Genomic DNA, 55793 nt, shown 5'->3' on the forward strand with positions numbered 1-55793 from the left:
AAACGGCGGCCGTAACTATAACGGTCCTAAGGTAGCGAAATTCCTTGTCGGGTAAGTTCCGACCTGCACGAATGGCGTAATGATGGCCACGCTGTCTCCACCCGAGACTCAGTGAAATTGAAATCGCCGTGAAGATGCGGTGTACCCGCGGCTAGACGGAAAGACCCCGTGAACCTTTACTATAGCTTCACACTGGACGCTGATGTTGCTTGTGTAGGATAGCTGGGAGGCTTGGAAACCCGGACGCCAGTTCGGGTGGAGCCAACCTTGAAATACCAGCCTGGCATCATTGGCGTTCTAACTCAGGTCCGTGATCCGGATCGAGGACAGTGTGTGGTGGGTAGTTTGACTGGGGCGGTCTCCTCCCAAAGAGTAACGGAGGAGCACGAAGGTACCCTCAGCACGGTCGGAAATCGTGCGATGAGTGCAAGAGCATAAGGGTGCTTGACTGCGAGACAGACACGTCGAGCAGGTACGAAAGTAGGTTCTAGTGATCCGGTGGTTCTGTATGGAAGGGCCATCGCTCAACGGATAAAAGGTACTCCGGGGATAACAGGCTGATACCGCCCAAGAGTTCACATCGACGGCGGTGTTTGGCACCTCGATGTCGGCTCATCACATCCTGGGGCTGAAGTCGGTCCCAAGGGTATGGCTGTTCGCCATTTAAAGTGGTACGCGAGCTGGGTTTAGAACGTCGTGAGACAGTTCGGTCCCTATCTGCCGTGGGCGTTGGAGATTTGAGAAGAGCTGCTCCTAGTACGAGAGGACCGGAGTGGACGCACCTCTGGTGTTCCGGTTGTCACGCCAGTGGCATTGCCGGGTAGCTACGTGCGGACGGGATAACCGCTGAAGGCATCTAAGCGGGAAGCCCCCTTCAAGATGAGATCTCCCCGAGGCCTCGAGCCTCCTGAAGGGCCCAGCGAGACCAGCTGGTTGATAGGCCGGGTGTGGAAGCGCTGCAAGGCGTTGAGCTAACCGGTACTAATGGCCCGTGAGGCTTGACCATATAACCCCAAGGGGTCTGCGCATCGCGCGCAATTGACGGATACGTCCTGAGCCCAGGCCAGGCAGAGACGATCACGCCAGCATGATTCCAACCGTTTACGCCTGACGACCATAGCGAGTGGGAACCACCTGACCCCATGCCGAACTCAGCAGTGAAACCGCTCAGCGCCGATGGTAGTGTGGGGCTTCCCCATGCGAGAGTAGGTCATCGTCAGGCTTCTCTTCAGAAACCCAGCTTCGAGAGAGGCTGGGTTTTGTCGTTTAGGGGCCTCCCACGTAGCGTAGCGGAGCGCCGCCCGGAGCGTCAGGCATCTCTTCAGAAACCCCGGCCAATTGGTCGGGGTTTGTCGCTTGGGGGCCTCCCATCGCCCGTGCCTACCCCGAGCTCACGCACCCCATAGGAACGAGTGACGCTGATGTTGGGCATCGACGAGCGGGAAGTAGGCATACCGTATTCTACCGATGCCGATTACGATTGGGACTGGACACTTTGCAGTGATATTCGCATGACACGTACTTATCATAACCAGCCTCGCTTTCAGCTCCGACTAGTCGACCAGAAGGATGTCGTTCTGGGTCCAGGAAAGGCCGACCTGCTCGACCGCATCGATGCCTGTGGCTCGATCACTGCAGCGAGCCGCGAGCTCGGTATGAGCTACAAGAAGGCCTGGCAACTGATCGATACCATGAATCGTCACTTTCCCTCACCGCTGATTGCCACGGCTGCGGGTGGAAGCGAGGGTGGAGGGGCTCAAGTCACGCCGCTGGGGCGCAAAGTACTCGATCACTATCGGGCACTGCAGCGCATGCTGGCTCCGGGCGCTTCCGACGATGTCGATGCATTATTGAAACTGCTGAAAGACTCCGAGTCCTCCAACAATTGAACGACCACGCGGTTGCCAAGCCGTGAGCGCCTCGTTATAGTCCCGTTATTTCCATGCATACATAACGGTGGCTCATGCTTTGTCGTGCATTCATGTCTTCCCGTTTGGCTCGGCCTGTGCTGCTTACCCTGTTGTTTGCCGCTGTGCCTGTGACACAGGCGGCAACCCTGCATGTGGCAGCCGCCGCCTCCATGACCGATGCCATGGATGATGTCATCAAGGCCTATTCGGCGAAACAGGGCGACACGACCATTGTCCCCCTATATGCCTCTTCCTCCACACTGGCCCGCCAGATAGCCAACGGTGCCCCTTCGAACCTGTATATTTCCGCCAATCTCGCCTGGATGGACTGGCTGGAAGAGCAGGGTGTCATTCTGCAGGAGCGAGCCAACCTGCTTCAGAATCGCTTGGCCTTGGTGGCACCAGACGACAGTGAGAAACGTGGTTTCACTCCGGGCCTGGATGGGCCCCTCTTGAGCTTGCTTGCATCAGGGGAGCGTCTTTCGGTAGGGGACCCCGGCCATGTGCCGGTGGGTATTTATGCGCAGCAGGCCATGGAGGCGCTGGGCGAGTGGCCGAGTCTGGAGCCTCGGCTCGCCCGAGCCAATGATGTGAGAGGTGCGCTGGCTCTGGTGGAGCGCGGTGAAACACCGGCGGGTATCGTTTACCAGACCGACGCCGAGGCAAGCGAAGGCGTACGCATTCTGGGCCTGTTTCCTCTCGATAGCCATGAGCCCATCGTCTATCCGGTCGCCCTGATCGATGCCGAGGGCAACGATGCGGCATTAGATTTCCGCGCTTGGTTGGAAAGCGAGGAAGCGCTGGCGATCTTCGCCGCTCATGGTTTCTCGCCTGTCGACAATGCGAAGTAGGCGGATGAATCGATGCTGACCCCGGACGAGTGGGAAGCCATTCTCCTCAGCATAAAGATTGGCATCAGTGCGGTGGGGTGGATCCTGCTGCCTGGTATCGCCATTGCCTGGCTGCTGGCACGACACGAATTTCGTGGCAAGGCGCTGCTCGATGGTATTGTTCACCTGCCGCTTGTGTTGCCGCCTGTGGTTATCGGCTATCTGCTGCTGGTCTCTCTGGGGCGCCAGAGCTGGCTGGGTCGTTGGCTCCACGAGCTGTTCGGCATCGCCCTGCCCTTTACCTGGCAGGGCGCTGCCGTGGCGAGCGGGGTCATGGCCTTTCCCTTGCTGGTTCGTGCCGTCCGCCTTTCCCTCGAGGCGGTCGATCCCAAATTGGAAGCCGCGGCCAGCACACTCGGAGCCGGTCGTTGGCGTATCTTTCTGACCATCACCATACCACTTTCCGTCCCGGGCCTGCTGACGGGCGCCTTGCTGGCCTTTGCCCGTGCCCTTTCCGAGTTCGGCGCCACGATCACCTTTGCCTCCAATATCCCAGGTGAGACGCGCAATCTCCCATTGGCACTCTATACACTGATTCAGTCTCCAGGCCGCGAAGCGGCAGCCGCCCGACTTTGCATCTTGTCGATTATCATCGCCATGCTCACGTTATTGGCCTCTGAGTGGCTGGCAAACCACGCACGAAACCGCCTACGCGAACGTGATACGTAAGGAACGCTCTCGTGATAACCACCCGGAACTCGACGATTTCAACGTCGGCTGGCCCGGAGAACGGCCTGCGGCTCGATGTGCGCAAGTGCCTGGGTAATTTCACCCTACAGGCGCGTTTGTCACTACCGGCTCGCGGCGTGACAGCGTTGTTCGGCGTATCTGGCAGCGGTAAGACCAGCCTGCTGCGCCTGATCGCCGGGTTGGATCGGCCAGACGAGGGCGTCATTCATATCGGCAAGCGCTGCCTAGTGGACACTACAAGGGGGCACTGCCTTCCGCCGCATCGTCGACGTATCGGTGTGGTCTTTCAGGAAGCCAGGCTCTTCCCTCATTACCGAGTGCGCGGCAATCTTACCTACGGCATGCCGGCTTCTGCTCGGTCACGTTTCGACCCCATCGTTGACCTGCTTGGCATCGGGAGGCTATTGGATCGCATGCCGGGAACACTCTCCGGGGGGGAGGCCCGGCGAGTTTCCATCGGCCGGGCACTGCTGAGCGACCCCGAACTCCTGCTGATGGATGAGCCGCTGACTGGGTTGGACGGCGCCCGAAAGCACGAGCTCTTGCGCTACATTCTCACGCTGACCCGAGACCTTGAGATTCCCATTGTCTATATCAGTCATGATCCCAAGGAGATAAGCGCCATCGCCGATCACTTGGTGCTCATTGAAGCGGGCGGCGTCGTGGCCAGCGATAGCCTGGAAAGGGTACTGAGCCGCATCGACCTGACAACCCAGCTCGGCGGGTTCGACGCCGCTTCGGTGCTCGAAGCACTCGTGACAAGACATGATGATGAGTATGCACTCACGCACCTAGACCTCGGCAATGACCAGACGTTGGTGGTGCCGCTCGTCGACGCCCCGCCAGGTGCGCGTTGTAGGATAAGGATCCCGGTGCATGACGTGGCACTGGCGCTGTCGTCGCCTGCCGATACCAGCTACCGCAACCGGCTTGATGCTGTCATCAAGCGGGTCGGTACCCTGCAAGACAGCCCCACTTCGGTGGAGTTGCTGCTCGAAGTCGGTCATCACCCGATGCGCGCGCGCTTGACTCGCAAATCCTTCGATGAGTTAGGGCTTGCCGAGGGCATGCCGGTAAAAGCCCTGATCCGCTGCGTGGCATTCGATATGCGCCATCTGTAGTGCGCGTATTCCTGCGGCAGGGCATCACGAGCCCCTGATGTTGGACCGCTGTAAGAACCTGCCGACAGCCGCGGCCAGGCCTGATACCATTCGCGGCATCCAAGAACGGCACAAGAGAGTCCTAATGTCCCGCCTGGCAAAGCAATTGACACCCGACCAGTTGCTCTTCTACTGCCGCCCCGGATTCGAGCGCGACGTATCCGCCGAAGTAGAGGCCCATGTCGACCAGTTGGGCTGGCAGGGCAGACCGGAGTTCTCGCCTCAGCAAGGATACCTGCGCTTCGTTGTGGATGATGGCCGGCCGGCTAACGAGTTGCACAGGGAATTGCGTTTCGATCGCCTCGTCTTCGCTCGACAAAGTCTGCTGGCACTGTCGCCGCTATTTCTTGCTCGGGAAGACAGGGTCTCGGCCATCGTCGAGCAAGTGCTTGCCAGCGGCTGGAGCTTCGATGCAATCTGGCACGAGACGCCTGATACCAACGAGGGCAAGGCATTGGCGGGCCTGATCAAGGCGCTGACGCGTCCTCTCGAATCGACGCTGCGCAAGCGTGGCGCTTTGCGCCGCAAAGCTGGAGGCCGCCGTCTGCATCTGTTCTGGACGGATGGCGATCGTGTCCAACTGGGCATGAGCTTTCGGGGTAATCGCAGCGAGTTGCCTGGTGGCATCCGGCGGCTGCGCTTTCCCTCGTCAGCCCCTAGCCGTTCGACGTTGAAGCTGGAGGAGGCCTGGCACGAATTTCTTCCGCGGGATGAGTGGGACCTACGGTTGGCGGAAGGCATGCAGGCTGCCGACCTGGGAGCCGCTCCCGGTGGCTGGACCTGGCAACTGGTCAGGCGAGGCATGCATGTCTATGCCATCGACAACGGTCCTATGGAGAAGACACTGATGGCATCGGGGATGGTCGAACACCTGGTAGAGGATGGTTTCGTCTGGGAACCTCCTCATCGGCTGGATTGGCTGGTATGCGATATCGTCGACAAGCCGGCTCGTGTGACGGCGATGGTACAGCGTTGGTTGACGCGGCGTTGGTGCAGGGAAGCGGTTTTCAACCTCAAGCTGCCGATGAAGCGGCGCTGGGAGGAAGTGCAGCGCTGCCTCAGCAACCTCGAGTCGGCGCTGGCCGAAGCCAGGATTCGAACCGAACTCAACTGTCGCCACCTCTACCACGATCGCGAGGAGGTCACGGTGCACGTGCGTCTGCTCGACTGACGATGGAAGAGGTCGCGGCCTTCTTCATCAGTAGGAGGGTTCGTAGAGGCGAATCGACTCTTCCTCGGTGAGCAGGGGCAGGATGCGTTGCATGACACGGGCACGTTCCTCGCTGGTGTACCAGTCGTTCCATGCGCTCAGATCGCGCCACTTCACGATTATCAGACGGCGGTCGCTATGGCCCAGTTCGGCGAGAGTTTCTCCGCCGAAAAAGCCCCTGGCGCCGAGAGACCCACGCATCGCCTCGCGTGCCGCCTCCTCGTATTCCTCCTCCAGGCCAGGCATGATACGACGTTCGATAATAATCTTGATCATCTAGCCATTTCCTACGCCGAGGTTATCGATGACGAATAGTGCCGACTCGCTGCCTGACTTTCAGGCCGAACTGGACACGCGAGGCCTCTATTGTCCGGAGCCCATCATGCTCATGCATAACAAGGTTCGTGACATGAACGCCGGCGAAATCCTCAAGGTGGTGGCGACCGATCCGGCCACCACTCGCGATGTGCCCAAGTTCTGCAACTTTCTGGGTCACGAGCTACTGTCCCAGCAGGAATCGGACGGTCAGTATTTCTACTTTATCCGTTTAGGCTGATGTCATGCCAGCCGACATGAAATGTCAGCCGGAGCCGTCGGTAACGACCATCAGGGCCAGAGCCTCCAAGGTGCAGGGGTCCTGTTCGCGAATGCGATTGGCGATGCTGCGCTGGAAGAAGTAAACCACGCGATGACGGCTACGCCCGGGGTAGAGACAAGAGTCCCCCGGAAGAATCGGCGTCGATTCGACGAGCGTTTCGTCCGCCAACAGGGCCTCGATATTGCCGTCGCTGTAGAGTCGCCAGCCAAAGACCTGCTTCAATTGCCAGGGACGATTGTCGTCATCGATGCATAGGGCGTGGGTGCCCTGAGTATCAGGGATCTGCTGGATGAGAGTGATTTCCCGCGTTTCTTCATAATCGAAGTAGGCGGCGGCATGCTCAAGCTCGCAGGCCTTGTGCGCGGGCGCGACATCGAGCAGCTCCTCGGTTTCGGGATCGCGGTAGCCGACGAAGCAGCCATGCTCGGAGTCGTCCAACTGATGGCAGGCGGTGAGCGCCTCCATCCAGGGAACCAGGCCAACCACCTCGCCATCCTCGCGGAGCCCCCAGGCGAGGATAGGCATGCCGTAGAGGGAGTCAGGATCCGAGGCCAGGCTGTAAACCATCTCGAGGCCATCGAGCTCGGGGGAAAGGCGAACCAGGCGCTGCTTGGCCTGGAGTTTCCGACGCATCGTTTCCAGGTCGATGACCCGGGCAGGGCGGGGTGACGGTGTCATACCCATGATCCTCCCTCCAGATTTGCATGGCCGAGCAGTTGTCACGGCTGCGGCACGGCTGACGGGATCGACTCCTACCTTTCACACACCAATATCATAGAGTCGGCGTGCAAGTTAAGCCTGCCGTCGCTTTTACTCGCAGCGACCGCGCAAAACCTGCCAGTGGCGACGATGCTCCTCCCGTGCGCGACGCAAGGCGGGTAGTGGTGCTGCCGGGTTTTCCAAGGAAAGCCAGCGCTGCCGATAGGCGGCAACCGCATCGGGGGGCGGGATGTGGCTGTCGAACAGGGCATCGACGGCTTGCAACCAGCGCTCGGCGACCGCTTCTAGCCGACTCAACCAAAGGAAAGCCGGTAGTTCGGGCAATTCACGTGTCAGGCCGGAGGCAGACTGTACCGGACAGGCAGTGGCGTTGGTGAGGGCATCGTTCAGCAGCATGTTGGCTTCGCTCAGTCGTTGCTCTGCGAGAAGAAGGGCACGCAGCAGTTCAGCCGTGAACGGGCGATTACGCAGCGTACTGAGATGGGCTTCCAGCGTGGCGGAATCGGGAGACCAATGTGGATTGAACTGGTTGAGCGTCGCCTCACGCAACCAGGTGACGGCTTCAAGCTGTGCCTCGAGAGCACGGGTGTCGCCTGGTGCGAGAGGCGAGCTCGCCCGAGAGAAACTGCCGATCCACTCCTTGGAATCGAACTGGCTGTTCCAGCTTACCAGCGGGAGCTGCTCGGTCTTGCTCCGGAGGAGGCGTTCGAGCCGCTTGCGATGAGGCTCGGAGAGCGACGCGGGCACTTCGCTGTTACCGCAGGCGTGCAGGCGACGCCAGAGTTCGAGTTCGTAGATCCAACGCTGGCTGGGCGGGGCCACACGACCTAGCTGGTTGTTGCGTGCGGCGACCAGCGAGGTGATCCGGCATTCGCGCAGCGCATAGACGCTGAGAATGCTCTCGCGCGTCTCGGGAACCTCGAAGAGGCGCTCATTTCGTTCGGGGAAGGCGTCGATATTGCCTGGCGGGCTTCTTTCCGGTGCCTGCCGCCCCAGGGCCGAGGCCAACTTGCGCTGGTAGTCGACGAGGCTGGCCTCGCCTTCGCCGCCATCGCTGCAACCCATGAGCAGCATTAAGAGCAGGGAGAGAACGAGGCGTCGGATCGTTTCAGCTTCGAGGAACGTCCAGCTTGCCATAGGCGACTCCCTTGGCCCTGCGTCGGAGGCGTTCGCTGAGCAGCACGGCCGCCACGGTGAGACCGGCGATCAGGCCGATCCAGTAACCGTGCACCCCCATCGGAGCCCATAGCCCTGCCAGCCCCTGTGTGCCCAGCCAATGCCCACCGCCCAGGCCGACCAGCCAGTAGGCGAACATGGTGATTATCATGATGATCCGGGTATCTTTGTAACCGCGCAGGGCGCCTGCCAGGTTGACTTGCAGCGAATCCGACACCTGGTAGAGCATGGCAAGCAGCACCAGCGAGAGCGCGAGCCGTTGGACGTCCGTGTCGTGCGTATAAAGTCCGATGACCGGCTCCGCGGTCAGCCAAAGCAGTGCACTGTTGAACAGAGCGATGGCGAGCGATATCAAGATGCCGTTCCATGCCACCATCCGCGCCCGAGCCGTGTGGCCCTGGCCCAGCGTATTGCCGACCCGTACGGTCAGCGCCATGCTCAGGGCCAGCGGCAGCATGAACAGGAGCGAGGTGTAGTTCAGGGCGACCTGGTGCGCAGCCACCGTCACCTCGCCGAGGCTGGCGATGAACAGCGAGATCAAGGTGAAGAGAGTGACCTCGACGAAGATCGCCACGCCGATCGGTACGCCGACGTAGAGCAGCTCACCGATCATGCGCCAGTGCGGCGGAGTCGGCGAGTGCCACAGGGCCACGCCGCGGTAGGCTCGGGAGCGGCGGGTGTAGAGAATCATCGCCAGGCACATGGACCACATGGACAGCGCGGTGGCCACGCCACAGCCAAGGGCTCCTAGGGCCGGAAGGGACTGCACCCAGGCCGGCAACCCGTCACCGAACGCTCCGGTCAAGCCCGCACCACCATAGATCAGCACGAAATTGCTGGGGATGTTCACACCAAGCCCTACCAAGCTGATCCACAGCGATGGACGAGTGTGATTCATGCCGTCGGAAAAGGCGCGTAGCGCCTGGAACAGGGCCACTCCCGGCATGCCGAAGGCCACGGCGGCGAGGTAGGCGGCAGAGCGCACAGCGACGTCGGGGGGAACGTCCATCAGGCGGAAGATGGGCGTCACCATGACCCACAGCAACAGGGCGGCGACGATGCCGAGCGCTACGGCCACCCATAGCGCCTGGTGCACATTGGGGCGGATGCGCTCGGTTGCGCCAGCGCCCAGCAACTGGGCCACGATGGGCGTGAGCCCCATCAGCGTGCCGGTCATGAACAGCATCAGCGGCAACCAGAGACTGGACCCTACCGAGACGGCGGCCAGGTCGGTGGCGCTGACCCGTCCGGTCATCATGATGTCGACGACGCTCATGCCGGCCTGCGCCAACTGGGCGCCACAGATCGGCAAGGTCAGACGGATCAGTGGCCGCGTCTCCGTGCGGCTGATGCTCAGCAGGTCAGAAAGGAACGAGGCCAAGGGTTATGCTCCATGCAGACAGGACACTTCAGCAACGCGCCGAGGGAGCCGGTCATGTTAGCAATAACCGGTGGATTTCGCTGCGCGAATGACCTCTTTATACTGGCGCCTTGTCAGCTAACCAGGGGTATCCGTGAATCATCGACTCGAAGACGTGATCGCCCTATTCGACGGTCTCTTCCAGGCGCGCTACAACACGCGCCTCGTGCGCGGCGGCGATGAACCGCTGTACCGGCCGGCCGATGCCCGCTGTCCTTATCATCGGGTCATCTTTGCGCGCGGGTTTTATGCCAGCGCCTTGCACGAGATCAGCCATTGGTGCATCGCCGGCAAGCGACGCCGCCGACTCGAGGACTATGGCTATTGGTACCTTCCCGACGGTCGAGATGCCGAGCAACAGCGACGCTTCGAGGCAGCCGAGGTGGCGCCTCAGGCACTTGAACTGCTGTTCTCGCGCGCCTGTGGGCTGCGCTTTCATGTCAGCGTCGACAACCTGGGCGGCAGCGTCGAGGTAGATCGTGGGGCTTTCACTGCCCGCGTCGAGGCGCGAGCGGCCCGCTACAATCGCGACGGGCTGCCTTCCCGGGCGGCTGCCTTTCGCACCGCTCTGCTGGCCTTTTATACCCATGGCGAGCCACTTTCGCGCGCCGTGAAGGTCGGTCTGGGCACGTTCGATCAAGCCTGCTCTTCGGATTCCCATGCCTGTCTGCCGAGTTGAAGCAACGGCAACAGCGCCGGCATGGCCTGTCGGGTCGAGTAGGCCACGCCGATCGTCTGATGAATATCGAGCCCGTCCAGCGAGCGGCACTGCACATCGGGGCGGGCCAGGATCTCGGGCCAGGCCGGCACCAGCGAGGCGCCGACGCCGGCCGCCACCAACCCCAGGGTATACTCGATGGTGCGCAGCCGCGCGCGGACCTGACAGCGCACTCCGGCGGCATTGAGAACGGTGGCCAACTGCTCCATGGCAGCGCAAGGTTGCCGCCAGATGAACGGCAGCTCCTCGAGATCGGCCACGGTCACGGTACGTTTCAGGCCCAACGGATGCCCGCTGGGCAGCGCCAGGCGATAGCTGTCATGCCAGATCGGCTGAAAGGCCTCGCCCGGTGATACGTCCTGCTCGCCGATGATGCGAGCGTCGCAGCGCTCCTCCGGGTTGACCAGCGTCAGTGCCAGGCTGTTGCCTTGGGCAATGTATTCCTTGAGCAACGACGTCATGCGATTGGCGCCCAGCGAACGCATCAGCCCCAGGCGCACGGGTGTCGGCGGTACGGGGGTGTGGAAAATCTGCGTGATGGCATTGATATCCTCGGTGACGCGTCGGGCCAGCGGGTAGAGACGATGGCCCTCCTCGGTCGGGGTGATGCCCCGGCGATGGCGCTCAAAGAGCGGGGCGCCCAATCGTTCCTCGAGTTGTGCCAGCGCCGTGGAGATCGAGGGCTGGGCCACGTGGCAGCGCCGGGCGGCGGCGCTGATCGAGCCGCTTTCGTAGGCGGCGATGAAGTAGCGCAGGCTTCGCACATCCATAGGGTTGTCCTATAGCTAGGGCAGGATATCGATATTATCGCTTTGTCTGTCGGGCACGCTAGGCTGTAACCATTACCTAGACAGCCCCGGGAGCCTGTTCCGTGCTCGAACCTCTTCCTCAGGAGCAGCGATTCTTCGCTGCGCTACGCAGCGGCGACTGGCCCGTACCACAACGGGAGTGGCAGCTCGACGAGGTCGGGCTCACTCCCTCCGGCCTGGCCGAGTTGTTCGAAACCCAATTGATGAGTCGACACCTGGACCTGCACGCCCGGCGCCTGCAGGCTCGGGGCGAGGCTTTCTATACCATCGGCAGCGCCGGTCATGAGGGCAACGCGGCCATAGCGTGCGCCTTCCGACATACGGATCCCGCCTTCCTGCACTATCGCGATGCCGCTTTCCTGATTCAGCGCAGCCGTGCCGTGCCGGGGCAGACGCCGCTGTGGGACCTGCTGCTGAGCTTTGCCGCCTCGGCGGAGGATCCGATTTCCGGCGGTCGGCACAAGGTATTGGGGTCGAAGACGCTGCACATACCGCCCCAGACCAGCACCATCGCCTCGCACCTGCCCAAGGCCGTGGGAGCGAGCTACAGTCTCGGCCTGTGGCGGAGGTTGGGCGGCGCTGGCGAGTGGCCCGTCGATAGCGTGGCGATCTGCAGTTTCGGCGACGCTTCGTTCAACCACTCCACCGCACAGGGGGCGCTCAACGCTGCCGGCTGGGCCGCCTACCAGGGGGCGCCGATGCCCTTGGTGATGGTGTGCGAGGACAACGGTATCGGCATTTCCACGCCCACGCCGGACGGCTGGATCGAAGCCAACATGCGCTCGCGACCCGGCTTCCACTACCTCGCCTGCGACGGTCTCGACCTGCTCGATACCTGGTGGGCGACCAGAGAAGCCGAGCGCATCGCGCGGCGCCGCAAGCAGCCGGTGTTCCTGCACATGCGCTGCGTGCGGCTCTACGGCCATGCTGGCTCCGATGCCCAACAGGCCTATATGACGCCTTCCCGGATCAAGGCCGACGAGGCGCGCGATCCGCTACTGGTCACGGCAGGGCTGCTCCAGCGCCATGGGGTGCTCGATGCCGCTGCCATCGAAGCGCTCTACCGCTCGGTGGCCGAGCGGGTCGCGCATGTCGCCGAGGAGGCGATTCGCCGGCCCAAGCTGAAGGCGGCCGGCGAGGTCATGGCGAGCATCGTGCCGCCGACAAGGCCGGGGCGTGCGCGGCCCTGGCAGGGCGAGGTGGACGCGACCCCAGCCCCCATGGCCAAGCTGCTCAACCAGGCGCTGCAGCGCTTGATGATCCGCTATCCGCATCTGGTGATGGCGGGTGAGGACATCGGTCGCAAGGGAGGTGTGTACGGCGTTACCCAGCGCCTGCAGGCGCAGTTCGGGCCGCATCGGGTGATCGACACCCTGCTCGACGAGCAGAGCATCCTCGGGCTCGGCATCGGCCTGGGGCAGAACGGCTTGGTGCCGATCCTCGAGATCCAGTTCCTGGCCTACCTGCACAACGCCGAGGATCAGCTGCGCGGCGAGGCGGCCACGCTAAGCTTCTTCTCCAACGGCCAGTACACCAACCCCATGGTGGTGCGCATCGCCGGGCTCGGCTATCAGAAGGGCTTCGGCGGGCATTTCCACAACGACAATGCCATCGCCGTGCTGCGCGACATTCCCGGACTGCTGGTGGCCTGCCCATCGAACGCCGCCGACGCCGTGGGCTTGCTGCAGGAGGCCGTGCGTCTGGCTGACGAGGAGCAGCGCGTGGTGGTAGTGATCGAACCGATCGCGCTCTACCACACCCGCGACCTGTTCGAGGAGGGCGACCAGCGGTGGTGTTTTGCCGATCCCGGACCCGAGCATCGATTGGGCGTGGGCGAGCTTGGTGTATGGGGCGAGGGGCGTGAGCTTGCCATCGTTACCTACGGCAACGGCGTCTATCTGTCGCGGCAGGCTGCCGCCAGGTTGGAAGCCGACGGCGTGGCGCTGCGCATCGTCGATCTGCGCTGGCTGACCGCCATCGATCATGACGCCGTGCATCGCCTGGTCGCCGACTGCGCCCAGATACTGGTCGTCGACGAGTGTCGACGCAACGGTTCGCCCAGCGAGGAACTGATCGCGGGCCTGGTGGAGCGTGGCATGGCGAGCGACAGGCTGAACCGGATGACCGCCGAGGACAGCTTCATTCCGCTGGGCCGGGCGGCGACCGTGACGTTGCCTTCGGTCGAGTCCATCGTCGAGCAGGGCCGTTGCCTGACGGTAAGACGAGGGCAGGTCAATGAAATCGCGACACAGATGGCTGGCGCGACATCGGCAAGGAGCAGCGAGGCATGAGCGCAACGCGTAATTCTTCTCCCGTTTCTGCAGCACGCGAGAGGCTTCTGGTCGTCTGCCCCGGACGCGGCACCTACAACGCCACCGAATGGGGTATGCTGAATCGCCTGGCGGGCGGTTGCGACTGGCTGAAACGCTTCGACGCGATGCGCCGCGAGGCCGATATGCCGACCCTTTCCGAATTGGACGGCGAGACGCCTTTCCGCCGGAGCCTGCACGGGCGGGGCGAGCACGCCTCGCCGCTCATCTATGCCTGCGCCTGGGCCGATCTGCTGGCCATCGACCGTGAGCGCTATGAAATCGTAGCGGTGACAGGCAACTCCATGGGGTGGTACATCGCCCTGGCGGTGGCCGGTGCGCTGAACTCCGAGGATGCACTACACCTGATTGGCACCATGGGGCTGATGATGCAGGAGACCCTGGCCGGCGGGCAGGTCATCTATCCTTGGGTCGATGAATCATGGCGTCCGGACTGGACGCTGCGCCAAGAGCTACTGGCACTGATCGAGCGTATTCATGGTAGCTCGGGGGCCGAGCTCTATCTCTCGATCGAGCTCGGCGGGATGCTGGTGTTTGGCGGTAACGAGACGGGGTTGGCGCGTCTGGCCGAGGCGGTGCCGCCACGCGAGCGACTTCCGCTACGACTGCATCAGCACGCCGCCTTCCATACACCGCTGCAGGAGGGGGTAAGGCGGGAGGCGCGCCGCGAGCTGGCAAGCTTGCCGCTGCACGCGCCCGAGGTGCCGATGATCGACGGCCGTGGTCATGTCTGGACACCCTGGAGCACCGATTCCGAACGGCTGTGGGACTACACGCTGGGCGAGCAATTGGTGGCGCCCTATGACTTCACGGCGGCCATTCGGGTCGGTGTACGTGAATTCGCACCGGATCGCATCGTGATCCCTGGCCCGGGGGCGACCTTGGGTGGTGCCACGGCACAGGTGCTGGTCCAACTCGGCTGGCGAGGCCTGGACAGCAAGGCGGCCTTCCTGGCGCTGCAGGCGCAGGATCCGGCACTGTTATGCATGGGAATTCCCGAGCAGCGCGAGCGTCTCGTGCGTGACACCGAAGCGATGCCGCTCGGCGCCTGAGCGCTCCAGGCGTTCAGATATCACCCAGGCGCTCATGCAGGCGAAGCATTACCTCCACCTCGTGCTCGGGTCGCAGCGGCTCGAGCCCCATCTCACCGAACAGTTCGTTGCGCGCTCGACGCCACTCGCCCGCGGAGAGGTCGGGATATAGACTGTCAGCGGGAGCCAGCTCGACGAAGGGATCGATGCCATAGGTATCGAAGAGTCGCGCCAGGGCCGCCTCGTCGCTGCTGACACCGGCAGTGAAGAGAGTGGCATTGAAGTGATCGCTCTCCAGCTCCCGGATCACGTCCAGAGGGCTGGCTCCGAAGCTGTGAAGCTCCTCCATGCTGTAGCCGTTGAGTTCGTTGAACTCGTCGTCGAGCCAGTCGTCGTCCGGCTGGATCAGCGTGTGCTTGATGCGGCCGTCGGGCAGTACCCAGGCGATCGCCAGAGGCAGGTCGCTGTCGTTACCGGTCTCCACGGCGATGAATCCGGGAATATCGGCCATATCAAGACTCCTTCAGCTGGGCATGGCCAGTGTCAATCGCGCCGTCGCCTGCCGGCAGGCGGAAGAAGGCCCGCGCAGTATCGTGGGTGGCGCGGGCAAGGGTGGCGTCGTCATCCCCACGCCAGTGGGCGATCTCGCGTACGATCCAGGGCAGGAGCGAAGGTTCGTTACGCCTGCCCTTGAGCTTGGCGGGCAAATTGCGCGGCAACAGGTAGGGACAGTCGGTTTCTACCATCAATCGCTCGAGCGGAATCTCTCCGACCAGCTCGCGTAGATGATGACCGCGCCGCTCGTCGCAGATCCAGCCGGTCAGGCCGATGTGCAGGTTCAGGTCACGATAGCCGTAGAGCGTATCGCGGTCGGCGGTGAAGCAGTGAATCACTGCGTCGACGATGTCGTCGCGCCAGCTGCGCAGTATCTCACGCATGCGTCGTCCGGCGTCGCGTTCGTGAAGGAACAGTGGCTTACCGCTTTCAGCCGCGAGCCCCAACTGAGCTTCGAAGGCGCGCTCCTGTTCGGCCGGCGTCGAGAAGTTGCGGTTGAAATCGAGGCCGCACTCGCCCACCGCCACCACTTCGGGCAACCGATGCAACTCATGCATGGCCGCAGCCAGCGCGCCATCCCAGTGGCTGGCATCGTGCGGATGCACACCAGCGGTGGCGAAGAGGCCCGGAAAACGTCGCGCCAGCTCGACCGCCTGCTCGGCGTGGGCGAGGTCGGTACCGGTGACGATCAGGGCGTCGACGTTGGCGGCTCTCGCACGGGCCAGCACGGCCTCGAGGTCGCGAGCGAAACTGGCGTGGGTCAGGTTGGCCCCGATGTCCACCAGCGCCGCCGGCGAGCGCCGTTGCAGGGCCTCGGGAAGAAAGTCATCGAAGGTAGCGTCGGTGTCGGCCAAAGGTGCACTCCTGTGCAGATTTACCTGCATTGTAACCAAAGCCACGCCGGGCCAGCCATGCGTTACACTAGGAGCCTGCCGGACTTGACGCTGATCCGCTACCCTTGCTTCCTGCGACGGTCGGTCAAATTCGGCGGGCCTTTCGCCTGAATGATCAATGAGGAAATTGCGTGACTCTGTTACGTCTGGAACGGTTGCAACTGGCCTATGGCAACCATGTGTTGCTCGACGGGGCCGACCTGGTGCTGGAAAAGGGAGAACGGTTGGCGCTGGTCGGGCGCAACGGCACCGGCAAGTCGACCCTGCTCAAGCTGGTGGCTGGCGAGATCGTCCCCGACGATGGCAGCATCTGGCGCGCGCCAGGGCTGAAGATCGGAGTGCTGGAGCAGGACCTACCCGCCGCTACCGGCGAAACCATCTTCGATGTGGTGGCCCAGGGCTTGCCCCAAGCCGGCGAGTTGCTGGCCGAGTATCATCATCTTGTTCACGCGGCCGATCCCGACATGAAGCGCATGGCGACGCTGCAGAACCGGCTCGAGGCCATCGATGGCTGGTCTTTCCATCAGCGCATCGACGTGGTGCTGACTCGGCTGGGGTTGCCGGCCGACGAGCTGATGAGTTCGCTATCCGGCGGCTGGCGGCGGCGAGTGGCGTTGGCTCGGGCGCTGGTGGCCGAGCCCGATTTGCTGCTGCTCGACGAACCCACCAATCACCTGGATCTGGATACCATCGCCTGGCTGGAGGAGCAGTTGCTGGCCTACAACGGCGTGGTGCTGTTCATCACACACGATCGCGCCTTCCTGTCGAAGCTGGCCACATCGATCCTCGAGCTCGACCGTGGCCGACTGGGGCGTTACCCGGGAGACTACGCGGCCTACCAGCGTCAGAAGGCTCATGAGCTGGAGGTCGAGGCGCGGGAGAACGCGGAATTCGACAAGAAACTCGCGCAGGAAGAGGCGTGGATTCGCCAGGGGATCAAGGCCCGTCGGACCCGCAACGAGGGGCGCGTGCGCGCGCTTGAGCAACTGCGCCGCGAGCGCAGCCAGCGACGCAACGTTCAGGGCCGGGCCAGTTTCGGCGTCGACAGCGGCGAGCGCAGCGGCAAGCGTGTGGTCGAGCTGATCGGTGTGACTCATCGTTTCGGCGACGAGCCGATCATCCGCGACCTCTCGCTGGAGATTCAGCGGGGCGATCGGATCGGCCTGATCGGCCGCAACGGTGCCGGTAAGACCACGCTGCTCAAGATATTGCTTGGCGAACTGGAGCCCAGCGAGGGCAAGGTGCGCTTGGGCACCAATATCAAAGTGGCCTACTTCGATCAGCTACGAGCGGGGCTCGAGCCGGAGAAGAGCGTCTACGACAACGTCGCTCAGGGCAGTGACCGTATTACGGTGGGTGGGAAGGATCGACACGTCATCAGCTACCTGCAGGACTTCCTGTTCACCCCCGAGCGGGCGCGCCAGCCGGTCAAGGCGCTCTCCGGTGGCGAGTCGAACCGGCTATTGCTGGCGCGGTTGTTCACCCAGCCCGCCAACGTGCTGGTGCTCGACGAGCCCACCAACGATCTCGATGTCGAGACGCTCGAGCTGCTCGAGGAGCTGCTGCTCGATTTCGATGGCACGCTGCTTTTGGTTTCCCATGATCGCGCCTTCATGGACAACGTGGTCACCGGCGTACTTGCCTTCGAGGGTGAGGGGATCGTGCGCGAGTACGTGGGCGGTTATAGCGACTGGGTGCGCCAGGGGGGCAAGCTGCCTCCGGCGCCTTGGGAAGGGGCGGCGCGCCAGCAGGTAGAACCGAGCAAGCCGCCCGAAGCATCGCCCAGAGCGGCCTCATCGGTATCGCCGTCGGTAAAAAAGACCGCCAAGCTTTCCTACAAGCTGCAGCGTGAGCTGGACGCCTTGCCGGCCGAGATCGAAAGGCTCGAGGCCGAAGTGGCCGACTTCGAAGCGAAAATCGCCGACCCGGACTTCTACCAGCAGGATACCGGTACCGTAACGGAGACACTTCAAACGATGAACGATAAGCAGGCGGAACTCGATGCGGCCATGGAGCGCTGGATGGAGCTGGAGGCAATGGCGGCAGGGGAGTGACGCTGCAGAGAAGTAAGCGAAGCGCACTAGAGCCGGATATGGCCGAAAGGCTGCTGACCGCCGGCGGCGGTCAGCGAGACAACGGCAGGCTTATTCGGCGCTCTGTTCGCCCTTCTGGCCCACCCGCACCGCTAGCACGTCGCACTGGGCACCATGCAGCACGCCGGTAGAAGTGGAGCCGAGCAGCAGGGCAAAACCATGGCGGCCGTGGGAGCCGACCACGATCAAATCGACATCGTTCTCGCCGGCGAAACGATGGATCTCGGTATCTGGCATGCCCACCACCACGTGCTGGTTCTCCTTCGCCACGTGGGGATCGGCGATCTCGGCCAGGCGCTGCTTGGCATGCTCGTCGAGTTGGTCCTGGATGCTGGTCAGATCCATGGGAATATCACCGCCATAGGCGAAGCCCAGCGGTTCCAGAGTATGCATGATCGACAGCATTGCCTGGTTGCGCTCGGCAATCTGCAGGGCACGCTCCAGGATCTTGTGAGAATCCTTGGTCAGATCGACGGCGACCAGAATGTGGCGATATTCATTGCTCATGACAGGCTCCTGCGAAGGGCTCGGTGATATTGTCGTGTCTTCACTCTAGGACGCCTGTTGTGTCAAGACAACGACTTGCGTCAAGAATCGGGAGATACCAGATGGTCTGGGTAGTGATATTGGTGGTGCTGATGCTGATGGTGGGGCCGGTCATGTGGCTGCGGCCCAGCCCGCGGCAGCGGCGCATCGTGCCGCTGCGAAATGCGGCGAACAAGGCCGGGGTCAGGGTGGCGCTGGAGAAGCCGCCGCTGCATGGCACGAACACCGCCATGCCGGCCTATCGCTGGTATTTTCCCGCCGAGGCGCCCGGGCCAAGATTCGTGCTGGTCCGCGATAGCGAGGCCAGCCAAGTGTTGAAGCCTTACCTAGGCGACTGGCGCTGGCGCATCGAGCCATTAAGACCGCTGCCCTCAGTTGCCAGGGAAACGCTCGAGTCGCTGCTGAGTCGACTGCCTCAGGATGCCTTGGTGGTCGAGTCCAGTGAGACAGCTCTCACCCTCTGGTGGTGGGAGTCGCAGGGCGCCGAACGGTTCCTGACCTACGATGCCGATCTGCGTCGATTACGCAGCACCCTGGCAGGGCACGCCGACCGACCTCCACCCAGCCGAGTGCTCCCTCAGGAAACTGGAGAGACTCGGGAGCCGGGTGGGAAATGAGCCCCTAAGCATCGCTCTCCCTGGCCTGAATCTCCAAGCCATTATTCTCGATATGCGCCAGCAGAGCGTCGAGTCGTTGGACATCACCCTCGCTGAGGCCGGCCAGCATCTCGCGTCTTGCTTGGTTCACCACTTCATCGATCTGCTCGAGTAGTGGGGTCGCCTCGGAAGTCAGGAAGACCCGCTTGGTACGACGATCCTGTTCGCAGGGCCGCCGTTCAATAAGGCCTTGCTCCGAGAGCTGGTCCAACGTTCGCACCAGCGATGGCGCTTCCACGCCGATGGCGCGCGCCAGGTCGCACTGGGGCTGACCGTCGCCGAGCCGCCAAAGATGATAAAGCGTGATCCAGCGAGTCTGGGTCAGGCCCAGGGGTGCCAGCCGCCGGTCGATCACGGCCCGCCATAATCGCGGCAGACGGGAAAGACGAAAACCGATGTTCTGGTGCATGGGGCTCCGCTAGGAAATCGTTGAATTGACCGAATTGTCCGGACCCCTTGCGTGTAATGCAACACATGCGGACCGCCGCCTTGACCTGCTTCGGCGTGTTTCCGGTATTCGGTGCCGAGGTGGCGGAGTCGCAGGCGCCTAATCGACATGAAGGTCTATGCTCCGGCGAAAGCCGGAAGTTGCGTGTCGTTCCCGGGATACCGATGGCTGCGGTCGACCGCAGTGCCTTTGACCGAAGTGTCATCGGGGACTTGACGTGCCGCCCGGAGTACACCAAGCTTTCGGGAATCAAACGATCGTATGAATCCTGGGCGCTCCAACGCCAACCTCTCTGTGTGGAGATTCGTGGATGATCTATCAAGGCAACGCCATCACGGTGGTACGCAACGGCGATGACATCGCCATGCTCACCTTCGACCTGAAGGACGAGTCCATCAACAAGCTGTCCAGTGCGGTAGTGACCGAGCTGGATGAGGCCGTACAGGCAATCCGCAATGAGAGTGGCCTCAAGGGGCTCGTCATCGGCAGCGGCAAGGACGTCTTCATCGTGGGTGCCGATATCACGGAGTTTCACGGGCTGTTCGAAAAAGGCGAGGAGTTTCTGGTCGAGATGAACCTCAAGGTTCACGACATCTTCAACGCCATCGAGGACCTGCCGTTTCCCACCGCGACCGCTATCAACGGGCTGACGCTGGGGGGGGGCTGTGAAGTGGCGCTGACCACCGATTTCCGCGTCATGAGCGACAAGGCCAAGATCGGTCTGCCCGAGACCAAGCTAGGTATCCTGCCCGGCTGGGGGGGCTGCGTGCGTCTACCGCGCCTGATCGGTTCCGACAACGCCGTCGAGTGGATCGCGGGTGGCACCGAGAATCGCGCCGATGCGGCGCTCAAGGTTGGTGCCGTGGATGCCGTGGTGCCGGGCGATCGGCTCGAGGCCGCGGCGCTCGATATCGTGGCGCGTGCCAATGCAGGCGAGCTCGATTACGCAGCCCGCCGCGCCGAGAAGACCGGACCGCTCAAACTCAATGCCATTGAACAGATGATGGCGTTCGAAACGGCCAAGGGCTACGTGGCCGGTAAGGCGGGGCCGCACTATCCGGCGCCGATCGAGGCGATCAAGGTGATCCAGAAGGGGGCCGGCGAAGAACGGGCGCGGGCTCAGGCCATCGAGGCCAAGGCCTTTGCCAAGCTGGCCATGACCGATGTCTGCTACAACCTGGTGGGGCTGTTCCTCAACGACCAGGTGGTCAAGAGAAAGGCCGGCAAGTACGAGAAGCAGGCCAAGGCGGTCAAGCAGGCCGCCGTGCTGGGTGCCGGCATCATGGGCGGGGGTATCGCCTACCAGAGTGCCTCGAAGGGCACCCCGATCCTGATGAAGGACATCAAGGAAGAGGCCATCGAGCTGGGGCTCAAGGAGTCGCGCAAGCTGTTCGCCAAGCAAGTGGAGCGCGGCAAGCTAACCACCGAGCAGATGGCCGAGAAGCTGACCCATATCCGTCCGACGCTCTCTTACGGCGACTTCGGTCATGTCGACCTCGTCGTCGAGGCGGTGGTCGAGAACCCCAAGGTCAAGGATGCGGTGCTGACCGAGGTGGAAGGCCTGGTAAGCGAGGACACCATCCTCACCTCCAACACCTCGACCATATCGATCACTCGCCTGGCGCAGAACCTCAAGCGCCCCGAGAACTTCTGCGGCATGCATTTCTTCAACCCGGTGCACCGCATGCCGCTGGTCGAGGTCATCCGCGGCGAGAAGACCGGCGACGCCGCCGTGGCGGCCACTGTGGCTTATGCCCGAGCCATGGGGAAGACGCCGATCGTGGTCAACGACTGTCCCGGCTTCCTGGTCAATCGCGTGCTGTTCCCCTATTTCGGCGGGTTCAGCCTGCTGGTCGAGCAGGGCGCCGACTTCCAGCGCGTCGACAAGGTAATGGAAAAGTTCGGCTGGCCCATGGGACCTGCCTACCTGCTCGACGTGGTGGGCATGGATACCGCGGTGCATGCCAACGAGGTGATGGCCGAAGGCTTCCCCGACCGCATGGCGCAGGGGGGGAGAAACGGCACCAAGACCGCCATTCAGGTGATGGTAGAGAATGAGCGTTTGGGACAAAAGAACGCCAAAGGCTTCTATGCCTACGAGGAGGACAAAAAGGGCAAGCCGAAGAAAGTCAGCGACGAGCTGGCCCATGCGTTGGTCAAGCAGGTCGTCCAGCAGGAGAAAGAGTTTTCCGACGAGGACATCATTGCTCGCATGATGGTGCCGCTGTGCCTGGAGACCGTGCGCTGCCTCGAAGACAGTATCGTCGAGACACCGGCCGAGGCCGACATGGCGCTGATCTACGGTATCGGCTTCCCGCCGTTCCGCGGTGGTGCGCTGCGCTATATCGACGCCATGGGCGTGGCTGAGTTCGTCAGGCTGGCCGATGGCCTGGCCGAGGAGCTTGGGCCGCTCTATGCCCCCACCGACAAGCTGCGCCAGATGGCCGATTCCGGCGAACGTTTCTACAGCTGAACCCACCGCGTGCAGGAGGTAAGTTGAAATGAGTTTGAATCCGAGAGATATCGTGGTGGTCGACGGCGTCCGTACCGCCATGGCCAAGGCCAAGAACGGCGCCTTCCGCAACGTACGCGCCGAGAATCTCTCCGCCGCGGTGATGCAGGCGCTATTTGATCGCAACGCCAACCTCGATCCCGCCGAAGTCGACGACGTGATCTGGGGCTGCGTCAACCAGACCCTCGAGCAAGCGATGAACATCGCCCGCAATGCGGCGATCATGACCGGCATTCCGCGCACGGTGCCGGCCCAGACGGTCAACCGCCTGTGCGGTTCCTCCATGACCGCGCTGCACATCGCCGCTGCCAACATCAAAGCCGGCATGGGAGATTTCTATCTCATTGGCGGCGTGGAGCACATGGAGCACGTTCCCATGACCCACGGCGTCGACGTCAACCCGGCGGCCAGCAAGTACGCCGCCAAGGCCGCCATGATGATGGGCCTGACTGCGGAGCTGCTGGGCAAGATGCACGGCGTCACCCGGCAGGAGCAAGACAAGTTCGGCGTGCGTTCGCACCAGCGCGCCTACGCCGCGAACCAGCAGGGCTACTTCGACAACGAGATCGTCGGCGTCGAGGGGCATGACGAGCGCGGCTTCCGCACGCTGTTCAAGCACGATGAGGTGGTGCGCATCGATGCCAGTCTCGAGGAGATGGCCAAGCTCAAGCCGGTCTTCGATCCACGCAGCGGCACCGTATCGGCAGGTACCTCCTCGGCGCTCTCGGTGGGGGCTTCGGCCATGGCGGTCATGAGCTACGAGCGTGCCAAGGCGCTGGGTCTCACGCCGATGGCCCGCGTTCTTTCCACCGGCGTGGCAGGCTGTGACGCCTCGATCATGGGGTACGGTCCGGTACCGGCCTCGAAGAAAGCGCTCAGGGCCGCCGGTTTGTCGTCCGCCGATATCGAGTCCGTCGAGCTCAACGAGGCGTTCGCCGCCCAGGCGATTCCGGTGCTCAAGGATCTCGGTTTCCTGGATGCCATGGACGAGAAGGTCAACCTCAACGGCGGTGCCATCGCCCTGGGCCATCCACTGGGCTGCTCGGGCGCGCGCATCTGCACCACACTGCTCAACGTGATGCAGCAGCAGGACACCACCCTGGGGCTCGCCACCATGTGTATCGGCATGGGGCAGGGGGTGGCAACGGTCTTCGAGCGTTTGAAGTAAGCGCCATGTTCGGCGAGCGATGGCCAGGAAGGCGAAATCCCCGAAAGGGCGCAGTCGATCGCCAGCACTCTCAACGGCACCCCTTCGGGGTGCCGTTCCGTACTGGCGCTACAGTACGCCGGCTTCGAGGCCGGCGGCAAGATAGCGTCCTAACTCCTCCACTTCCTCGACGTAGCCGTCCCGCCACTCGCCATGCAGGATGAGCGGCTCCTGCACCCAGCGCCAGCGTAGTCCGGTGACAATGCTCTCCACCGCCCGGCGTGTGCCGGTACCGTCGTGCCCGGCGCGGACATACAACGCGCAGGGCAGTCCCTGCTTTTCCTCCAGCACCGCGTAATAGCTGCGGTCAAAGAAATCCTTCAGCGCCCCGCTCATGTAGCCGAGGTTCTCGGTGGTGCCGAGGAGGATGGCGTGGCACGCCAGCACGTCCTTAGGGCCGGCGTCGAGAGGAGGCTTGGTCACCACTTCAATATCCGTGATGTCGGGATGGCTGGCGCCACGCTCAGCGGCGTCACGGAGGGCCTGGGTATTGGACGAGGGCGCATGGGCCACGATCAGCAGTCGCTTCATGTTGACAGTCTAACCCCTTTTTCCGACGCTGTTTCGGCACCTTCCGCCTTTTCGCAGGCTACGACAGGAGGAGTTTACCCATGGCTTTTGCGCTTTCGAAGATACAGCTGGAGAGTTCCGCTTTCCAGGCACATGGCGCCATCCCGACCCGCCACACCGGTGAAGGCGACGATGTATCACCGACGCTGGCTTGGCGAGATGCGCCGGACGGAACCAAGGGATATGCCGTGATCTGTCATGATCCCGATGCTCCCCTGGTACAGAGGGGTGGCTACGGTTTCGTTCACTGGCTGCTCTATAACCTGCCGGGATCCACCACGTCGCTGGCCGAGGGCTGTGCTGAGGGAACGCGTGGCAAGAACGACTTCGGCAAGCTGGGCTATGGCGGCCCGATGCCACCCGAAGGGCATGGGGTTCACCACTACTACTTCTGGGTGCTGGCGCTCGACAAGCCGACCGACCTGCCCGAGGGCCTGGATATCGTTGAGCTGTTGAAACAGCTCGAGCCTCATCTCCTAGGCATGAATCGACTCGTGGGTACCTATCAGCGGGGCTGATCCGCTCGGTGCCATCAGGGAGGATTGCCGTGTTCGAGTGGCTGTCCCGGCATGTCGACGCCCTCACCGTGCTGACCAATATCGGCACACTGCTGATATGGCTGGTCTATGCCCAATTGCTCTATCTCGGCTTTCGCCGGCAGCGACGGCCACGCCTGCTGATCAACCGCGGCAGGAAAAGCGGCATCGATGCGCTTTGCATTATCAGCAACATGAGTGCGGAGCCCATTTTCCTTCAGCACATCATTGCCGAGCTGAGAACCTCGATCGGAGTGATCACCGTTGATGTGACGGATCGCAAGGATACCTACGATCAGCGGGCCGAGGTGGAGGGTCGGCAGCGCCAAGGAAGGAATGCCGCCAGCAATGCGCCGATCGACAAGGATGGCTCGCACCAAGGCCCCCTGGAGCCGGGGGGCTTCGTTCATATCGATAGCTTCGGCGAGCTGACGCTGCGTTTGGCCCAGGCGGGCAACATGGGAATGGATGGGCTCAGGCCCACCGGGGATGTGACATTCCTTTCCCTCACCATACGCCTCATCTGCGTTTATGGCTCCGAGGACCTGCCGGTCGGGGCGGAACGCCAGTTCGATTACATCGATCACGAACCGAGTCGGGGCCTGGTCCCGGCCACCTGGGATACCAAGCGGCTGGCATCACGCCGTCAACGTCACCGTCTGTGTCGTCAGGTTGACCTGTTGAATCGATCCGACGTTCTGAGGCCGCTCCCCGGCGAGAATAATGGCTGACGCGAGCACGAGTGTACAGGACAGCAATGACATGCAACAAAATGCTTTTGCAGCCGAAGTATACAGTGACTAGGGTGATGAGTTACCTGCCAACGAATGGCAAGTTCTGCAAGTATCAAGGAGGATGGAATGAATGATACCCAAGATCTCTTTCCGACTCGGTTGGAGCGCAAGTTGGGCATGTTCGAGCGCTTCGATCCGGTGCTATACAGCGAAGGCGCACAACGTCGAGATGGCCCACTGAGCGAGGAACAGTTGCGCGATTACGAAGAGAAAGGGTTTCTCTCGTTCGAGAACTACTTCGACAAGGATGAAATGGAAGCTTTCATCCAGGAGCTGCGTGACTACGAGGAAGATGAGGACCTCAAGCTCTCCGAGGGCACCATCCTGGAGCCTGGACGCCAGGAGATTCGTTCCATCTTCGGCATTCATGAAATCTCCGAACGCTTTAGCCGGTTGACCCGCGACCCAAGGCTGCTGGCGATGGTCCAGCAATTGCTGGGCAGTGATGTCTACATTCATCAGTCGCGTATCAACTACAAGCCCGGTTTCAAGGGCAAGGGGTTCGACTGGCACTCCGACTTCGAGACTTGGCACAGCGAGGACGGCATGCCGCGCATGCGTTCGTTGAGCTGTTCCATCATCCTGACCGACAATGGCGAATTCAACGGCCCACTGATGCTGATCCCAGGATCGCACAAGATGTTCGTACCCTGCGTGGGGCGGACCCCAACGGATAATTACAAGGAGTCGCTCAAGAGCCAGGAAGTCGGCGTGCCCGACAATGCCAGCCTGCGTGACCTGATGGTCCAGGGGGGTATCGAGGCGCCCAAGGGGTCGGCCGGCTCACTGGTAATGTTCGAGTGCAACACCATGCACGGCTCGAATATGAACATGTCCTGTTGGCCGCGCAGCAACCTGTTCTTCGTCTACAACAGTGTCGAGAACGGTCTGGTCAATCCTTTCTGCGGCAATCGCCCACGGCCCGAATTCCTTGCCAATCGCAAGGACTGGAGTCCGCTCGAGCCGATACGCTGAAGTCATCCACGCAGCAGGCGGAGGCACCCGAGTGGTGCCTCATGTCTTTCTCGGTCCGCGAAGGTGTCCTCATAGGCGATGGGCAACGACCCTCAAGCGTACGTAGTCGGCCGTCCAGTTTCCGCGGCTGTCACAAAGGCTATAAGTGAGCAGTGAGACCGCATCGTTCAGCACCGCCTCGCGAACCTCCTCCTCGAGCCCGTGCAGGAAAGGGCTGGCAAAGGTTGTCAGCCAGCCGACCATGCCGGTGGGAAGCGGCGTGGGGCGAGGGATCAGTTCGATGGCATCAACCCGAAAGTCGGCTGCCTCAAGGGTCAGGCGATACTCTTCTGGGGTGGGGAAGTACCAGGGGAAACGGGCCTTACCACTGATCCCGCGGGCCTGAAGCGCCGCCAGTAGAGCCGTACAGATGGCAGCCACATTGCCATGTCCGCCGAATTCGGCAACGAAGCGACCGCCCGGTTTGAGTGAACGATGTATGCCGGCGATCACCGCTTCATGGTTTAGCATCCAGTGCAGGGCGGCATTACTGAAGACGGCGTCGAATTCATGCTCGAAGGCCAAGTGATGGGCATCCATGACCCGGGCATCAAGCCCACGCTTACGGGCGGCATCGACCATGTCGACGGAAGCGTCGATGCCGATTATGCCGGCGCCGGATGCCGCGAGCTTCTCTGTCAGCGCGCCGTCCCCGCAACCCAAATCGAGGATGCGTTCGCCCGGCCGGGGAGAGAGAAGACGGGCCACGTCCTCGCCTAGCTCGGCCACGAAATCGGCATGATGGGCATAGTTCGTCGCATTCCAGCGCTGGCCCGGGGCGTTATGAGGCAACTGAGTCATGAGCGGGCTCCGGCGGTGTATGGGTAGGGCAGTGATTAACAGAATATCGCATTCTTGGCCGCCGACCACTGGGCCCAACGAGACATTTTGCCGTCAATGTTTCAGTCGATACCGGGTCCCTCTCCCCGGGCTGCCCGTTCCTGAGGAATCAACGCTGCGTATACCATCGCATGGGTGGGGGTTGCCACGCCGACGGCGCGTCCCAGTCGCACCACCGCGCCGTTCTGCGATTCCAGCTCGGAGGGCTCTCCTGCCATGATGTTGCGCTGCATGGAGGAGATGCTGTCGGCCGGCATGGCATCGATGAACTGCATGGCGCGGGTGACGGCGTCATCGGGGAAGGCTACCCCAAGCCCACGTGCGACATCATCGATCTCCTCCAGCATCGCTTCGATCATTGCCCGTGTTTCGGGAAGCTGGCGCGTGATACCGATAGGCGCCCGGGTGATGCTACCGATACCGCTCATGGCGCAGATGAACAGGAACTTGCTCCACAGGGAGACCTGAATGTCATCGGGGATCTCGGCGTTTACTCCATGGGCTCGATCGAAGGCGGCCTTGAGTCGGGCGGTACGTTCGCTGCTCCGGCTGTCTCGCTCACCAAGGCGCACGAACGGATCCACGCCGGCATGACGTATATGGCCAGGGGCCTCGCGCCAGGCCAGAATGCCGCACAGGCCTTCGAGTACCGGGCCGGCACCCAGCACTTCGGCAAGAATATCGGCGGCCTCCACGCCATTTTCCAATGGCAGGACCATGTTGTCGGGGCCGACCAGGGGGCGAATCGCTTCCGCTGCCTCACGCACTTGCCAGGCTTTGACGGCGACAATCACGCAGTCCGCCACGCCCACCGAGGCAGGGTCATCGGTAGCCCGAACGGATGACAGGTAGATGTCGCCCTTGATGCTTGAAACCCTGAGGCCGTCGCGCTGCATGGCAGCCAGATGTTCGCCACGTGCGACGAAGGTCACGTCCTCGCCAGCCTCGGCAAGACGTGCACCGAAATATCCACCCACACCGCCGCTACCCATGATGACGAATTTCATACTACCTCCTCGGATCTTGCTCTGTTATTGGAAGCAATAGTGGCAGAAATGGGAACAGCACGCTCTGATGGGACGGTTCAGGCGCCACTCATTCTGACGCAAGAAGAGGTGGCCAAGCCATGGCCTGCGTTGGATCATGGCAGAATGGGTACAGAGCGAGAAGAAGCCCTCTCGCGTCAATGCTGCCCTTCTGTAGGAGCACCACGTGTGTCTGTCGGCTGCGCACGCCTGAACGGGTAACGTCTCGGTGCGAAGGAAGATCAAGCGCTTGTAACTGGAGTTGTGATGAGTGCAGGCCTGCTCTATTTCGAAGACGAACGTATTCCCGCCATGAACCTGGCCTCGGCGGCTTCCCTTGCGGAGCATCGCGTGGCACGTCACCGCTTTCCGGACGAGGAGCTGTGTCTGCGGCTACCGTTCGGCGAGGATACCAACCTGCCGGACCCGCTGGTGGTCTATCGTAGCCTCGCCCACCCCAACGAGAAGCTCGTCGAACTGATGCTGCTCGCTCGCCACGCCCGCCAGTGCGGGGTGACGCGACTGATCCTGGTGGCGCCCTATCTGGCTTACATGCGCCAGGACATTGCCTTTCATTCCGGCGAGTTGGTCAGTCAACGGCTCGTGGGCGGTTTTCTCGGTGAACTGTTCGATGCCGTGTTGACCGTCGATCCCCACCTGCATCGTATCGATCGGCTCGAGCAGGCTATCCCTCTGAAGCACGCCCTGGCGCTTTCCGGGGCCCCGCAGCTGGCCGAGATGATCGCCGAGACGCGTTCCGACGCGCTGTTGCTGGGGCCCGATAGCGAATCGGTCCAGTGGGTCGAGCGCGCCGCCCGCGTCACCGGTCTCGATTATGGCGTCTGCAACAAGGCGCGCCATGGCGACCGCCAGGTCGACATCACGCTACCCGCCATCAACGTGAAGGGGCGTCGGGTCGTGCTCATGGATGACATTGCCAGTTCAGGGCATACCCTGGCCAGGGCCGCCGAGCGGGTATTGACCGCCGGTGCCGTTTCCGTGGATGTTGCGGTTACGCACGCTTTGTTCGCCGGGGACGCGCTCGACGTTCTACGACGCGCCGGGGTGGGCGAGGTCTGGAGCACGGACTGCATCGTTCACCATAGCAACGCGGTTGGCATGGCCCCGGCTCTAGCGGATGCGCTGGCTCCGCTGCTGCTCGATTCGAATTGATCAGCAAGCGGCGGTGCCCTGTGTCGCGGTCGCTACCGGAGCTGGCCAGAAGGTATTCGAAAGCGTACAACACGAGACATACGAAAATCGCCGGACAGGAGCGAAGAGCGATGGCGTTTAATCGAATTGCCGGTGGGCTACTGCTTGCCATGCTTATTGGCGCTTGCACCAGCTCGCCGACAGCGCCCACAGAAGAAGCACCTGCCGCACCGCCCGCTACAGGCGAAACGACACAGCAGGAAGTGACACCGGTCGCCACGTCGAGGGAAGACCGGTTCTGGAAGCCGCCACTCTTCGTGACGGAAGAGGACGAGGCGCATTACTACATCAGTCGTCTGGCCGATCGCCGCTTCGTCGATGTCTACGGTGGGGAAGAGCATCCGCGGGTCTGGTATATCGCGGCGGAGCGTCTGGGGCAAATCGGTGAACCAGCCATTTCACTCCTCTTCGGCCTCATCGACAGCCAGGATCCTTACGAACTGATGCTGGTGCTCTATGCGCTGCAGCTGGCCACGCAGGATCCCCGCGTCATGGCGCAGACCGGTGGGGACTATGTGCGCCTGAACGCCGTGTTGGACGAGAGTGCCAACGAGGAGAACCGAGACATCGCCTTGGCTTGGTGGCAGCGACATGGCTGGCGCTGGGAATAAGCCGTCGTCGAAGCGAAAGGAGGGCGAGACGAAGTGAAATCGCTACTCGATACTAGGTTTCGAGGACAGGCGCCTTGCCTGGCTTGCCGAGCGGAGGCTCACCCTGCGGGCCCGGCAATGGCTGCTGCCGTGTGGCACGGGCTTTCAACAAGCGAGCGAACTCCAGCAGGAGATGCTGATCCTCTTCGGGCAGGCCCAGGAACGTCATGTTGAGTGTCGCCTGGCGGGAATCGATGAAATGCTGTTCATCACCCAGCGAAAAGATATCCGCTAGATGGTAGTCCAGTGCCGCGGCGATTCGGTACAGCAAATCCAGGCTGGGCTTGGCCGTGCCCCGTTCGATTCGTGAAAGATTGCCTACGTGAGACCCCACTTCCTTGGCCAGCTGGGAAAGGGTCATGTCCCGCTCAAGCCGAAGTTGCTTGAGCGTTCCGCCGAGATTCATACGATCCCATGCTCCTGCGTTCGCTAGGGAGAGCTTTATCTATTCTAACGGCAAAAAGCCAACTCACAAAAATCCATCATTCAAAGCTAGTAAATGCACTGTTTGTTTTGTTCAGGTGCTCTTGAAGCACACCAGGGAACATTGGGTAAAAAACGTAGAATTAATTGCCCTGGCGGGTAATGGATAAAGCGAGAAAACCGCGCTGCGGTTTTTTCGTACATGGCCATCGAGGTCCTCTCAGGACTAAGGAAGCGAATGAGCCATTGCGGGTGATGCTGCTGCAGAATAATCGCTCAGCCTGCCGGCCCCAAGCATGCCGGCAGGTAATCTCGCAGCGAGCGGGGGCGTATTTCGAGATCCTCGAAACTGCCCACACCAGGCTCGACCACATTGTCATTGGCCATCATGATGACCTGATCGCGAGTCAGCGGCGGGCCGGGCAGTGGGGAGACAAGCAGGGCGATGGCCTGCCACAGGGCAAACGGAACCGGCACTAGCGGTCGCTCCCGTTTGAGGTAAGCCATGACCTGAAGCAGTAACTCCCGGTAGGACAGGATGTCGGGCCCTCCCAATTCGAACAGACGGCGTTCGCTGGGTACAGCGCTCAGCAGCCGGGCAATCGAACGTGCGATGTCGACCACGTGTACCGGCTGCAGTCGTGTGTCGCCGTACCCGAAGAGCGGAACGAAGGGTAACCGGGTCAGTTCCGCCAAGCGGCTGAGAAAGGTGTCGTTGGGGCCGAACATGACGCTCGGTCGGAGAATGATCGCTTTGGGATAGGCCTCGATGACAGCCGCCTCCCCGCGCCCCCTGGCGCTGACGTAACGGGAGCGCGAGGCGGGGTCGACTCCGATACCCGATAACTGTATCAGTGAAGGTATGCCGCATTGCCGGGAAAGCCTGGCGACCCGTGCGGCACCTTGAACATGGATATCCTCGAAGCGCAGGTGCTTATGTTCCACATAGAGGCTAACGGCGTTGACCACGCCGTCGGCACCCTCGATCGCTCTCGCCACATCCGCCTCGCAGCGAATGTCGGCCGAGACTCCCTCGAGCGGATCGATGGCTTCGGCCCATGCGGGCAGGCGTGGGTTTCGCGCCGCGATGCGCACCGCATGGCCCGCTTCCACCAGTTCCCTCACCACATGGTCACCGAGAAAGCCGGTCCCACCGAATACGGTGATGAGCGCCTGCGACATGCTGCCTCCGTTCGTTCCGCCGTCGTTTCAGGCTAGGGTGTCGTATCGAGCCCTGATAGCGGCAGGGGACCGTTCTCCTTGACCGTGCGAAGGGCAAAACTGCTATCCACTGAGCTCACCATGGAGAGTTGCTGGAGCCAGCGCAGCCAGGCTTCGAAGCGGCGGAAATCCTCCGTGATGACTTGGAGCTGGTAATCGAAGGCACCTGACAGGGCGTGACAGTGAATGACTTCCGCCTGGTCGCGCATGGCCGATTCGAACGCTTCGCTGGCGTGAGCCTGATGATCGAGTCGCACCCGGACGAAGGCGGTCAGCGACAATTCCAGCATGTCCTTGTCCAACTCGGCGCGGTAACGAGTGATCAGGCCGGCTTGCTCGAGTCGGCGGATGCGCCGAGCGCAGGGTGAGGGAGACAGGCTGACCAGTTCGGCCAACTCGGCAGTGGTCAGACGGGCGTCCTGCTGTAAAGCTTCAAGCAGCATGCGGTCGATGCGGTCGAGTTTCAGATTACGCATGGAGATGCCTCGTCAATGTGGCGTTTCGATATTCCTTGGCTGATACCGCTAACCCTTTCCCCAAGTCTGGCGAATGCGAGCCGCACTCGCCAGTCAAACCGTCGCTGAGCATGCCAGGCGATGCCGACGCCGGCGAGCCGCACGTAACGGTCGCCTGGAATCAATCCGTCAGGCTTTTCGCATCGCTTAGGGAAGCGTTGAGGCCCGGATAGGTGGAGTGGGGCATTTTTGTATACCCTTCAGAGTGATAAAAACCATAACGAATCCTGTCATCGGGAATGGGGGAAGCATGGTACTCAAGGGTTCGAGTTCCGGGAGCCGACAGACCCTGGAGAGTCGCTGGCAGGCCTGCCCCGCTGCACTGCGCCACTTGCTTCGGGGCATCGTGCTGACTGCATTGCTGGCGCTGGGCGCGGCCCTTGTCTATGTCACGGGGGGAACACGTTACGCCTATCCCTACCTGATGTTGATTCCGGTGCTGCTGGCAGGGGCCTGGTACACCTGGAAGGGTTCCCTGACGGTCGCGTTCGCTGCGGGTCTGCTGATGGCGGTGATGCCGCTCTCGGTGGCAACCGGTGAATCGCAGACGATGCTCAACTGGCTGATTCGGCTGGGTCTGTTCCTGGTCATTGGTGGCTTTGCCGGTGGACTGTTCGAGCGTCTACAGCAGAGCCGAATCAGCATGGAACTGGCGGCACGCACCGATCCGCGTGCCGGGCTGCCCAATGATATCGCTCTGGAATCGGACCTGACCCGCTGGTTGTGGCGCCACCCGCGGCAGGACGGGCGAACGGTCGGTCTGGTGCTGGTGCGCCTCGATGATCTGGATGACGTCGTCGAGGCACTGGGAGCCGACGCCTCCGACGCGCTGGCGGTGGCGATGAGCGAACGTTTCTCGCGCCTGGGACCCAACCTGGCCGGCTGCTATCGTCTTAATGATGCCGAGCTGATGCTGCTGTTCTGGCCGGTCGCACGCGAAGAGCTCGAGCGGCTTGCCCTGCGCGTGGTGGAATTGGGCGAGGACAACTTGGTAGTGCTCGGAGTGCCGCTACGGGTTCAATTGGTACTGGGCAGTACCCTGCAGCAGCACGAGCAGGATACGCCGGGAAGCCTGATTCGCGAGGCGCGGATCGCCATGCTGGCGGCCTCGGAGAAGCATCGCTCCCACTGTCATTTCCAGCCCTCCTTCGCGCGGCGCAGCGTACAGAACGTGAAATTGATCGCGCGGGTGCGACGCGGCCTGGAACTGGGGGAATTCGAGCTGCACTACCAGCCCAAGGTACGTCTGAGGGATGGCCGCATCAACGGCTGCGAGGGGCTGATCCGCTGGCGCGACGAAAGCGGCTCCCTGGTGTCGCCCGGGCTATTCATGCCCAAGGTCGAGAACACCACACTGATCGCGCCGGTAACGCGCTTCGTATTGAACGAAGCCTGCGATTTCGCCATGCGCTACGGTAACCGTGTCAGCATCAACTTCTCGGTACGCAACCTGATGGACGACGTGCTTCTCGAGGAGCTCAGGCAGCGCGTACAGGAAACCGACATGGATCCTGCCTTGCTCGAGATCGAGATTACCGAAAGTGCGTTGATGCACGATCTGTTTGCCGCCAAGCTGGCGCTGGAGCGCATGTGCGGCTTTGGTATCCATGTGAGTGTCGATGATTTCGGCACCGGCTTCTCCTCCTTCGAGTACCTGCGCCACCTGCCGATTACCGGACTCAAGATCGATCGCGCCTTCGTCAGCGGAATGGAGCAGGACGTTCGAGCGCGAAAGTTGATGGCGTGCCTGATTGAAGTGGGACACGCCCTGAACCTGGAAGTTACCGCCGAAGGCGTCGAGACCGAACCGCAGCACCACATTTTGCGTGAGCTGGGCTGCGACCAGGCCCAGGGCTTTCTCTACGCCAAGGCAATGCCGGGCGATGATCTGCTCCTGTGGTGTCGCGAACGCGAGCGCCGACTGCGCCAGGGCGATCCTTTCGTAACCGCCCGCAATCAACGGCCCGCCTCATTTCGCTGAGGCGGGCCGCGGCTTTTCCCCTGCCGCCAACACGCCCTTCCCCAAACACTCGATAGCAGAACTTTATGAGAATGATTGTCGTTTTGATGTGAACGGCTGCGAACGCGCGTCCAACATGCCGCATTCTTGCCTGGGACTTCACATCGATTTCATACAGGACTAAAATGGTACGAAATGCAGTGCAGGGTAATTGGCCCTCACAGTGAACCCAGGAGACAGGCATGCTGAAGCTTTCCCGCCTGACCGACTACGCTGCGGTGATCCTGGCGCAGATCGCTCGGCATCCCGAGCAGCCCCATGCAGCAGCGGAGCTGGCCGAGACTGTGCAATTGCCGCATCCCACTGTCAGCAAGACATTGAAGATGCTGGTTCGGGCGGGGCTGCTGGAGTCGCGGCGTGGGGCGCAAGGCGGCTATTCATTGGCTCGGCCGGCCTCGCGGATTACCGCGATCGACATCATCACCGCCATCGAAGGGCCGGTAGCGATGACGGAGTGCAGTCACGCCGAGGGGGACTGCGACCTGCTGGCCACCTGCGGCGTCTCCGACAACTGGAAGCGCGTGTCGCTGGCCGTTCGCACTCTGCTCGACAGCGTGACCCTGGCCCATTTGGCCGATGCCGCGCCGATCAAGCTGCCGGTGCAACTGCCCATACAGAGCGTGAGCCTGGCCGTCGACACGGCCTGAGCCACCGAACCGGATTCATTACCCGAGGCGAGCTCGCTCGCCGACCCAACCGCCCGGGAGGGGGAGAGACCATGGCAACTCAGGAAATGGAACAGCTGGTCCGTCGCGAATATAAAGAAGGGTTCGTGACGGATATCGAAAGCGATACGGTACCGCCGGGGCTCGACGAGAGCGTCATCGCCTTCATTTCCAACAAAAAGGGTGAGCCCGAGTGGATGCTTGAGTGGCGCCTCAAAGCCTACCATCAGTGGCTCAAAATGACGCCGCCGTCCTGGGCGCACCTGGATTATCCGTCGATCGACTACCAGGCGATCTCCTACTACAGCGCGCCCAAGCGCCCCGAGGATCGCCCTCAAAGCCTCGATGAGGTCGACCCCAAGCTGCTCGAGACCTACGAGAAGCTGGGCATTCCGCTGCATGAACGCGCTGCGCTGGCCGGCGTGGCGGTGGATGCGGTGTTCGACTCCGTATCAGTGACCACCACCTTCAAGGAAAAACTGCACGAGGCGGGTGTGATCTTTTGCTCGATCTCCGAAGCGATCCGCGACTACCCGGAGCTGATCAAGCAGTACCTGGGAACGGTGGTGCCGGTGGCCGACAACTACTTCGCCGCGCTCAACTCGGCGGTCTTTACCGACGGCTCGTTCGTGTTCGTGCCCAAGGGCGTGACCTGCCCGATGGAACTCTCCACCTACTTCCGCATCAACGCCGCCAATACCGGCCAGTTCGAGCGCACGCTGATCATCTGCGAGGAGGGCGCCCAGGTCTCCTACCTGGAAGGTTGCACCGCGCCGATGCGCGACGAGAACCAGCTTCACGCCGCGGTGGTTGAGCTGGTGGCGTTGGACGACGCCTATATCAAGTACTCCACGGTCCAGAACTGGTACCCCGGCGACGAAGATGGCAAGGGCGGCATTTACAACTTCGTCACCAAGCGTGGCGATTGCCGCGGTGATCGTTCGCGCATCAGTTGGACCCAGGTCGAGACCGGCTCCGCCATCACATGGAAGTATCCTTCCTGCGTGCTGCGCGGGAAGGATAGCATCGGCGAGTTCTACTCCGTGGCGGTGACCAACGGCCGCCAGCAGGCCGATACCGGCACCAAGATGATTCACATCGGCGAGGGCACTCGTTCCTATATCGTCTCCAAGGGCATCTCCGCCGGCAGGAGCAACCAGTCCTACCGCGGGCTGGTGAAGATCGGGCCGCGGGCCAAGGGCGCGCGCAACTTCACTCAGTGCGACTCGCTGCTGATCGGCGACCAGTGTGGCGCCCACACGTTCCCCTACCAGGAGATCGGCAACAGCACCGCGACCATCGAGCACGAGGCGACCACCTCCAAGATCGGCGAGGACCAGTTGTTCTACTGCCAGAGCCGCGGTATCTCCGAGGAGGATGCGGTGAGCATGATCGTCAACGGCTTCTGCAAGGACGTGTTCCAAGAGCTGCCGATGGAATTTGCGGTGGAGGCGGAAGCACTGCTGAACGTGACCCTAGAAGGCGCTGTTGGTTGAGGAAACGGCTGCGCGGTTGAATCCATTTTTCGGGTCGCATCGACGGCTCGCCAGAATCGAAAAGGTACTCAAGATGCTCGAAGTCAAGGATCTGTACGTCACGGTGGAAGGCAAGGAAATCCTCAAGGGGCTCAACCTGACCATCAACGCCGGGGAAGTGCATGCCATCATGGGCCCCAATGGGGCCGGCAAGTCTACGCTGTCGGCGGTGATCGCGGGCAAGGATGGCTATGAGGTCACCGGCGGGACGATCGCCTTCGAGGGCCGCGACGTGCTGGAGATGGAGATCGAGGAGCGCGCCCAGGCGGGACTGCTGCTGGGTTTCCAGTATCCGGTGGAGATCCCGGGGGTGAAGAACATCTACCTGCTCAAGGCGGCGCTCAATGCCCAGCGCGAGGCGCGCGGCGAGGGCGAGATTCCGGCCCCCGAGTTCATGAAACTGGTCAAGGAAAAACTGGCGCAAATGAAGATGGACGCCAGCTTTCTCCAGCGCGCCGTCAACGAGGGCTTCTCGGGTGGCGAGAAGAAGCGCAACGAGATACTGCAGATGCTGGTGCTGCAGCCGAAGCTGGCCATGCTCGACGAGATCGACTCCGGCCTCGACATCGACGCCATGCGCGTGGTAGCCGATGGCGTCAACAGCCTGCGTGCCGAGGATCGCGGCATCTTGCTGGTGACTCATTACCAGCGTCTTCTTGATTACATCGTGCCCGACCGAGTCCATGTGCTGGTCGACGGTCGCATCGTCAAGAGTGGTAGTGCCGAACTGGCGCGTGAACTCGAGACCCGTGGTTATGACTGGGTCGTGGAGGAAACTACCGCATGAGGGATGTCGAACAGCAGTCAAGCGAGGTGACAGTCTTTCTCGACCGTCTTGCGGAGCGCAACGCAAGCCGCGGGACCGAGCCGACCTGGATCGCCGCGCGGCGACAGGCCGGTGCCGCACGCTTCGAGGCACTGGGATTCCCGACTCGGCGCGACGAGGCGTGGAAATACACCGATGTGCGCGCCATCGCTCGCGGCAACTTCGCGTTGACCGATAGCGCCGCGTTCTCGCCCGCGTCGGCGGCGGCGCTCACGCTGCCCATCGAGGCCTATCGCCTGACCTTCGTCGACGGCGTGTTCGCGCCGGCACTCTCCGACCTGGGCAATCTGCCCAGCGGCGTGGCCGTGCTGCCGCTGTCCCAGGCGTTGGCCGAGAATCACGAGGCCGTGGGCGGCCCACTGGGCCGGCTGACCGGCGTCGAGTTCTCGCCCTTCTCGGCGCTCAATACCGCCTTCATGGAGGAGGGCGCCGTGGTGCGCCTGGCGCCGGGCAGCATCGTCGAGAAACCGATCGTCCTGCAGTTCCTCTCGCGGGCCAACGACACGCCGGTGATGAGCCATCCGCGCATTCTGATCGAGGCCGGAGGACGCAGCCAGGCCACCCTGATCGAACATCACGTTGGTGAGAGCGAGGCAGCCAATTTCACCAACCTGGTGGCCGAGCTGATGCTCGACCGCGGGGCGATTCTGACCCACTACAAGCTCCAGGAGGCGCCGCTTGGCGATCTCCACGTGGCCAGCATTCACGTGGAGCAGAACCGCGACAGCCGCTATACCTCGTTCAACCTGAACCTGGGCGGGGGCCTGGTGCGCAACGACCTGATCAGCGAACTCAACGGTCAGGGAGCCGAAGCCAATTTCTACGGGCTGTTCTACGGCCAGGGGCGTCAGCATATCGACAACCATACCCTGGCCAACCACAATGCGCCGCTCACGTTTTCCAACGAGAACTACAAGGGCATCCTCGACGACCGTGCCCGCGGCGTCTTCAACGGCAAGGTGGTGGTCAAGCGCGACAGCCAGAAGATCGAAGGTTTCCAGAGCAATGCCAACCTGCTGCTCTCCGACCGTGCCGAGATCGACGCCAAGCCGGAACTCGAAATCTACGCCGATGACGTCAAGTGCTCCCACGGCACCACCACGGGGCAGCTCGACGAGGAAGCCGTGTTCGTCCTGCGCACCCGCGGTATCGATGAGCAGACCGCTCGCGGCCTGCTGACCCTGGCCTTCGCTGGTGAGGTGATGGAGCAAGTGAGCCTGGATGCCATCGCCGAACGCGTGGAGCTGGCCGTGGCCGGCAAGCTGCCGGAGCGCTTCAACCTGGCTGGGCTGGTGGAAGCCGCCATGGCCCTGCACGACGAGTGAGTGAGGAGAACGCGATGAACCACCTGGCCACCGAGCGCGCGCTCAACGTCCCGGCCCTCGACGTGGCCGGGATCCGCGCACAGTTTCCGATCCTCGAACGGCAGGTGCACGGCCGGCCGCTGGTCTACCTGGACAACGCGGCGACCAGCCAGACGCCGCTGGCGGTGATCGATACCTTCCGCGACTACTACAGCCGTTATAACGCCAACATTCATCGCGGCCTGCATACCCTGGCCGACGAGGCAACGGCGGCCTATGAAGCGACGCGCGAGACGGTACGCGCCTTTCTGGGGGCGGCCGATCGGCGCGAGATCGTCTTCACCCGCGGTACCACCGAGGCGATCAACCTGGTGGCCAACAGCTGGGGGCGTGCCAACCTGAAAGCGGGCGACGAGGTGCTGGTGTCGCTTCTTGAGCACCACTCCAACATCGTGCCGTGGCAACTGCTGGCGAGCCAGCTCGGTGTCGTGGTCAAGGTGATCCCGGTGGACGAGCGCGGCGTGCTCGATCTGGCGGCCTACCGTGCGCTGTTCACCGAGCGCACTCGGCTCGTGGCGGTGAATCATGTCTCCAACGCCTTCGGTACGGTCAACCCCGTCGGCGAGTTGGCGGCAATCGCGCACCAGCACGGCGCGCGAATTCTGGTCGACGGCGCCCAGGCGGCTCCGCATCAGCGAATCGATGTGCGCGAAATCGACGCCGACTTCTACACCTTCTCGGGGCACAAGGTCTATGGGCCCACCGGCGCCGGCGCGCTTTACGGCAAGGCCGAGCTGCTCGAGGCGATGCCGCCGTGGCAGGGTGGTGGCGAGATGATCAAGAGCGTCTCCTTCGATGTGCCGACCACCTTCGCCGAGGTGCCCCACAAATTCGAGGCGGGCACGCCGGCCATCGCCGAGGTGATCGCCTTGGGCGTGGCGCTCGACTGGGTCGACAACGTGGGGATCGAGCGCATCGGCGGCTGGGAATCGATCCTGCTGGAGCGGGCCACTGCGGCCATATCGCGTATCGAAGGGCTGCGGCTTCTGGGAACGGCGCCGGACAAGGCCGGCGTGCTCTCCTTCGTCGTCGACGGGGTGCACTCTCAGGACATCGCGCTGTTGATCGACCAGTTGGGCGTGGCGATTCGCACCGGCAACCATTGTGCCCAGCCGTTGCTGGCGCACTTCGGCGTGACGGCGACCTGCCGAGCATCGTTCGCCGTTTACAACACGCTGGAAGAGGTCGAGGTCTTCGCCGAGTCTCTCGAACGTGTCGTCGGAATGGTGCGCTGAGCATGTCGACCATCGAACAGATAGCGAGCCTCGAGAAGGGACAGACACTGCCCCTTCAGCGTGATGTCGATGCCATCTCCATCCCCTTCGGCAAGACGGTGACGCTACCGGAAGACTGCGTGGTCAGTGTGATGCAGGCCAAGGGCAGCTCGGTCAGCGTTGGCTACGAGGGACGGCTCTACCTCATTGAGGGCAGCAATCTCGATGCTCTGGGACTGGAGCCGCTGCCACGGCCGACCTTGTCGGAAGAGGCTTCCGAGGAAGAGATCGAGCGCTTCGTGTGGGATCAGTTGCGGACTTGTTTCGATCCGGAGATTCCGGTCAATATCGTAGATTTGGGGCTGGTCTACGGTTGTCGCATCGAGCGCCTGATCAGCGGCGAGCGCGTGGTCACCATCCGCATGACCTTGACGGCACCGGGCTGCGGTATGGGCGATGTGATCGCCGCCGATGCACGCAACAAGATCCTCGGCGCTTCCCAGATCGACCGGGTTCATCTCGATATCGTTTTCGATCCGCCCTGGAGCCGTGAGATGATGAGCGACGAGGCGAAGCTCGAGCTTGGCATGTTCTGACCGAGTGCCGGAACCGCGGCCGAGCTTGGAGCCTGCCCGAGACGCTGTCTGCGGTTGGGCCATCCAGCATGCGAGGCTTCGCTCCGATGGTGGACAGGCCTGAGCGTCGTCCTCGTCAAGCGTCTGGGCTTGCGGTACCTCTTCCTGGTTCGGGATATCGATGCGCGCGGTGGTATGGAACTCCTTCAAGATAGTACTGATGTCGCTGGGGAGCGTGCTGCTACTGGCGGCCGTGCTGTTCGTTGCCGCCAATCTCTGGGTGCTGGGGCAGACTTACTCGCGCATCGAGCGTGAGCTGCCGCTGTGCGGCCCTGACCGGGTCGGCATCGTGTTTGGCACCTCGCACTGGACTCGCAGCGGCTTGCGCAACCCCCACTTCGATGCGCGAATCCATGCTGCTTCGCGCTTGATCCGCCTCGGTCGCATCGAGCATTTATTGCTTTCCGGCGACAACCGCACCCGCTATTACAATGAGCCCGTCACCATGTGGCGCGACCTACGCGCCCAGTCCGTGCGCGATCGGGACATGACCCTCGATTACGCTGGTTTCAGTACCTTCGATACCCTGGCGCGGGCGCGGGATGTGTTCGGCGTCGAGCGGGCACTCTTGATCACCCAGGTCTGGCATCTGCCTCGGGCTCTCTTCATTGCCGATGCGCTCGGGCTCGAAGTGAGTGGATGCGCCACGCCAGAGCGTCAGGTAACGGGGCTATGGCGGCTAAGGGCGCGAGAATGGGTGGCACGGGCGGCCACGGTGGGGGACCTATACGTGTGGGGGCGCGAACCCTATTTCCTGGGGCCGTTGGAGCCGCTGCAGATCGCCCCGCCCACCTGGCAGCAATGGTTGGAACTGGAACCGAAGCGGGAGTACGCGAACTAGTCGACGCCGTACGGACTAGCGTCGCCGCTGCTTCTGCTGGCGATAGAGTTCGCGGATCAGCGCACGGCAATCCCTCCAGCACTGCTCCACGACCGGCTCCAAGGGGGCGGGGAGCGGATGCGTATAGAGGGTGGCCAACGCTTGCATCAGCACCCGCTCCTGCTCGAGCAGTTCGCCGATGACGACCTGGCTTTCATTGCCCACGAAGCTTTTCAGCCGGCTCCATAGCCACATGTAATCGTCGCGTTCGACGTCAGCGTCTCGGGGCAGCAGGTCGAGGTGGCGACGGGCCAGTTCCTGTAGCTTGCGCGTCGCCTTGGCCCGGGACTCGTAGTGGGGCTTCAGGGCCTCGCGCAGCGAAGGACGCAGGCGCTCGAGATTGTCCTGAAAGTAATCGATGCTGTCAGCCAGCGCTTCCAACACGCTGTCCATCGCCACTTGGCGATTATCGAGAAACATGAGCGGTCACCTCCTCCGGTGACGCAGATTGTGGCGGGGGAAACACTGTTTTGCTAGCCCCGCAGCCAAAATATGTAACCTTTCTACAAATTCGGGCGCTTTTCTCGCAATTACCCCTTGGGCTTAGGAGGCGCCTTGGTCTTGCGCGTGGAAGAGGCGTTCTTCTCGATATGCTCGATGATCAACCCGGCGATATCCTTGCCTGTCGCGGTCTCGATGCCCTGCAACCCCGGCGAGGAATTGACTTCCATGATCACCGGACCATGATTGGCGCGCAGCAGGTCGACCCCTGCGACCCGCAAGCCCATCGCCTTGGCGGCGCGGATCGCCGTGGAGCGTTCCTCGGGAGTGATGCGAATGAGGCTGGCCGTTCCGCCGCGATGCAGGTTGGACCGAAACTCGCCCTCTGCCGCCTGTCGTTTCATCGAGGCAACTACCTTGTCACCGATCACGAAGCAGCGGATATCGGCGCCGCGGGCCTCCTTGATGTACTCCTGAACCATGATGTTGGCTTTCATGCCCATGAAAGCCTGGATCACCGATTCCGCCGCCTGGTTGGTCTCGGCCAGCACGACGCCGATGCCTTGGGTGCCCTCCAGCAACTTGATTACCAAGGGCGCACCCTTGACCATAGTAATCAGGTCGGGAATGTCATCCGGCGAATGGGCGAAACCGGTAATCGGCAGGCCCAGCCCCTTGCGCGAGAGCAGTTGCAGCGAGCGCAGCTTGTCGCGCGAACGAGTGATTGCCACCGAATCGTTGAGTACGTAAGTACCCATCATCTCGAACTGGCGCAATACGGCGCAACCGTAAAAGGTGACCGAGGCGCCAATGCGCGGAATGACGGCGTCGAAGCGCTCGATTTCCTCCCCTTTGTAGTGAATCGAGGGATGATGCGCGGCAATGCTCATGTAGCAGCGCAGGGTATCGATCACCCGGACCTTATGGCCGCGTTGTTCGGCGGCCTCCACCAGTCGGCGGGTGGAGTAGAGATTGCGGTTGCGGGACAACAGCGCGATATGCATCGAAGGCTCCGGAGCGTAATGCCGGTGATCAGGGTTCGCCATGCAGGAAAGTGGCCCCGGGGGCCACCAGCAGGCGGCGCAGGGCGCGACGGCCGAGCAGCATGGGGTGACTCATGTCGCGACGATCGGCCAGCGTCAGCTCGACCATCATCTCCAGTTTACCCATCTGCAGCGGCGTGCGAATGACGTAGCGCCACTCCTTTTGCCCATTGGAACTGGTCACGCGGCGACGATCATGGAGGTGGGTACGGAATACGTGAGGCGGTGTTTCCTTGCCGCCGCTGCGAGTCGTGAAGCTGACCCACAAATGTCCCTCTTCCTCGAAGATCTCGATATCCTCGGCGTGCAACGCAGAAGTGCGCGCTCCGGTGTCCACCTTGGCGCACACCGTCATGCCGATTTCCGGCAAAGTGACCATCTCGCGTCGACCGATCACGGCCTTGGGCGTGTAGGGAAGTTCCTTCATCGCGTTCAGTTCCAGCGACTCATGCTCATTGGCCGAGCCTGGCTAGGCGCCGGCCGATGACGGAGTCCGGCGACGCTTCGCGCAGGGTCACCAGTACCGGCAGGCGCAGCCGGGGAATCAACGCCAGGTCGCGAGCGGCGTTGGCGAAGTCGGCCCGAGGTTGCTCCGCCAGCCGCATCAGGTATCGCGGGAGGCGCTCGGCATCTTCCAGGTGCATCCAGTTGCGCCCGGCGATGGCTGCCAGCAGGTCGGGACCACAAGCCGAGGCATCGTCGAGCAGACTATCGATCCAGGGGCCGGCGACCGCCTCGGAGGCGCTGCCGACGGCCCGCAGACAGGCGCAAAGAGCTTCCAGGTCGCCCTGAATCGCGGCTCGTTCGCCGCGTTCACGCACTATTCGTGCTAGCGCATCCGGCACCGCTACATGCTCCAGACAGTAGCATAGCGAAATCAGCACTTCGCGCGGCAGCGTCGGCAGTCGCGCCGTCAATTCTCGGGCGTCGGCGGCGTCCAGACGCACGGCGAAATCGGCCAACCCCTGCAACCCCAGAAATTGCCAATCGACCTCCTGTTGACCGCTGAGGTAGGCCGCCACCGGCTCCAGATGAGGACTGCCCGGTTTACCCATGTCATGCGTGGCGCGGGCATGCAGCATGGCCTGGAAAGGTAGCGAGGGGGTAAAGGCCAGCGGATTGTCCTGCATCAAATTATCCACCGCCTCGTCATTTTCCGTCGTGCTGCCGACACGCGCGGCATTGCGGCCCAGAGTGACCAACAGGCGTTCCAGGAAGGCATCGCGGGGGGCCGGTACCAGTTGCCCCTGTTCATCGAGGGGCAGCGCAAGAAACCAGATCAGCGGATCGTTCAGGTCGCCCAAGCGAAATACGATGCCTAGGCGCGCCTGGCCCTGCCAGGGTAACGGCCAGGGGACCGCGCCTTTCTCGAAGCGCGACAAGGTATCGAGGGCGCACGGCTCCACTCGACGGCCCATGTGGTAGAGGTGCACCTCTGCGCCCGTGCGCGTGAAGAAATCGTGAAGCGTGTGGATCGGCTGCATGTCGACTCCCATTCGAGCGTGCACTCTACCGTGTCGGCCGGGGGCTTGTCAGCCATCCCACGGCGCTTGTCGCCGAGGATGGTCAAGAAATGACCATCCCTGGCGATCCCACGGATTCTCTGCTACCGCGGCGGGTTTCCATAGCTTATCCACAGCCTCTTTCAGGGAATCTGTGCATTACCCCCTCACGCAGCTACGCTATGGCTGACATAACCAAGGGCTATTGGAGCCGTGCGGTATTCTTTATGTACTGTAGCTGCTTGGGAGGAATAAGATTGGTGTCCAATATTCCAAATCAATATTAAGGAGGCGGTCATGAAGCGTTCCCTTGCCGCAGCGGTGGTGCTGTCCGGGGTTCTGGGTCTAGCCAGTGGTCTCGCCCAGGCAAATGACGTGCTCAAGGTGGGCATGTCGGGTAGCTATTTTCCTTTCACTTTCGTCGAGCAGGATACGCTCAAGGGCTTTGAAGTGGATGTCATGCGTGCCGTGGGCGAGGAGCTGGGAGTCGAGGTCGAGTTCGAGACCGCCAACTTCTCCGGCCTGTTCGGCATGCTCGAATCCGGCCGTATCGATACCATCGCCAACCAGATCACTATCACCGAGGAGCGGCAGGCCCAGTACCTCTTCACCGAACCTTACGTCTATGACGGTGCTCAGGTGGTGGTGAGAGCCGGCAACGAAGAAATAGCGGGCGTCGAGGATCTCCGGGGCAAGCGTGTCGCCGTCAACCTCGGCTCGAACTATGAGCAGTTGTTGCGTGAGCTGCCTTTCGCCGACGAGATCGATATCCGTACTTACGACAGCAACATCGAGCAGGATACGGCGCTGGGTCGCGTCGATGCCTTCGTCATGGACCGGGTCAGCGCCAGTCAAGTGATCCAGGAAAAGCCGCTGCCTTTACAACTTGCCGGCGAACCGTTCTCGAGCATTCGCAACGCACTGCCGTTCCGCGACACCGAAGCGGACCGTGCGCTGCGGGACCGGGTCGACGAAGCGCTCGCCGCGCTACGCGAGGACGGCACCTTGACGGCGATTTCCGAGCGTTGGTTCGGTACCGACATCACGCGGCCGTAATCCGGGCATTCCGACGTGCGAGTTCTCGACTTCGACTACATGCTGGGGCTTGTGCCCGTCCTGCTGCGCTATCTGCCGCTGACGCTGCAGATGGCCGCGGCGGGCATGGTCCTGGCCCTTTTCCTGTCCTGCGGCCTGGCCGTGATTCGCGTGCTGAAAATACCGGGGTTGAACGCCGCCACGATGCTGTTCATCTCGTTCTTTCGCGGCACGCCGCTGCTTGTGCAGCTGTTCCTGTTCTACTATGGCCTACCGCAGCTGCTGGCCTTCCTGACCCACATCAATGGCATCACCGCGACCATCATGGGACTTACGCTGCACTTCTCTGCCTACATGGCAGAATCGATACGCGCCGCCATTGTCGGGGTCGACCGTAGCCAGACCGAGGCGGCCCTGTCGATCGGCATGACCAACGGTCAACTGATGCGGCGCATCGTCCTGCCTCAGGCGACACGCGTCGCCGTGCCCACCCTGATGAATTACTTCATCGACATGATCAAGGCGACATCGCTGGCCTTTACGCTGGGTGTCACGGAGCTGATGGGGGCAACGCAGAAAGAAGCGGCCGGTAGCTTCCTTTACTTCGAAGCCTTCATCACGGTGGCGATCATGTACTGGATCATCGTCGAGTTGCTGGCCTGGTTCCAGAGATGGCTCGAGGTGAAACTCAATAGGGCGTATCGTCGATGATCAGGATCGCCAACCTCGTCAAGCGCTTCGGTGACAATACCGTACTCGATGGCATCGACCTGAAGATTGAGCAGGGCGAGATCATCGTGGTGATCGGTCCTTCGGGGACGGGCAAATCGACGCTGCTTCGCTGCATCAACTTTCTTGAGCGTCCGGACGCCGGCCGTCTGGTCATCGGCGATCTCGACGTTGACGTCACGCGGGCCAGCCGTGCCGACATCCTGGCGGCGCGACGACGCACGGCGTTCGTTTTCCAGAATTATGCCCTGTTCGCCCACAAGACAGCGCTCGAGAACATTGCCGAAGGGCTGATCGTGGTCAATCGTTGGCCCAAGGCCAAGGCGCACGAGCGAGCCCGGGAAATTCTTCGGCGCATCGGCCTGACCGACCGCGCGGATGCCTATCCGGCCTCGCTCTCCGGCGGTCAGCAGCAGCGTGTCGGCATCGGCCGTGCCATGGCCGCCCAAGCCGAGGTGATACTGTTCGACGAGCCGACCTCGTCGCTGGACCCCGAATGGGTGGAAGAGGTACTAACGTTGATGAAACAGCTGGCGCGTGAGCGACAGACCATGCTGGTGGTTACCCATGAGATGAGTTTTGCCCGGGATGTGGCGGACCGGGTGGTGTTCATGGAGGGGGGGCGCATCGTCGAGCAGGGGCCGCCCGCACAGCTGTTTAATGCGCCGCGTGATCCTCGCACGCAGGATTTCCTGCGCAAGATTCTTGCTGGCCAGCCGTCTCCACAAAAGCGCCTTGAAACGAACGTGGGAAGCGTTGACGGGAGACGATAGGGCGCCGGTGTTGTGAGATAATGTCGGCACAGCCAAACAGGAGATCTCATGACTGTCCACGAGGAACTCGACGTTGCGCTTCGCCGCCTCGAGGCCACCATGAAGGCGACCCACATGTGGCGTATGACGCCGCCCGACTCCGAGGCGTTCGAAAGCCAGCAGCCTTTCTGTATCGACACCATGGCGTTGCCTCAGTGGCTGCGGTTCGTCTTCATCGCACGTTTGGATGCGCTGATCGAGGCCGAAGCGCCGATGCCGGAAAAATGCGAGGTTGCGCCGGCCGTGGCCGCTTACCTGATTCAGGAAGGGGCACGTCCACAGGACCGCCTATTAATGTGCAAGGCCGTGGAGGAGATCGATCGCTTGGTGACCGAGAACTGACGGGCGGGTGGCATCAGGATGCCCTCCGTATGGCCGGGTCGAAGCGCGCATTGGCTTGACCTGTCCCGACATCGCCCATGCTGACCCGGCCGAGCATGACGAGGCCAGTCAGATAGGTGGGCCTCGTCATTGTCTTACCCAAGACTATCAGAAGCGATAGCTTGCGCCGGCCATGAAGACCCAGGGATCGATGTTCGCCGACCCCAGTTCGTCACCGTCCAGGCTGACGTCGGTATCGATATCGATGTACCAGGCGGCCGCGTTCACGCCCCAATTGTCGCTCAGGCGAAAGTCGACGCCGACTTGACCCGCAGCGCCCCATGAGTTCTCCAGCTTCAGGTCCCCCAGATCGCTCGACTCGTCGAAGAAGTGCGTATAGTTGATGCCGATACCGGCATAGGGCTGTACCTGGGCGCCGGTACCACCCAGCGGGTAGTACTGCAAGGTCAGCGTCGGTGGCAAGTGCTTGGTGGAAGCGACCTCGTCACCGTTTAGCCGAATATCGTGCTTGAACGGCAGCGCTGCCAGCAGCTCGACGCCGAGCTTGTCATGGAACAGATAGCCTAGGGTAAAGCCCAGGTTGGTATCGCTGCGCACATCGACATCAAGGGTGCCGTCCGCCAGGCTGCCATTGTCATTCTTGGGATCGACATGAGCGACACCCACACGGGCGATGAAATCGCCCTGGTTGTAGGCGAGCGCCTGGCTGCTGGCGAGAAGGGCCGTCGCCGCGAGGCCGGCGGTTAATAGAGAGGGAAGGACTTGCTTGGGCATGGGTCGACTCCTGTCGTTGGCAGAAGGGTAGCCTGGGCTACCGCCGAACGAAGTCAGTCTACTCAGTGCCTGGCGGCGGAGTATTGACCCACAGCAAGAGTTGTTCCGGTACCTCAAAGCGCCTATTCAAGATGGCTTATGGTTTGATCAGCCGGGCGGATAAGGCAGCCAGACGAAGAACGCCGGACGCGGGGCCCGGCGTTTCGATGCGACACGACATCGTTAGGCTTAGAAGCGGAAGGTGACACCGCCACCGATGGTCATCGGATCGACCTTGGCGGTGCCGATGCGCTCGCCGTCGGCGGTGATCCGGGAATCGACATCGGCGTAGTTGGCAAAGCCATTGAGCATGAAGTTGTCGGTAATGGCCAGGTCGACCCCGACCTGACCCACGGCGCCATAGGAGCGACGCGCGTCGATGCCTTCCGGCTCCCCGGAGAAGCGGGTGTAATTGACCCCAGCGCCGACGTAAGGCTGCACTTTGGAATCCAACCCGCCAAGCGGATAGTAGTTCACCAACAGATTGACCGGCATGCGGTCGATCGTGCCTGTGCCACCGCCGAGCGCCACGTCATGCTCGATTTTCTCGGAGCCATTCAGTTCGATACCCACCTTGTCGTGGAACAGGTAGCCAGCCCCGTAGGTGAAGCCGGTCTCACCACTACTGATACCGTCGGCAATACCGTTGTCTGAGGGGGTATCGGATTTGGCGAAACCGCCACGCACGAAGGCATCTCCGGCACCATAGGCCAAGGCCGCCTGACTGGCGAGGGTAAAGCCGGCGGTGATGGTCACCACGGATAGCAGACGAGTCGTTTTCATCACAGCGTCCTCCTGATTTCTGGCGAGCGCCGGAAGATCCGGCGGCTTGGACTGTGAAGAGTATAGGAACACTGTTTCTAAAAGTCCTGTTTAATTTTGTTATTGGCGCATCGTGCTGTTCGTTGGGAACAATTGAAACGAGTCTAATTTTACTTCCTTGCATATGCTGAGCTTGAGATTGCAAGGTGTATAACTTTTGCCGTTATGCAGCATTGGCATCGGGGGAAGGGAAGCGCTAAGCCTTGTCTAAGTGACAGGCGACAGGCGAGGAGACGAGACGATGATGTCAGAGTTGCGCAGCGAGCCGATGTGGTTGACGTTGGCGGCCATGTTGCTGGCGGCGGCGTTGGCGCTGTGGCTGTTGGCACGGCCTGAGTTGATCAGCGGGTTGTCGTTGCCGCTGCGCTTGCCGGCGATCGCCCTTGGGGTCTGGGCGTTGGGAGCCGCTTTCATGCGACCCCTAGGGCTCGAACTACGACGTCGTTGGCAGCGTCGACTCACTACCCCGCCCTTGAGTCTGGCGGCGCTGGGGATGTTCACGTTGTGGCTGCTTGGACGTGCGCTCTGGCTGGCTTGAGTCCGGAACGCAGAAGCCGCCCCAATGGGCGGCTCCGTCACTGGCCTGCCTCGGTTACGCTTCTTCGAAAGTATCGAAGTCGGCGGTTACCTTGAGGTCGGGTTCCTCCGTGGCCAGGCTGGCCACAACAATAGCAATGTAGGCCAGGATAACGCCCGGGACGATCTCATAGAGATCGAAGATGCCACCGGACAGCTCTGCCCAGACGACGACCGTCACACCGCCTACCACGATACCGGCCAGGGCGCCCCACTTGTTCATGCGTCGCCAGTAGAGCGACATGATCAGCGCAGGACCGAAGGCGGCACCGAAGCCGGCCCATGCATAGGCAACCAGATCCAGGACCGTGGAGTCTGGGTTAAGCGCCAATAGGTAGGCGAAGACGGCAATGGCGATGACGGCGAAACGGCCGACCCAGACCAGCTCGGTTTGGCTGGCATCCTTGCGGAAAATCGCCTTGTAGAAGTCGTCGGTCAATGCCGAGGAGGAGACCAGCAACTGTGAATCGGCGGTGGACATGATCGCGGCAAGGATGGCGGCGAGCAGGATGCCAGCGATCACCGGGTGGAAGATCAGGTTGACCATGACCATGAAGACGGTCTCGCCGTCGGCCAGGTCGCGCTGCACGAAGCCCACGCCGAGCAGACCGACTGCCACCGAGCAGACAAGCGCGAGGGCGGTCCAACTGACCGCGATGCGGCGGGCAGCGGGAATATCGCCGTCGCTGCGGATGGCGGCAAAGCGAGCCAGAATGTGCGGTTGACCGAAGTAGCCCAGGCCCCATGCCAGCGAGCTGATGATGCCGATTGCCGTCAGCGCCTCGCCGGTGGAGGCATCGCGGAACCAGGAGAGCATGTATTCACTCTCGGCAGCCAATGCCGCAGCCGCACCGTCCATGCCACCCAGGTCGCCGAAGGCGACGATCGGCACGATTGCCAGCGCCGCGGCCATCATCAGGCCCTGGATGAGGTCGGTCCAGGAAACCGCCAGGAAGCCGCCGAAGAAAGTGTAGGAGATGACCGCAATGGTACCGATGGTCACCGCTACGCTGTAATCGTAGCCGAACACCGTCTCGAAAAGCCGGCCACCGGCGACCAGGCCGGAGCTGGTATAAAAGAGAAAGAACAGCAGAATGAAGACCGCCGAGATCACCCGCAGCAGCTGCGACTTGTCGCGGAAACGGTTGGCGAAGTACTCGGGAAGCGTCAGGGCATCGCTCACCTTGAAGCTATAGAGCCGCAGACGGCGCGCCACGATCAGCCAGTTGAGCCAGGTCCCGATCAGCAAGCCCACGGCGATCCAACTCGCCGAAATCCCACTGACATACGCGGCGCCCGGCAGACCCAGTAACAGCCAGCCCGACATATCCGACGCCCCGGCGGAGATCGCTGAGGTCCACGGGCCGAGCGTGCGTCCGCCGAGTATATAGTCGGACAGGTTGGTGGTGCGCTTATAGGCAACGATACCGATGCCCAGCATTACGATGAGATACACCACGAAGGTGAAACCGATAGCCATGTTATTCTGAACCATTGGGGGTTCCTTCAATGTTGTTGTGGTAACAGACGAGTGCGGTCACTCGTCTCCCAGCGCAAGCAGTGACGCATTGCCGCCCAGGGCGGCGGTGTTGACGGTCACCGTTTTCTCCGTGGCGAAGCGCAGCAGGTAATGCGGCCCACCGGCCTTGGGGCCGGTACCCGATAGACCCTGCCCGCCGAACGGTTGTACGCCCACGACGGCGCCGATGATATTCCGGTTTATGTACACATTACCAACACGAATCTTCTGCGCGACCAACTGAGCAAAGGATTCGTTGCGGCTATGGACGCCAAACGTCAGCCCGTAGCCCTTGGCATTGATGGTCTCGAGCACGCGTTCGATCTCGCTGGCCTTGTAGCGCACGATATGCAACACGGGGCCGAATTGCTCTCGCTCCAGGACATCGATCCCGTCGATATGAAAGGCCACCGGGGGCACGAATGTACCGGAGTCGGTATGGGCTGGATCCATACGGGTCTCGGCCAGCAGGCGTCCCTCGCTCTTGAGCCGCTCGATATGCGCCATCAGGCTTGCGCGTGCATCCTCGTCGATCACGGGGCCGACATCTGTACCCAGGTCGCGTGGATCGCCCACGTGTAGCTCGTCCATGGCGCCACGCAGGATGTCGATGACCCGGTCGGCCACGTCGTCCTGCAGGTAAAGCACCCGCAGGGCACTGCAGCGTTGTCCGGCACTCTGGTAGGCGGACTGAATCACGTCGGCGACTACCTGTTCCGGCAGGGCGGTGGAGTCGACGATCAAGGCATTCATGCCGCCCGTTTCGGCGATCAGCGCCGGCAGGGGGGCATTGTCGCGTGCCGCCAGAGCGCGGTTGATGGTCTGGGCGGTATCGGTGCCACCGGTGAAGGCGACCCCGGTAATCCGCGGATCGGAGCTGAGCACGCTACCTACGGTAGGACCGTCGCCCGGAAGCAGCTGGACCACATCGCGTGGCATGCCGGCTTCATGAAGTAGCTCGACCACGCGGTGGGCGACGATGGAAGTCTGCTCGGCGGGCTTGGCCAACACGGTGTTACCCGCGACTGCGGCCGCCACCATCTGGCCGCAAAAGATCGCAACCGGGAAGTTCCACGGGCTGATTGCGGCGAACACGCCCTTGCCGTTGTGCATCAGCTGGTTCGATTCGCCGGTGGGGCCGGGCAGGTGAGTTGGCTCGCCGAATTGCTCCTCGGCACGCATGGCGTAGTAACGGCAGAAATCCACCGCCTCGCGGATCTCGTCGACACCATCGGTGAGCAGTTTGCCGCCTTCGCGCGAACACAGCGTCATCAGCTCCGCCATGTTCTCTTCCATCAGGTCGCCCAGGCGGCGGAGAATGGCGGCGCGCTCGGCCACCGGGGTAGCTTCCCAGCGGGGGAAGGCGGCCCAGGCGGCATCCAGCGCGCGGGAGGCCTGGTCGCGGGTGGTCCACTGGACACTGCCAACGCGCTGGCGGCGGTCGTAGGGGCTGCATACCTCATGGATATTGGTCGGGTCGCGTTCCACCTCGAAGGCGAGCAGCGGGCCGACGTCATAGCTGCGCTCCATGAAACCCGCCATGGCCTTCATCAACGGCTCGTAGTGGCTGCGCACGTTGAGGTTGATGCCTCTGGAATTGAGCCGCGTCTCGCCGTAGATGTCGCGAGGCAGAGGGATGCGTGGGTTGGAGAAGGTGCGGTATTGCGCCAGCGTCTCGACCGGGTGCACGCAGAGGGATTCCACCGGCACCTTGGGATCCACCAGTTGGTGCACGAAAGAGGAATTGGCGCCGTTCTCGAGCAGACGACGCACCAAATAGGGCAGCAGATCCTTGTGTGCGCCCACCGGCGCGTAGATACGGCAGTAGGTGCCCCTGGGGGCCCGCTTTAGCGCCGCATCGTAAAGGGCCTCGCCCATGCCATGCAGACGCTGAAATTCGAATGGCCGTGTCGCTTCGTTGGCTATCTCGAGAATGGTGGTGATGGTGTGCGCGTTATGGGTGGCGAACTGGGGGAAGATGCGCCCGCGCGTCTGGTCCGAGAGTAGGAAACGGGCGCAGACCAGGTAGGCAACGTCAGTGCAGGCCTTGCGGGTATAGACCGGATAGCCTTCCACGCCGAGCTGCTGCGACTCCTTGATCTCGCTATCCCAATAGGCGCCCTTGACCAGACGCAAAGGAATCTCGTCGCCCTGGCGTTCGGCCAACCGGTTGAGATAGTGCAGTACCGGCAGCGCGCGCTTGGAATAAGCCTGCACCACCAGGCCGAAGTGGCCCCAGCCCTTGCAGGTGTCACTTTCGTAGATGGCGCGGAAGACCTCGATCGACAGCTCCAGACGATCGACTTCCTCGGCATCGATGGTCAACGCCACGCCGCGCTCGCGCGCCATGGCGGCCAGCTCGCGTACGCTGCCGACCAACTCACGCAGCACCTGCTCGCGGCGGCCGAATTCGTAGCGCGGATGCAGGGCCGAAAGCTTGATCGACACGGAGGGGGCCGGCGTGCGGTCGGTCAGTGTGCGGCTGGTGTTGCCGACGCGCTCTATGGCCCGGGCGTAGTCATCGAAGTAGCGCTTGGCATCGGTGCGCGTGCGTGCCGCTTCGCCCAGCATGTCGTAGGAGTAGGTGTAACCCTTGTCGAATAGCGGCTTCGAGCGCTTCAGTGCCTCGTCGATGTCGCGGCCGAGCACGAACTGCCTGCCCATGATCTTCATCGCCTCGTACATGGCGCGGCGGATCACGGGTTCGCCCATGCGGTTGACCAGGCGGTTGATGAAGGTCGTGGGCTTGCCGTCGCGCGGCTTGTCGAGTGTGACGACGCGCCCGGTCATCAGCAGGCCCCAGGTCGAAGCGTTGACAAGCCAGGATTCGCTCTGGCCCATGTGGGCCTTCCAGTCGGCGGGCCCGAGCTTGTCCTCGATCAGCGCATCGGCGGTGGCCTTGTCGGGAATGCGCAGCATCGCCTCGGCCAGGCACATCAGCATCAGGCCTTCGTGGGTATCGAGACTGTACTGCTGCAGCAACTCGTCGATGGTATCGACGGCCGTGTCCATTTCACGCACTTCGCGCACCAGTTCGGCGGTTTTGCTGGCGATGCGGCTGAAATCTTCCGGGTCAGCGCTCAGCACGTTGACCAGTTCTTGGACGAAGGCGTCTTCCTCGACCACGTAGTGTTCGCTGATACGGGCGAAAAGCGTGTCGAGATCCTGCTGCCAGGCAGCAGCATCCAGCATTGTATTGGCGTTGAGCATGGGAATCCCCTGGATGTGTCACCCGTCCTGAAACGGCAATCGCCATGCTCCGGGCGGACTGCCCGAGCATGGTTGTCTTTCTAGACTGTAGGGCGGGATGAGGGAGGCTGCTTGCGAAAACCGATGCTTGACTTATCGATTTCGCGGTAGATTGCCATATGGGGATTGCGAATTAGACTTAAGTCGTATGTTCTAGTCGGTTTGGTATCGGCATGGCGCTTTCCAGCGACGCGCGGCGCAGCTGGCTTGGAGGGCAGCCGTAGACGTTGCGGAAAGCATGGGATAGCGCGCTCTGGTGCGCGAACCCGGTTGTCACCGCGATCTGCGAGAGAGGCAAGCGGCTTTCTTCGAGCAGACGACGAGCCGCCTCCAGGCGTCGGCGCCGAACGTACTGCCAGGGTGAGAGGCCGGTTTGGCGGCGAAAGCGGCTGCGGAAATGCGCCTCGCTGAGGCAGGCCTGTCGCGCGAGATCGGCTACCGCAATCGGGCTGGCCAGGTGCTGGTCAATGAAGCGATCGAGTCGGGTCAGGTCGAGCCGACGTGACGGGGGCGGCGCAGGGCCGCCGAGCCGGGCATGCAGACAGCCCAGGAACGTGGCGGCTAGGCGATCGCTCTGGATGGCACTGAGGCCCTGCCCGTTACCGGCTTCGAGCAGCAGGAAGTCGAGATACTGCTCAAGAGGCTTGTCCAAGGCGAAGAAACGGGGGGCGTCGAACAGACGCGATAATTCGTGATGATAGCCGGTGAGTGAGGGCGCATCAGCGGGAAGGTCGAAAATGAGCTGGCGATTCTCGCCCTGGCCGACATAGTAATGCACGTGGTTGGCCGGCACGATGCAGCCGGAGAAAGCGGAAATGGCACCGCCCAGACCTTCTATCTCGAACTCAGCCTGACCCTGCAGGCCGATCACGATCTGGTGGAAGTCGTGGGCATGATGCTGGGTGGCGGTGTCGAGGGGAATCTGACGTATGACGCTGGGCATGAGTCTCTCCCGCCTGGCAATCCGACTCGGCGAGGATATCACACTCACTGCGACGTCAGGACTCGTTCGAGCCGCGTCGACGCTGGCGGAGACGATGGTGTGCCTCCAGGTGGTCGCGCAGTGCAGCCAGTTCCTTGCGCCCGGCGTCGTTGAGCAGCGGCTTGCCCTGGGCGATCTGCCAATGGCGCCCATGCTCCTGCATCACATGCTGGGCGCGGCGTCTCACGCCTTCCAGATAGTCATCGTGACGGATCGGGTAGTTCATGACGATGTTCCACTCGGTCGAGGTGACCTCGTTTCTCAACGCCTTGTCGAACAGCGCCAGCAGTTGCCCAGGCTCGGTGCGATAGCGCGGCGTGCGCGAGAACAGCAGGATGAGTACCGTCCCGCCGACGACGAGCAGGCAGACAGCGAAGATAAGCAGATAGAGCGCCATGCGAAAGCCTGGGAGGTGGG

Annotated in this window: 56 protein-coding genes and 2 rRNA genes; 33 read left to right on the forward strand and 25 right to left on the reverse strand. The window is 62.2% G+C overall.

Translation table 11 applies throughout. The features are described 5' to 3' along the window. The 7 genes from F0A17_RS00005 to rlmM all read left to right on the forward strand — a co-directional run. Positions 1-1006, forward strand: a 23S ribosomal RNA gene (locus tag F0A17_RS00005); the annotation flags it as partial. Positions 1007-1106: 100 nt separating this feature from the next. Next, positions 1107-1222, forward strand: a 5S ribosomal RNA gene (gene rrf / locus F0A17_RS00010). Between the two features lie 199 nt (positions 1223-1421). After that, complete coding sequence (locus tag F0A17_RS00015) at positions 1422-1889, forward strand: winged helix-turn-helix domain-containing protein (RefSeq protein WP_228716762.1); 468 nt, start codon at positions 1422-1424, stop codon at positions 1887-1889. A 92-nt stretch (positions 1890-1981) separates the two neighbouring features. Next, the gene (gene modA, locus F0A17_RS00020; RefSeq protein ID WP_187774575.1) at positions 1982-2761 is read left to right on the forward strand and encodes a molybdate ABC transporter substrate-binding protein; all 780 of its coding nucleotides are present in this window, start codon (positions 1982-1984) and stop codon (positions 2759-2761) included. Between the two features lie 12 nt (positions 2762-2773). Next, a complete protein-coding gene (modB, locus tag F0A17_RS00025; RefSeq protein ID WP_149326314.1) occupies positions 2774-3469 on the forward strand; it encodes a molybdate ABC transporter permease subunit in 696 nt (231 codons plus the stop codon). An 11-nt stretch (positions 3470-3480) separates the two neighbouring features. Next, positions 3481-4611 carry a molybdenum ABC transporter ATP-binding protein gene (gene modC, locus F0A17_RS00030; RefSeq protein WP_228716763.1) on the forward strand — a complete coding sequence of 377 codons (1131 nt, stop codon included), beginning with the start codon at positions 3481-3483 and terminating at the stop codon, positions 4609-4611. A 124-nt stretch (positions 4612-4735) separates the two neighbouring features. Then, positions 4736-5821, forward strand: a complete 1086-nt coding sequence (gene rlmM / locus F0A17_RS00035) for a 23S rRNA (cytidine(2498)-2'-O)-methyltransferase RlmM (RefSeq protein WP_149326315.1) — start codon at positions 4736-4738, stop codon at positions 5819-5821. Positions 5822-5848: 27 nt separating this feature from the next. Here rlmM and F0A17_RS00040 read toward each other — a convergent pair whose 3' ends face one another. Further along, positions 5849-6136, reverse strand: coding sequence for an antibiotic biosynthesis monooxygenase family protein (locus tag F0A17_RS00040; RefSeq protein ID WP_149326316.1), 288 nt, complete (start codon positions 6134-6136; stop codon positions 5849-5851). 28 nt (positions 6137-6164) lie between these two features. On the opposite strand from F0A17_RS00040, the gene tusA reads away from it, so the two are divergent. Continuing rightward, positions 6165-6416, forward strand: coding sequence for a sulfurtransferase TusA (gene tusA / locus F0A17_RS00045; RefSeq protein WP_149326317.1), 252 nt, complete (start codon positions 6165-6167; stop codon positions 6414-6416). Between the two features lie 24 nt (positions 6417-6440). Here the strand turns inward: tusA and F0A17_RS00050 are convergent, their stop codons facing one another. The 3 genes from F0A17_RS00050 to F0A17_RS00060 form a co-directional block, all read right to left on the reverse strand. After that, a complete protein-coding gene (locus F0A17_RS00050) occupies positions 6441-7142 on the reverse strand; it encodes a hypothetical protein (protein ID WP_149326318.1) in 702 nt (233 codons plus the stop codon). 126 nt (positions 7143-7268) lie between these two features. Then, the gene (locus tag F0A17_RS00055) at positions 7269-8315 is read right to left on the reverse strand and encodes a DUF3080 family protein (protein WP_149326319.1); all 1047 of its coding nucleotides are present in this window, start codon (positions 8313-8315) and stop codon (positions 7269-7271) included. Further along, a complete protein-coding gene (locus F0A17_RS00060) occupies positions 8287-9735 on the reverse strand; it encodes an MATE family efflux transporter (RefSeq protein WP_149326320.1) in 1449 nt (482 codons plus the stop codon). The genes F0A17_RS00055 and F0A17_RS00060 overlap by 29 nt, the downstream gene beginning before the upstream one ends. A 133-nt stretch (positions 9736-9868) precedes the next feature. Between F0A17_RS00060 and F0A17_RS00065 the strand changes: the two genes are divergently transcribed. Further along, positions 9869-10453 carry an elongation factor P hydroxylase gene (locus F0A17_RS00065; protein WP_149326321.1) on the forward strand — a complete coding sequence of 195 codons (585 nt, stop codon included), beginning with the start codon at positions 9869-9871 and terminating at the stop codon, positions 10451-10453. Here F0A17_RS00065 and F0A17_RS00070 read toward each other — a convergent pair. Beyond that, positions 10411-11262 carry a LysR family transcriptional regulator gene (locus tag F0A17_RS00070; protein ID WP_149326322.1) on the reverse strand — a complete coding sequence of 284 codons (852 nt, stop codon included), beginning with the start codon at positions 11260-11262 and terminating at the stop codon, positions 10411-10413. The two genes, F0A17_RS00065 and F0A17_RS00070, sit on opposite strands and share 43 nt — an antisense overlap. A gap of 101 nt (positions 11263-11363) precedes the next feature. Between F0A17_RS00070 and F0A17_RS00075 the strand changes: the two genes are divergently transcribed. Both F0A17_RS00075 and F0A17_RS00080 read left to right on the forward strand, forming a co-directional pair. Beyond that, the gene (locus tag F0A17_RS00075) at positions 11364-13592 is read left to right on the forward strand and encodes a thiamine pyrophosphate-dependent enzyme (RefSeq protein WP_223111480.1); all 2229 of its coding nucleotides are present in this window, start codon (positions 11364-11366) and stop codon (positions 13590-13592) included. Continuing rightward, positions 13589-14683 carry an ACP S-malonyltransferase gene (locus tag F0A17_RS00080; RefSeq protein WP_149326323.1) on the forward strand — a complete coding sequence of 365 codons (1095 nt, stop codon included), beginning with the start codon at positions 13589-13591 and terminating at the stop codon, positions 14681-14683. Before F0A17_RS00075 ends, F0A17_RS00080 begins: the two co-directional genes overlap by 4 nt. A 13-nt stretch (positions 14684-14696) precedes the next feature. On the opposite strand, the gene F0A17_RS00085 is transcribed toward F0A17_RS00080, so the two are convergent. Further along, positions 14697-15173 (reverse strand): hypothetical protein, encoded by a 477-nt coding sequence (locus F0A17_RS00085; protein WP_149326324.1) that lies wholly within the window; start codon positions 15171-15173, stop codon positions 14697-14699. 1 nt (position 15174) lies between these two features. Beyond that, positions 15175-16101: a TatD family hydrolase gene (locus F0A17_RS00090; RefSeq protein WP_149326325.1), complete on the reverse strand. Its 927-nt coding sequence runs from the start codon at positions 16099-16101 to the stop codon at positions 15175-15177. A gap of 140 nt (positions 16102-16241) precedes the next feature. On the opposite strand from F0A17_RS00090, the gene F0A17_RS00095 reads away from it, so the two are divergent. Next, positions 16242-18164, forward strand: coding sequence for an ATP-binding cassette domain-containing protein (locus F0A17_RS00095; protein ID WP_149326326.1), 1923 nt, complete (start codon positions 16242-16244; stop codon positions 18162-18164). 90 nt (positions 18165-18254) lie between these two features. Here F0A17_RS00095 and F0A17_RS00100 read toward each other — a convergent pair whose 3' ends face one another. Then, a complete protein-coding gene (locus F0A17_RS00100; protein ID WP_149326327.1) occupies positions 18255-18710 on the reverse strand; it encodes a universal stress protein in 456 nt (151 codons plus the stop codon). Positions 18711-18811: 101 nt separating this feature from the next. Here F0A17_RS00100 and F0A17_RS00105 point away from each other — a divergent pair, with 101 nt between their 5' ends. Then, positions 18812-19366: a preprotein translocase subunit YajC gene (locus tag F0A17_RS00105; RefSeq protein WP_149326328.1), complete on the forward strand. Its 555-nt coding sequence runs from the start codon at positions 18812-18814 to the stop codon at positions 19364-19366. A gap of 4 nt (positions 19367-19370) precedes the next feature. On the opposite strand, the gene slyA is transcribed toward F0A17_RS00105, so the two are convergent. Then, on the reverse strand, positions 19371-19814 hold the full coding sequence (gene slyA / locus F0A17_RS00110; protein ID WP_149326329.1) for a transcriptional regulator SlyA: 444 nt from the start codon (positions 19812-19814) through the stop codon (positions 19371-19373). A 349-nt stretch (positions 19815-20163) separates the two neighbouring features. Between slyA and fadB the strand changes: the two genes are divergently transcribed. Continuing rightward, positions 20164-22326 carry a fatty acid oxidation complex subunit alpha FadB gene (gene fadB, locus F0A17_RS00115; RefSeq protein WP_149326330.1) on the forward strand — a complete coding sequence of 721 codons (2163 nt, stop codon included), beginning with the start codon at positions 20164-20166 and terminating at the stop codon, positions 22324-22326. A gap of 28 nt (positions 22327-22354) precedes the next feature. Then, the gene (gene fadA / locus F0A17_RS00120; RefSeq protein WP_149326331.1) at positions 22355-23533 is read left to right on the forward strand and encodes an acetyl-CoA C-acyltransferase FadA; all 1179 of its coding nucleotides are present in this window, start codon (positions 22355-22357) and stop codon (positions 23531-23533) included. 108 nt (positions 23534-23641) lie between these two features. On the opposite strand, the gene F0A17_RS00125 is transcribed toward fadA, so the two are convergent. Next, positions 23642-24103, reverse strand: coding sequence for a flavodoxin family protein (locus F0A17_RS00125; protein WP_149326332.1), 462 nt, complete (start codon positions 24101-24103; stop codon positions 23642-23644). Positions 24104-24183: 80 nt separating this feature from the next. Here F0A17_RS00125 and F0A17_RS00130 point away from each other — a divergent pair, with 80 nt between their 5' ends. The 3 genes from F0A17_RS00130 to thpD all read left to right on the forward strand — a co-directional run bounded on the left by F0A17_RS00130 (position 24184) and on the right by thpD (position 26447). Then, positions 24184-24660, forward strand: coding sequence for a YbhB/YbcL family Raf kinase inhibitor-like protein (locus F0A17_RS00130; RefSeq protein WP_149326333.1), 477 nt, complete (start codon positions 24184-24186; stop codon positions 24658-24660). 29 nt (positions 24661-24689) lie between these two features. Then, positions 24690-25409, forward strand: coding sequence for a hypothetical protein (locus tag F0A17_RS00135; RefSeq protein WP_149326334.1), 720 nt, complete (start codon positions 24690-24692; stop codon positions 25407-25409). Between the two features lie 129 nt (positions 25410-25538). After that, positions 25539-26447 carry an ectoine hydroxylase gene (gene thpD, locus F0A17_RS00140; RefSeq protein WP_149326335.1) on the forward strand — a complete coding sequence of 303 codons (909 nt, stop codon included), beginning with the start codon at positions 25539-25541 and terminating at the stop codon, positions 26445-26447. Positions 26448-26516: 69 nt separating this feature from the next. On the opposite strand, the gene F0A17_RS00145 is transcribed toward thpD, so the two are convergent. Continuing rightward, positions 26517-27287: a class I SAM-dependent methyltransferase gene (locus F0A17_RS00145; protein WP_149326336.1), complete on the reverse strand. Its 771-nt coding sequence runs from the start codon at positions 27285-27287 to the stop codon at positions 26517-26519. 101 nt (positions 27288-27388) lie between these two features. Further along, positions 27389-28333: a 2-dehydropantoate 2-reductase gene (locus F0A17_RS00150; protein ID WP_149326337.1), complete on the reverse strand. Its 945-nt coding sequence runs from the start codon at positions 28331-28333 to the stop codon at positions 27389-27391. Positions 28334-28618: 285 nt separating this feature from the next. Between F0A17_RS00150 and F0A17_RS00155 the strand changes: the two genes are divergently transcribed. Both F0A17_RS00155 and F0A17_RS00160 read left to right on the forward strand, forming a co-directional pair. After that, positions 28619-29524 carry a ribose-phosphate diphosphokinase gene (locus F0A17_RS00155; protein WP_149326338.1) on the forward strand — a complete coding sequence of 302 codons (906 nt, stop codon included), beginning with the start codon at positions 28619-28621 and terminating at the stop codon, positions 29522-29524. Between the two features lie 110 nt (positions 29525-29634). Beyond that, positions 29635-30174, forward strand: a complete 540-nt coding sequence (locus F0A17_RS00160; protein WP_149326339.1) for a hypothetical protein — start codon at positions 29635-29637, stop codon at positions 30172-30174. Between the two features lie 52 nt (positions 30175-30226). Here the strand turns inward: F0A17_RS00160 and F0A17_RS00165 are convergent, their stop codons facing one another. The 3 genes from F0A17_RS00165 to F0A17_RS00175 form a co-directional block, all read right to left on the reverse strand. Next, positions 30227-30619 carry a helix-turn-helix transcriptional regulator gene (locus tag F0A17_RS00165; protein WP_149326340.1) on the reverse strand — a complete coding sequence of 131 codons (393 nt, stop codon included), beginning with the start codon at positions 30617-30619 and terminating at the stop codon, positions 30227-30229. Positions 30620-30912: 293 nt separating this feature from the next. Then, a complete protein-coding gene (locus tag F0A17_RS00170) occupies positions 30913-31818 on the reverse strand; it encodes a complex I NDUFA9 subunit family protein (protein WP_149326341.1) in 906 nt (301 codons plus the stop codon). Positions 31819-31850: 32 nt separating this feature from the next. Continuing rightward, a complete protein-coding gene (locus F0A17_RS00175) occupies positions 31851-32333 on the reverse strand; it encodes an Lrp/AsnC family transcriptional regulator (protein ID WP_149326342.1) in 483 nt (160 codons plus the stop codon). A gap of 289 nt (positions 32334-32622) precedes the next feature. On the opposite strand from F0A17_RS00175, the gene F0A17_RS00180 reads away from it, so the two are divergent. The 8 genes from F0A17_RS00180 (at position 32623) to F0A17_RS00215 (ending at position 41472) form a co-directional block, all read left to right on the forward strand. After that, positions 32623-34353 (forward strand): putative bifunctional diguanylate cyclase/phosphodiesterase, encoded by a 1731-nt coding sequence (locus tag F0A17_RS00180; RefSeq protein WP_149326343.1) that lies wholly within the window; start codon positions 32623-32625, stop codon positions 34351-34353. 221 nt (positions 34354-34574) lie between these two features. Further along, entirely contained in the window at positions 34575-35039 is a 465-nt protein-coding gene (locus F0A17_RS00185; protein WP_149326344.1) for an SUF system Fe-S cluster assembly regulator, read from the forward strand. Positions 35040-35110: 71 nt separating this feature from the next. After that, positions 35111-36553 carry a Fe-S cluster assembly protein SufB gene (gene sufB, locus F0A17_RS00190; protein ID WP_149326345.1) on the forward strand — a complete coding sequence of 481 codons (1443 nt, stop codon included), beginning with the start codon at positions 35111-35113 and terminating at the stop codon, positions 36551-36553. Positions 36554-36626: 73 nt separating this feature from the next. Continuing rightward, complete coding sequence (gene sufC, locus F0A17_RS00195) at positions 36627-37379, forward strand: Fe-S cluster assembly ATPase SufC (protein ID WP_149326346.1); 753 nt, start codon at positions 36627-36629, stop codon at positions 37377-37379. Continuing rightward, positions 37376-38743 carry a Fe-S cluster assembly protein SufD gene (gene sufD / locus F0A17_RS00200; protein ID WP_149326347.1) on the forward strand — a complete coding sequence of 456 codons (1368 nt, stop codon included), beginning with the start codon at positions 37376-37378 and terminating at the stop codon, positions 38741-38743. The genes sufC and sufD overlap by 4 nt, the downstream gene beginning before the upstream one ends. 14 nt (positions 38744-38757) lie before the next feature. Continuing rightward, complete coding sequence (locus tag F0A17_RS00205; RefSeq protein WP_149326348.1) at positions 38758-40017, forward strand: cysteine desulfurase; 1260 nt, start codon at positions 38758-38760, stop codon at positions 40015-40017. A gap of 2 nt (positions 40018-40019) precedes the next feature. Next, positions 40020-40592 (forward strand): putative Fe-S cluster assembly protein SufT, encoded by a 573-nt coding sequence (sufT, locus tag F0A17_RS00210; protein WP_149326349.1) that lies wholly within the window; start codon positions 40020-40022, stop codon positions 40590-40592. A 160-nt stretch (positions 40593-40752) separates the two neighbouring features. After that, positions 40753-41472 (forward strand): SanA/YdcF family protein, encoded by a 720-nt coding sequence (locus tag F0A17_RS00215; RefSeq protein ID WP_149326350.1) that lies wholly within the window; start codon positions 40753-40755, stop codon positions 41470-41472. A 15-nt stretch (positions 41473-41487) separates the two neighbouring features. Here F0A17_RS00215 and F0A17_RS00220 read toward each other — a convergent pair whose 3' ends face one another. From F0A17_RS00220 to F0A17_RS00235, 4 genes are all read right to left on the reverse strand, one after another. Then, a complete protein-coding gene (locus F0A17_RS00220) occupies positions 41488-41931 on the reverse strand; it encodes a hypothetical protein (protein ID WP_149326351.1) in 444 nt (147 codons plus the stop codon). A gap of 110 nt (positions 41932-42041) precedes the next feature. Further along, positions 42042-42956, reverse strand: coding sequence for a 30S ribosomal protein S6--L-glutamate ligase (gene rimK, locus F0A17_RS00225; RefSeq protein WP_149326352.1), 915 nt, complete (start codon positions 42954-42956; stop codon positions 42042-42044). Positions 42957-42984: 28 nt separating this feature from the next. Then, positions 42985-43422: an ATP-dependent zinc protease family protein gene (locus F0A17_RS00230; protein WP_149326353.1), complete on the reverse strand. Its 438-nt coding sequence runs from the start codon at positions 43420-43422 to the stop codon at positions 42985-42987. Positions 43423-43447: 25 nt separating this feature from the next. After that, a complete protein-coding gene (locus tag F0A17_RS00235; RefSeq protein WP_149326354.1) occupies positions 43448-44479 on the reverse strand; it encodes a DUF3549 family protein in 1032 nt (343 codons plus the stop codon). A 315-nt stretch (positions 44480-44794) separates the two neighbouring features. On the opposite strand from F0A17_RS00235, the gene F0A17_RS00240 reads away from it, so the two are divergent. From F0A17_RS00240 to F0A17_RS00255, 4 genes are read left to right on the forward strand one after another with little or no spacing between them, the layout of a single operon-like run. Beyond that, positions 44795-45553, forward strand: a complete 759-nt coding sequence (locus tag F0A17_RS00240) for an amino acid ABC transporter substrate-binding protein (RefSeq protein ID WP_149326355.1) — start codon at positions 44795-44797, stop codon at positions 45551-45553. Between the two features lie 15 nt (positions 45554-45568). After that, entirely contained in the window at positions 45569-46243 is a 675-nt protein-coding gene (locus F0A17_RS00245; protein WP_149326356.1) for an amino acid ABC transporter permease, read from the forward strand. Further along, positions 46240-47034: an amino acid ABC transporter ATP-binding protein gene (locus tag F0A17_RS00250; protein WP_149326357.1), complete on the forward strand. Its 795-nt coding sequence runs from the start codon at positions 46240-46242 to the stop codon at positions 47032-47034. Before F0A17_RS00245 ends, F0A17_RS00250 begins: the two co-directional genes overlap by 4 nt. A gap of 48 nt (positions 47035-47082) precedes the next feature. Further along, complete coding sequence (locus tag F0A17_RS00255; protein ID WP_149326358.1) at positions 47083-47415, forward strand: YqcC family protein; 333 nt, start codon at positions 47083-47085, stop codon at positions 47413-47415. Positions 47416-47562: 147 nt separating this feature from the next. Here the strand turns inward: F0A17_RS00255 and F0A17_RS00260 are convergent, their stop codons facing one another. Both F0A17_RS00260 and F0A17_RS00265 read right to left on the reverse strand, forming a co-directional pair. Beyond that, positions 47563-48189 carry an OmpW/AlkL family protein gene (locus tag F0A17_RS00260; RefSeq protein WP_149326359.1) on the reverse strand — a complete coding sequence of 209 codons (627 nt, stop codon included), beginning with the start codon at positions 48187-48189 and terminating at the stop codon, positions 47563-47565. Between the two features lie 228 nt (positions 48190-48417). Continuing rightward, entirely contained in the window at positions 48418-49011 is a 594-nt protein-coding gene (locus tag F0A17_RS00265; protein ID WP_149326360.1) for an OmpW/AlkL family protein, read from the reverse strand. A gap of 280 nt (positions 49012-49291) precedes the next feature. Between F0A17_RS00265 and F0A17_RS00270 the strand changes: the two genes are divergently transcribed. Continuing rightward, positions 49292-49588: a hypothetical protein gene (locus F0A17_RS00270; RefSeq protein WP_149326361.1), complete on the forward strand. Its 297-nt coding sequence runs from the start codon at positions 49292-49294 to the stop codon at positions 49586-49588. A gap of 54 nt (positions 49589-49642) precedes the next feature. Here F0A17_RS00270 and putP read toward each other — a convergent pair whose 3' ends face one another. From putP to F0A17_RS00290, 4 genes are all read right to left on the reverse strand, one after another. Continuing rightward, positions 49643-51121, reverse strand: coding sequence for a sodium/proline symporter PutP (putP, locus tag F0A17_RS00275; RefSeq protein ID WP_149326362.1), 1479 nt, complete (start codon positions 51119-51121; stop codon positions 49643-49645). A 42-nt stretch (positions 51122-51163) separates the two neighbouring features. Beyond that, a complete protein-coding gene (putA, locus tag F0A17_RS00280; RefSeq protein WP_149326363.1) occupies positions 51164-54355 on the reverse strand; it encodes a bifunctional proline dehydrogenase/L-glutamate gamma-semialdehyde dehydrogenase PutA in 3192 nt (1063 codons plus the stop codon). A gap of 178 nt (positions 54356-54533) precedes the next feature. Continuing rightward, the gene (locus tag F0A17_RS00285; protein ID WP_149326364.1) at positions 54534-55337 is read right to left on the reverse strand and encodes an AraC family transcriptional regulator; all 804 of its coding nucleotides are present in this window, start codon (positions 55335-55337) and stop codon (positions 54534-54536) included. A 55-nt stretch (positions 55338-55392) separates the two neighbouring features. Next, complete coding sequence (locus tag F0A17_RS00290; RefSeq protein ID WP_149326365.1) at positions 55393-55773, reverse strand: hypothetical protein; 381 nt, start codon at positions 55771-55773, stop codon at positions 55393-55395. Positions 55774-55793: the final 20 nt, after the last annotated feature.

This window comes from Billgrantia pellis (genome assembly GCF_008297955.1).
In the GTDB taxonomy this organism is placed as follows: Bacteria; Pseudomonadota; Gammaproteobacteria; order Pseudomonadales; family Halomonadaceae; genus Halomonas; species Halomonas pellis.

Excerpts from the sequence above, each read along its gene's own strand:
- F0A17_RS00015 (WP_228716762.1), top strand. The coding sequence starts at position 1,422 with ATGTTGGGCATCGACGAGCGGGAAGTAGGCATACCGTATTCTACCGAT.
- modA (WP_187774575.1), top strand. The coding sequence starts at position 1,982 with ATGTCTTCCCGTTTGGCTCGGCCTGTGCTGCTTACCCTGTTGTTTGCC.
- modB (WP_149326314.1), top strand. The coding sequence starts at position 2,774 with ATGCTGACCCCGGACGAGTGGGAAGCCATTCTCCTCAGCATAAAGATT.
- rlmM (WP_149326315.1), top strand. The coding sequence starts at position 4,736 with ATGTCCCGCCTGGCAAAGCAATTGACACCCGACCAGTTGCTCTTCTAC.
- F0A17_RS00040 (WP_149326316.1), bottom strand. The coding sequence starts at position 6,136 with ATGATCAAGATTATTATCGAACGTCGTATCATGCCTGGCCTGGAGGAG.
- tusA (WP_149326317.1), top strand. The coding sequence starts at position 6,165 with ATGACGAATAGTGCCGACTCGCTGCCTGACTTTCAGGCCGAACTGGAC.
- F0A17_RS00050 (WP_149326318.1), bottom strand. The coding sequence starts at position 7,142 with ATGGGTATGACACCGTCACCCCGCCCTGCCCGGGTCATCGACCTGGAA.
- F0A17_RS00055 (WP_149326319.1), bottom strand. The coding sequence starts at position 8,315 with ATGGCAAGCTGGACGTTCCTCGAAGCTGAAACGATCCGACGCCTCGTT.
- F0A17_RS00070 (WP_149326322.1), bottom strand. The coding sequence starts at position 11,262 with ATGGATGTGCGAAGCCTGCGCTACTTCATCGCCGCCTACGAAAGCGGC.
- F0A17_RS00080 (WP_149326323.1), top strand. The coding sequence starts at position 13,589 with ATGAGCGCAACGCGTAATTCTTCTCCCGTTTCTGCAGCACGCGAGAGG.
- F0A17_RS00085 (WP_149326324.1), bottom strand. The coding sequence starts at position 15,173 with ATGGCCGATATTCCCGGATTCATCGCCGTGGAGACCGGTAACGACAGC.
- F0A17_RS00090 (WP_149326325.1), bottom strand. The coding sequence starts at position 16,101 with ATGCAGGTAAATCTGCACAGGAGTGCACCTTTGGCCGACACCGACGCT.
- F0A17_RS00100 (WP_149326327.1), bottom strand. The coding sequence starts at position 18,710 with ATGAGCAATGAATATCGCCACATTCTGGTCGCCGTCGATCTGACCAAG.
- F0A17_RS00105 (WP_149326328.1), top strand. The coding sequence starts at position 18,812 with ATGGTCTGGGTAGTGATATTGGTGGTGCTGATGCTGATGGTGGGGCCG.
- slyA (WP_149326329.1), bottom strand. The coding sequence starts at position 19,814 with ATGCACCAGAACATCGGTTTTCGTCTTTCCCGTCTGCCGCGATTATGG.
- fadB (WP_149326330.1), top strand. The coding sequence starts at position 20,164 with ATGATCTATCAAGGCAACGCCATCACGGTGGTACGCAACGGCGATGAC.
- fadA (WP_149326331.1), top strand. The coding sequence starts at position 22,355 with ATGAGTTTGAATCCGAGAGATATCGTGGTGGTCGACGGCGTCCGTACC.
- F0A17_RS00125 (WP_149326332.1), bottom strand. The coding sequence starts at position 24,103 with ATGAAGCGACTGCTGATCGTGGCCCATGCGCCCTCGTCCAATACCCAG.
- F0A17_RS00130 (WP_149326333.1), top strand. The coding sequence starts at position 24,184 with ATGGCTTTTGCGCTTTCGAAGATACAGCTGGAGAGTTCCGCTTTCCAG.
- thpD (WP_149326335.1), top strand. The coding sequence starts at position 25,539 with ATGAATGATACCCAAGATCTCTTTCCGACTCGGTTGGAGCGCAAGTTG.
- F0A17_RS00145 (WP_149326336.1), bottom strand. The coding sequence starts at position 27,287 with ATGACTCAGTTGCCTCATAACGCCCCGGGCCAGCGCTGGAATGCGACG.
- F0A17_RS00150 (WP_149326337.1), bottom strand. The coding sequence starts at position 28,333 with ATGAAATTCGTCATCATGGGTAGCGGCGGTGTGGGTGGATATTTCGGT.
- F0A17_RS00155 (WP_149326338.1), top strand. The coding sequence starts at position 28,619 with ATGAGTGCAGGCCTGCTCTATTTCGAAGACGAACGTATTCCCGCCATG.
- F0A17_RS00160 (WP_149326339.1), top strand. The coding sequence starts at position 29,635 with ATGGCGTTTAATCGAATTGCCGGTGGGCTACTGCTTGCCATGCTTATT.
- F0A17_RS00165 (WP_149326340.1), bottom strand. The coding sequence starts at position 30,619 with ATGAATCTCGGCGGAACGCTCAAGCAACTTCGGCTTGAGCGGGACATG.
- F0A17_RS00170 (WP_149326341.1), bottom strand. The coding sequence starts at position 31,818 with ATGTCGCAGGCGCTCATCACCGTATTCGGTGGGACCGGCTTTCTCGGT.
- F0A17_RS00175 (WP_149326342.1), bottom strand. The coding sequence starts at position 32,333 with ATGCGTAATCTGAAACTCGACCGCATCGACCGCATGCTGCTTGAAGCT.
- F0A17_RS00180 (WP_149326343.1), top strand. The coding sequence starts at position 32,623 with ATGGTACTCAAGGGTTCGAGTTCCGGGAGCCGACAGACCCTGGAGAGT.
- F0A17_RS00185 (WP_149326344.1), top strand. The coding sequence starts at position 34,575 with ATGCTGAAGCTTTCCCGCCTGACCGACTACGCTGCGGTGATCCTGGCG.
- sufB (WP_149326345.1), top strand. The coding sequence starts at position 35,111 with ATGGCAACTCAGGAAATGGAACAGCTGGTCCGTCGCGAATATAAAGAA.
- sufC (WP_149326346.1), top strand. The coding sequence starts at position 36,627 with ATGCTCGAAGTCAAGGATCTGTACGTCACGGTGGAAGGCAAGGAAATC.
- sufD (WP_149326347.1), top strand. The coding sequence starts at position 37,376 with ATGAGGGATGTCGAACAGCAGTCAAGCGAGGTGACAGTCTTTCTCGAC.
- F0A17_RS00205 (WP_149326348.1), top strand. The coding sequence starts at position 38,758 with ATGAACCACCTGGCCACCGAGCGCGCGCTCAACGTCCCGGCCCTCGAC.
- sufT (WP_149326349.1), top strand. The coding sequence starts at position 40,020 with ATGTCGACCATCGAACAGATAGCGAGCCTCGAGAAGGGACAGACACTG.
- F0A17_RS00215 (WP_149326350.1), top strand. The coding sequence starts at position 40,753 with ATGCGCGCGGTGGTATGGAACTCCTTCAAGATAGTACTGATGTCGCTG.
- F0A17_RS00220 (WP_149326351.1), bottom strand. The coding sequence starts at position 41,931 with ATGTTTCTCGATAATCGCCAAGTGGCGATGGACAGCGTGTTGGAAGCG.
- rimK (WP_149326352.1), bottom strand. The coding sequence starts at position 42,956 with ATGCATATCGCGCTGTTGTCCCGCAACCGCAATCTCTACTCCACCCGC.
- F0A17_RS00230 (WP_149326353.1), bottom strand. The coding sequence starts at position 43,422 with ATGAAGGAACTTCCCTACACGCCCAAGGCCGTGATCGGTCGACGCGAG.
- F0A17_RS00235 (WP_149326354.1), bottom strand. The coding sequence starts at position 44,479 with ATGCAGCCGATCCACACGCTTCACGATTTCTTCACGCGCACGGGCGCA.
- F0A17_RS00240 (WP_149326355.1), top strand. The coding sequence starts at position 44,795 with ATGAAGCGTTCCCTTGCCGCAGCGGTGGTGCTGTCCGGGGTTCTGGGT.
- F0A17_RS00250 (WP_149326357.1), top strand. The coding sequence starts at position 46,240 with ATGATCAGGATCGCCAACCTCGTCAAGCGCTTCGGTGACAATACCGTA.
- F0A17_RS00255 (WP_149326358.1), top strand. The coding sequence starts at position 47,083 with ATGACTGTCCACGAGGAACTCGACGTTGCGCTTCGCCGCCTCGAGGCC.
- F0A17_RS00260 (WP_149326359.1), bottom strand. The coding sequence starts at position 48,189 with ATGCCCAAGCAAGTCCTTCCCTCTCTATTAACCGCCGGCCTCGCGGCG.
- F0A17_RS00265 (WP_149326360.1), bottom strand. The coding sequence starts at position 49,011 with ATGAAAACGACTCGTCTGCTATCCGTGGTGACCATCACCGCCGGCTTT.
- F0A17_RS00270 (WP_149326361.1), top strand. The coding sequence starts at position 49,292 with ATGATGTCAGAGTTGCGCAGCGAGCCGATGTGGTTGACGTTGGCGGCC.
- putP (WP_149326362.1), bottom strand. The coding sequence starts at position 51,121 with ATGGTTCAGAATAACATGGCTATCGGTTTCACCTTCGTGGTGTATCTC.
- putA (WP_149326363.1), bottom strand. The coding sequence starts at position 54,355 with ATGCTCAACGCCAATACAATGCTGGATGCTGCTGCCTGGCAGCAGGAT.
- F0A17_RS00285 (WP_149326364.1), bottom strand. The coding sequence starts at position 55,337 with ATGCCCAGCGTCATACGTCAGATTCCCCTCGACACCGCCACCCAGCAT.
- F0A17_RS00290 (WP_149326365.1), bottom strand. The coding sequence starts at position 55,773 with ATGGCGCTCTATCTGCTTATCTTCGCTGTCTGCCTGCTCGTCGTCGGC.